The organism is Salmonella enterica subsp. arizonae (assembly GCF_008692845.1).
Lineage (GTDB): Bacteria > Pseudomonadota > Gammaproteobacteria > Enterobacterales > Enterobacteriaceae > Salmonella > Salmonella arizonae.
In genome coordinates, this window is record NZ_VXJW01000009.1 from 115343 (window position 1) to 170077 (window position 54735).

At 49.4% G+C, this 54735-nt stretch carries 51 protein-coding genes, 1 tRNA gene and 6 pseudogenes (1 of these 58 running past the window's edge); 28 read left to right on the forward strand and 30 right to left on the reverse strand.

Going from position 1 to position 54735, the window contains the following annotated elements:
* Nucleotides 1-297, forward strand: the end of a protein-coding gene (gene helD, locus F4V61_RS16740) for a DNA helicase IV (protein ID WP_080160831.1). Its footprint begins 1758 nt before the window's first position; the window shows 297 of its 2055 coding nt (coding positions 1759-2055); the start codon falls outside the window, past its left edge; its stop codon occupies nucleotides 295-297.
* A gap of 35 nt (nucleotides 298-332) precedes the next feature.
* Here helD and mgsA read toward each other — a convergent pair whose 3' ends face one another.
* Entirely contained in the window at nucleotides 333-791 is a 459-nt protein-coding gene (gene mgsA, locus F4V61_RS16745; RefSeq protein WP_000424187.1) for a methylglyoxal synthase, read from the reverse strand.
* Nucleotides 792-885: 94 nt separating this feature from the next.
* Nucleotides 886-1548: a DUF2057 family protein gene (locus tag F4V61_RS16750; protein WP_080160830.1), complete on the reverse strand. Its 663-nt coding sequence runs from the start codon at nucleotides 1546-1548 to the stop codon at nucleotides 886-888.
* A 173-nt stretch (nucleotides 1549-1721) separates the two neighbouring features.
* Here F4V61_RS16750 and F4V61_RS16755 point away from each other — a divergent pair, with 173 nt between their 5' ends.
* Nucleotides 1722-2135: a CoA-binding protein gene (locus F4V61_RS16755; protein WP_000665220.1), complete on the forward strand. Its 414-nt coding sequence runs from the start codon at nucleotides 1722-1724 to the stop codon at nucleotides 2133-2135.
* 54 nt (nucleotides 2136-2189) lie between these two features.
* Here F4V61_RS16755 and hspQ read toward each other — a convergent pair whose 3' ends face one another.
* Both hspQ and rlmI read right to left on the reverse strand, forming a co-directional pair.
* Nucleotides 2190-2507: a heat shock protein HspQ gene (gene hspQ / locus F4V61_RS16760; protein ID WP_000561984.1), complete on the reverse strand. Its 318-nt coding sequence runs from the start codon at nucleotides 2505-2507 to the stop codon at nucleotides 2190-2192.
* A gap of 57 nt (nucleotides 2508-2564) precedes the next feature.
* Nucleotides 2565-3776, reverse strand: a complete 1212-nt coding sequence (rlmI, locus tag F4V61_RS16765) for a 23S rRNA (cytosine(1962)-C(5))-methyltransferase RlmI (protein ID WP_000140473.1) — start codon at nucleotides 3774-3776, stop codon at nucleotides 2565-2567.
* Between the two features lie 312 nt (nucleotides 3777-4088).
* Between rlmI and F4V61_RS16770 the strand changes: the two are divergent.
* Nucleotides 4089-4201 (forward strand): annotated as a pseudogene (locus tag F4V61_RS16770) (AraC family transcriptional regulator); the annotation flags it as partial.
* Between the two features lie 47 nt (nucleotides 4202-4248).
* Complete coding sequence (gene yccX / locus F4V61_RS16775; protein WP_000072888.1) at nucleotides 4249-4530, forward strand: acylphosphatase; 282 nt, start codon at nucleotides 4249-4251, stop codon at nucleotides 4528-4530.
* Here yccX and tusE read toward each other — a convergent pair.
* The gene (gene tusE / locus F4V61_RS16780; RefSeq protein WP_000904448.1) at nucleotides 4527-4856 is read right to left on the reverse strand and encodes a sulfurtransferase TusE; all 330 of its coding nucleotides are present in this window, start codon (nucleotides 4854-4856) and stop codon (nucleotides 4527-4529) included. The genes yccX and tusE overlap by 4 nt on opposite strands.
* Before the next feature lie 86 nt (nucleotides 4857-4942).
* Nucleotides 4943-5602, reverse strand: coding sequence for an FtsH protease modulator YccA (gene yccA, locus F4V61_RS16785; protein WP_000374049.1), 660 nt, complete (start codon nucleotides 5600-5602; stop codon nucleotides 4943-4945).
* Between the two features lie 403 nt (nucleotides 5603-6005).
* Here yccA and F4V61_RS16790 point away from each other — a divergent pair.
* A tRNA-Ser gene (locus F4V61_RS16790) sits at nucleotides 6006-6093 on the forward strand.
* 824 nt (nucleotides 6094-6917) lie between these two features.
* Here the strand turns inward: F4V61_RS16790 and F4V61_RS22485 are convergent.
* A pseudogene (locus F4V61_RS22485) lies at nucleotides 6918-7265 on the reverse strand (type II toxin-antitoxin system RelE/ParE family toxin).
* A gap of 212 nt (nucleotides 7266-7477) precedes the next feature.
* Between F4V61_RS22485 and F4V61_RS16805 the strand changes: the two are divergent.
* On the forward strand, nucleotides 7478-7696 hold the full coding sequence (locus tag F4V61_RS16805; RefSeq protein ID WP_001293414.1) for a hypothetical protein: 219 nt from the start codon (nucleotides 7478-7480) through the stop codon (nucleotides 7694-7696).
* Nucleotides 7697-7893: 197 nt separating this feature from the next.
* Here the strand turns inward: F4V61_RS16805 and F4V61_RS16810 are convergent.
* Nucleotides 7894-8163 (reverse strand): annotated as a pseudogene (locus F4V61_RS16810) (arsenical resistance protein ArsH); the annotation flags it as partial.
* A 2-nt stretch (nucleotides 8164-8165) separates the two neighbouring features.
* Between F4V61_RS16810 and F4V61_RS16815 the strand changes: the two are divergent.
* Both F4V61_RS16815 and arsC read left to right on the forward strand, forming a co-directional pair.
* Nucleotides 8166-8963, forward strand: a pseudogene (locus F4V61_RS16815) (ArsB/NhaD family transporter); the annotation flags it as partial.
* Nucleotides 8964-8975: 12 nt separating this feature from the next.
* The gene (gene arsC, locus F4V61_RS16820) at nucleotides 8976-9386 is read left to right on the forward strand and encodes a glutaredoxin-dependent arsenate reductase (protein WP_080160829.1); all 411 of its coding nucleotides are present in this window, start codon (nucleotides 8976-8978) and stop codon (nucleotides 9384-9386) included.
* A gap of 291 nt (nucleotides 9387-9677) precedes the next feature.
* Here the strand turns inward: arsC and pipB are convergent, their stop codons facing one another.
* The 5 genes and pseudogenes from pipB to F4V61_RS16850 form a co-directional block, all read right to left on the reverse strand.
* A complete protein-coding gene (gene pipB / locus F4V61_RS16825) occupies nucleotides 9678-10559 on the reverse strand; it encodes an SPI-2 type III secretion system effector PipB (protein ID WP_079781538.1) in 882 nt (293 codons plus the stop codon).
* 755 nt (nucleotides 10560-11314) lie between these two features.
* Entirely contained in the window at nucleotides 11315-12373 is a 1059-nt protein-coding gene (locus F4V61_RS16830; RefSeq protein ID WP_000477038.1) for a hypothetical protein, read from the reverse strand.
* Between the two features lie 935 nt (nucleotides 12374-13308).
* Nucleotides 13309-13458 (reverse strand): annotated as a pseudogene (locus F4V61_RS22490) (arylsulfatase).
* 87 nt (nucleotides 13459-13545) lie between these two features.
* Nucleotides 13546-13626: pseudogene (locus F4V61_RS16845) on the reverse strand (type VI secretion system tube protein Hcp); the annotation flags it as partial.
* 442 nt (nucleotides 13627-14068) lie between these two features.
* The gene (locus F4V61_RS16850; RefSeq protein WP_001025466.1) at nucleotides 14069-14965 is read right to left on the reverse strand and encodes an antimicrobial resistance protein Mig-14; all 897 of its coding nucleotides are present in this window, start codon (nucleotides 14963-14965) and stop codon (nucleotides 14069-14071) included.
* A gap of 1927 nt (nucleotides 14966-16892) precedes the next feature.
* Here F4V61_RS16850 and F4V61_RS22495 point away from each other — a divergent pair.
* On the forward strand, nucleotides 16893-17300 hold the full coding sequence (locus F4V61_RS22495; protein WP_000877073.1) for a hypothetical protein: 408 nt from the start codon (nucleotides 16893-16895) through the stop codon (nucleotides 17298-17300).
* A gap of 247 nt (nucleotides 17301-17547) precedes the next feature.
* On the opposite strand, the gene F4V61_RS16860 is transcribed toward F4V61_RS22495, so the two are convergent.
* Complete coding sequence (locus tag F4V61_RS16860) at nucleotides 17548-17889, reverse strand: type III secretion system chaperone (RefSeq protein WP_080160828.1); 342 nt, start codon at nucleotides 17887-17889, stop codon at nucleotides 17548-17550.
* Between the two features lie 15 nt (nucleotides 17890-17904).
* Nucleotides 17905-19590, reverse strand: a complete 1686-nt coding sequence (locus F4V61_RS16865; protein WP_080160827.1) for a type III secretion system effector inositol phosphate phosphatase — start codon at nucleotides 19588-19590, stop codon at nucleotides 17905-17907.
* A 330-nt stretch (nucleotides 19591-19920) separates the two neighbouring features.
* On the opposite strand from F4V61_RS16865, the gene F4V61_RS16870 reads away from it, so the two are divergent.
* A complete protein-coding gene (locus F4V61_RS16870) occupies nucleotides 19921-20091 on the forward strand; it encodes a YlcI/YnfO family protein (RefSeq protein ID WP_001111006.1) in 171 nt (56 codons plus the stop codon).
* A gap of 8 nt (nucleotides 20092-20099) precedes the next feature.
* Here the strand turns inward: F4V61_RS16870 and F4V61_RS16875 are convergent, their stop codons facing one another.
* The 4 genes from F4V61_RS16875 to hprR form a co-directional block, all read right to left on the reverse strand.
* Nucleotides 20100-20201 carry a hypothetical protein gene (locus F4V61_RS16875; protein WP_048908608.1) on the reverse strand — a complete coding sequence of 34 codons (102 nt, stop codon included), beginning with the start codon at nucleotides 20199-20201 and terminating at the stop codon, nucleotides 20100-20102.
* 109 nt (nucleotides 20202-20310) lie between these two features.
* The gene (locus tag F4V61_RS16880; protein WP_038396228.1) at nucleotides 20311-21780 is read right to left on the reverse strand and encodes a C69 family dipeptidase; all 1470 of its coding nucleotides are present in this window, start codon (nucleotides 21778-21780) and stop codon (nucleotides 20311-20313) included.
* Between the two features lie 177 nt (nucleotides 21781-21957).
* The gene (locus tag F4V61_RS16885) at nucleotides 21958-23316 is read right to left on the reverse strand and encodes a heavy metal sensor histidine kinase (protein WP_058345507.1); all 1359 of its coding nucleotides are present in this window, start codon (nucleotides 23314-23316) and stop codon (nucleotides 21958-21960) included.
* The gene (gene hprR, locus F4V61_RS16890) at nucleotides 23309-23989 is read right to left on the reverse strand and encodes a response regulator transcription factor HprR (protein ID WP_141029326.1); all 681 of its coding nucleotides are present in this window, start codon (nucleotides 23987-23989) and stop codon (nucleotides 23309-23311) included. Before hprR ends, F4V61_RS16885 begins: the two co-directional genes overlap by 8 nt.
* Before the next feature lie 136 nt (nucleotides 23990-24125).
* On the opposite strand from hprR, the gene hiuH reads away from it, so the two are divergent.
* Nucleotides 24126-24536, forward strand: coding sequence for a hydroxyisourate hydrolase (hiuH, locus tag F4V61_RS16895; RefSeq protein WP_000833177.1), 411 nt, complete (start codon nucleotides 24126-24128; stop codon nucleotides 24534-24536).
* Between the two features lie 122 nt (nucleotides 24537-24658).
* On the opposite strand, the gene F4V61_RS16900 is transcribed toward hiuH, so the two are convergent.
* The 3 genes from F4V61_RS16900 to hpaR form a co-directional block, all read right to left on the reverse strand.
* Nucleotides 24659-25171, reverse strand: coding sequence for a 4-hydroxyphenylacetate 3-monooxygenase reductase subunit (locus F4V61_RS16900; RefSeq protein ID WP_001195553.1), 513 nt, complete (start codon nucleotides 25169-25171; stop codon nucleotides 24659-24661).
* A gap of 17 nt (nucleotides 25172-25188) precedes the next feature.
* Nucleotides 25189-26751: a 4-hydroxyphenylacetate 3-monooxygenase, oxygenase component gene (gene hpaB, locus F4V61_RS16905; protein ID WP_000801489.1), complete on the reverse strand. Its 1563-nt coding sequence runs from the start codon at nucleotides 26749-26751 to the stop codon at nucleotides 25189-25191.
* Nucleotides 26752-26968: 217 nt separating this feature from the next.
* Complete coding sequence (gene hpaR / locus F4V61_RS16910) at nucleotides 26969-27409, reverse strand: homoprotocatechuate degradation operon regulator HpaR (protein WP_000543919.1); 441 nt, start codon at nucleotides 27407-27409, stop codon at nucleotides 26969-26971.
* A 274-nt stretch (nucleotides 27410-27683) separates the two neighbouring features.
* Between hpaR and hpaG the strand changes: the two genes are divergently transcribed.
* From hpaG to F4V61_RS16960, 9 genes are all read left to right on the forward strand, one after another.
* Entirely contained in the window at nucleotides 27684-28973 is a 1290-nt protein-coding gene (gene hpaG, locus F4V61_RS16920) for a 4-hydroxyphenylacetate degradation bifunctional isomerase/decarboxylase (protein WP_079781542.1), read from the forward strand.
* Nucleotides 28970-30436, forward strand: coding sequence for a 5-carboxymethyl-2-hydroxymuconate semialdehyde dehydrogenase (gene hpaE / locus F4V61_RS16925; protein ID WP_000723517.1), 1467 nt, complete (start codon nucleotides 28970-28972; stop codon nucleotides 30434-30436). Before hpaG ends, hpaE begins: the two co-directional genes overlap by 4 nt.
* A 1-nt stretch (nucleotide 30437) precedes the next feature.
* Complete coding sequence (gene hpaD, locus F4V61_RS16930; RefSeq protein WP_020898654.1) at nucleotides 30438-31289, forward strand: 3,4-dihydroxyphenylacetate 2,3-dioxygenase; 852 nt, start codon at nucleotides 30438-30440, stop codon at nucleotides 31287-31289.
* Nucleotides 31290-31298: 9 nt separating this feature from the next.
* A complete protein-coding gene (locus F4V61_RS16935; protein WP_001119846.1) occupies nucleotides 31299-31679 on the forward strand; it encodes a 5-carboxymethyl-2-hydroxymuconate Delta-isomerase in 381 nt (126 codons plus the stop codon).
* 78 nt (nucleotides 31680-31757) lie between these two features.
* Nucleotides 31758-32561 carry a 2-oxo-hept-4-ene-1,7-dioate hydratase gene (hpaH, locus tag F4V61_RS16940; protein ID WP_000884798.1) on the forward strand — a complete coding sequence of 268 codons (804 nt, stop codon included), beginning with the start codon at nucleotides 31758-31760 and terminating at the stop codon, nucleotides 32559-32561.
* Between the two features lie 10 nt (nucleotides 32562-32571).
* Nucleotides 32572-33363: a 4-hydroxy-2-oxoheptanedioate aldolase gene (gene hpaI / locus F4V61_RS16945; protein WP_000785079.1), complete on the forward strand. Its 792-nt coding sequence runs from the start codon at nucleotides 32572-32574 to the stop codon at nucleotides 33361-33363.
* A 72-nt stretch (nucleotides 33364-33435) separates the two neighbouring features.
* A complete protein-coding gene (hpaX, locus tag F4V61_RS16950) occupies nucleotides 33436-34812 on the forward strand; it encodes a 4-hydroxyphenylacetate permease (protein WP_001285805.1) in 1377 nt (458 codons plus the stop codon).
* A 9-nt stretch (nucleotides 34813-34821) separates the two neighbouring features.
* Complete coding sequence (gene hpaA / locus F4V61_RS16955; protein ID WP_000336601.1) at nucleotides 34822-35718, forward strand: 4-hydroxyphenylacetate catabolism regulatory protein HpaA; 897 nt, start codon at nucleotides 34822-34824, stop codon at nucleotides 35716-35718.
* A gap of 13 nt (nucleotides 35719-35731) precedes the next feature.
* The gene (locus F4V61_RS16960; protein WP_012210282.1) at nucleotides 35732-36670 is read left to right on the forward strand and encodes an MBL fold metallo-hydrolase; all 939 of its coding nucleotides are present in this window, start codon (nucleotides 35732-35734) and stop codon (nucleotides 36668-36670) included.
* Nucleotides 36671-37078: 408 nt separating this feature from the next.
* On the opposite strand, the gene F4V61_RS16965 is transcribed toward F4V61_RS16960, so the two are convergent.
* The 3 genes from F4V61_RS16965 to cbpA form a co-directional block, all read right to left on the reverse strand.
* Nucleotides 37079-37441: an anti-adapter protein IraM gene (locus tag F4V61_RS16965; RefSeq protein ID WP_080160825.1), complete on the reverse strand. Its 363-nt coding sequence runs from the start codon at nucleotides 37439-37441 to the stop codon at nucleotides 37079-37081.
* Nucleotides 37442-38084: 643 nt separating this feature from the next.
* Nucleotides 38085-38390: a chaperone modulator CbpM gene (gene cbpM, locus F4V61_RS16970; RefSeq protein WP_001284252.1), complete on the reverse strand. Its 306-nt coding sequence runs from the start codon at nucleotides 38388-38390 to the stop codon at nucleotides 38085-38087.
* Nucleotides 38390-39310: a curved DNA-binding protein gene (gene cbpA / locus F4V61_RS16975; RefSeq protein WP_000420607.1), complete on the reverse strand. Its 921-nt coding sequence runs from the start codon at nucleotides 39308-39310 to the stop codon at nucleotides 38390-38392. The genes cbpM and cbpA overlap by 1 nt, the downstream gene beginning before the upstream one ends.
* A gap of 234 nt (nucleotides 39311-39544) precedes the next feature.
* Between cbpA and F4V61_RS16980 the strand changes: the two genes are divergently transcribed.
* The 5 genes from F4V61_RS16980 to agp all read left to right on the forward strand — a co-directional run bounded on the left by F4V61_RS16980 (nucleotide 39545) and on the right by agp (nucleotide 44331).
* Entirely contained in the window at nucleotides 39545-39907 is a 363-nt protein-coding gene (locus F4V61_RS16980; RefSeq protein ID WP_080160824.1) for a copper resistance protein, read from the forward strand.
* Nucleotides 39908-39955: 48 nt separating this feature from the next.
* Nucleotides 39956-41842, forward strand: coding sequence for a protein-disulfide reductase DsbD family protein (locus F4V61_RS16985; RefSeq protein ID WP_080160823.1), 1887 nt, complete (start codon nucleotides 39956-39958; stop codon nucleotides 41840-41842).
* On the forward strand, nucleotides 41839-42462 hold the full coding sequence (locus tag F4V61_RS16990) for a DsbA family protein (protein WP_080160822.1): 624 nt from the start codon (nucleotides 41839-41841) through the stop codon (nucleotides 42460-42462). Before F4V61_RS16985 ends, F4V61_RS16990 begins: the two co-directional genes overlap by 4 nt.
* On the forward strand, nucleotides 42452-42958 hold the full coding sequence (locus F4V61_RS16995; RefSeq protein ID WP_080160821.1) for a protein disulfide oxidoreductase: 507 nt from the start codon (nucleotides 42452-42454) through the stop codon (nucleotides 42956-42958). Before F4V61_RS16990 ends, F4V61_RS16995 begins: the two co-directional genes overlap by 11 nt.
* A 131-nt stretch (nucleotides 42959-43089) precedes the next feature.
* Nucleotides 43090-44331 carry a bifunctional glucose-1-phosphatase/inositol phosphatase gene (agp, locus tag F4V61_RS17000; protein ID WP_038396213.1) on the forward strand — a complete coding sequence of 414 codons (1242 nt, stop codon included), beginning with the start codon at nucleotides 43090-43092 and terminating at the stop codon, nucleotides 44329-44331.
* 33 nt (nucleotides 44332-44364) lie between these two features.
* Here agp and F4V61_RS17005 read toward each other — a convergent pair whose 3' ends face one another.
* Together F4V61_RS17005 and wrbA are read right to left on the reverse strand one after the other, a co-directional pair.
* Nucleotides 44365-44592, reverse strand: coding sequence for a YccJ family protein (locus tag F4V61_RS17005; protein WP_001143129.1), 228 nt, complete (start codon nucleotides 44590-44592; stop codon nucleotides 44365-44367).
* A 20-nt stretch (nucleotides 44593-44612) separates the two neighbouring features.
* Complete coding sequence (gene wrbA, locus F4V61_RS17010) at nucleotides 44613-45209, reverse strand: NAD(P)H:quinone oxidoreductase (RefSeq protein ID WP_001062898.1); 597 nt, start codon at nucleotides 45207-45209, stop codon at nucleotides 44613-44615.
* 385 nt (nucleotides 45210-45594) lie between these two features.
* Here wrbA and F4V61_RS17015 point away from each other — a divergent pair, with 385 nt between their 5' ends.
* Together F4V61_RS17015 and rutR are read left to right on the forward strand one after the other, a co-directional pair.
* The gene (locus F4V61_RS17015) at nucleotides 45595-45762 is read left to right on the forward strand and encodes a general stress protein (protein ID WP_038396211.1); all 168 of its coding nucleotides are present in this window, start codon (nucleotides 45595-45597) and stop codon (nucleotides 45760-45762) included.
* Between the two features lie 135 nt (nucleotides 45763-45897).
* Nucleotides 45898-46536 carry an HTH-type transcriptional regulator RutR gene (rutR, locus tag F4V61_RS17020; RefSeq protein ID WP_000083134.1) on the forward strand — a complete coding sequence of 213 codons (639 nt, stop codon included), beginning with the start codon at nucleotides 45898-45900 and terminating at the stop codon, nucleotides 46534-46536.
* On the opposite strand, the gene F4V61_RS17025 is transcribed toward rutR, so the two are convergent.
* On the reverse strand, nucleotides 46533-46928 hold the full coding sequence (locus tag F4V61_RS17025) for a lysozyme inhibitor LprI family protein (RefSeq protein ID WP_000821059.1): 396 nt from the start codon (nucleotides 46926-46928) through the stop codon (nucleotides 46533-46535). The genes rutR and F4V61_RS17025 overlap by 4 nt on opposite strands.
* A gap of 58 nt (nucleotides 46929-46986) precedes the next feature.
* On the reverse strand, nucleotides 46987-50949 hold the full coding sequence (putA, locus tag F4V61_RS17030) for a trifunctional transcriptional regulator/proline dehydrogenase/L-glutamate gamma-semialdehyde dehydrogenase (protein WP_080160820.1): 3963 nt from the start codon (nucleotides 50947-50949) through the stop codon (nucleotides 46987-46989).
* Nucleotides 50950-51368: 419 nt separating this feature from the next.
* Between putA and putP the strand changes: the two genes are divergently transcribed.
* Nucleotides 51369-52877 carry a sodium/proline symporter PutP gene (gene putP, locus F4V61_RS17035; RefSeq protein ID WP_058345495.1) on the forward strand — a complete coding sequence of 503 codons (1509 nt, stop codon included), beginning with the start codon at nucleotides 51369-51371 and terminating at the stop codon, nucleotides 52875-52877.
* 52 nt (nucleotides 52878-52929) lie between these two features.
* On the opposite strand, the gene F4V61_RS17040 is transcribed toward putP, so the two are convergent.
* Nucleotides 52930-54552: an NEL-type E3 ubiquitin ligase domain-containing protein gene (locus F4V61_RS17040; RefSeq protein WP_249041810.1), complete on the reverse strand. Its 1623-nt coding sequence runs from the start codon at nucleotides 54550-54552 to the stop codon at nucleotides 52930-52932.
* Between the last annotated feature and the right edge of the window lie 183 nt (nucleotides 54553-54735).

The following is a 54735-nucleotide window of genomic DNA, read 5'->3' on the forward strand; positions in this document are numbered from 1 at the left end:
TTGCAGATAGATTTCATGACTATCCATGCCAGCAAGGGTCAGCAGGCCGATTACGTTATTCTTGTAGGATTACAGGAGGGTAGCGACGGCTTCCCCGCACCGGCGCGAGAGTCCATTATGGAAGATGCGCTTCTTCCTCAGGTTGAGGATTTTCCGGATGCTGAAGAGCGGCGTTTATTATATGTGGCGCTGACGCGCGCGCGCGCGCGGGTCTGGCTACTTTTCAATAAAGAGAATCCATCGCGCTTTGTGGCGGCGCTTAAACAGTTAGATGTGCCGGTGGCGAGAAAACCCTAAAACGCGGGCGGTCCAGCATCCCGCCCGCACAGCGGTTATTTCAGTCGCTCGGCCAGATAACGCGCATAATCCGGAATAAGAATATCTACAGCGTCGTTAAAATGCGGGGACTGGATGATAAAGTCCGCCGTTGAGACGTTAGTCGCGACAGGGATATTCCACACGGTGGCCAGACGCAGTAGCGCTTTTACATCCGGATCGTGAGGTACTGCGTTAAGCGGGTCCCAGAAGAAAATCAATACGTCAATTTTCCCTTCTGAAATGAGCGCGCCAACCTGCTGGTCGCCGCCCATCGGGCCGCTCAGCATCGCATTAACGTCCATACCTGTTGCGCGCTGGATCAGGTTCCCCGTCGTGCCAGTTGCATAGAGAACATGTTTTTCCAGCAGCGGCTGATGGCGTTCCACCCAGTTCATTAGCATCTGTTTGCAGTGGTCGTGGGCAACCAACGCGATATGTTTGCGCGTCGGTAAGGTGCGAGTCGTCAGTTCCATAATTCGATTCCGTAGTTAACCTTTCTACAGATTACTGGAAGCGTTTGATGCTGCAAGAGAAAGACAAAAAAAGTGCGCGCTGGCACAACTCGTATCAAGAGGAAGGCTGTTTTTCCGCCCATTGCAGAAAGTGACTGCGTGTCTGCGGGTCGGCCAGTCGGAACCAATGTTTCAGGCGCTGTTCTGTCAGAGTTTGCGATTGAGGCGGCACGGCATCAAGTTCTGAGGCGTCGGAAAGTAATGTACTGTCGTTCGCCATTATCGTGGCGAACTGAGGAAGCGAGGCGCGTTTCGCCGATTTATTATAACGTTCGGTCTCTATTTCATAATCGACCACCTTAGCCGTAGAAGTGGTTGTCAGGATATCGAGTTTCACCGGAATGGGCATGGCGTCGCCGTCCAAAAGCGTCAGACGCGGCGCCGCGTTAAAATGCGAGGCTTCACGCTCATTTTCCAGCCGCGGCAGATGGAAATTGACCTGGCTTGTCTGTTGGGTATCGAAACTTATCACCAGCGGCGGAGAAATATAAAGCCGCTCTTCATTACCGGACAGGCGGATGTTTTTTTCCACCCGTAAAACAAGCTGGTGCGGCCCATTTTCCAGTTCGATGCTATCTGCGCCGCGTAATAACGAACCGGACACCCTTTTGCCGTCCAGCACCAGAAGATCGACCTCATTCGACAGACGGAGCGTTGTGGCAAAAACAGTAACCGGCAAATAGAGAGCAAAGAAGGTGGTTAGCGCGCCGGTTTTCATAAGGTTCTCCTGTCCAAAGGCCGTGTAGCTAAGAATGTATCAAAATTTTTCTCAGATCATGTTTACTAACATATAGACATATTTTAGCGTTTTGCTCTCATACATCGGTATGGGATGAATAGTTGGCATGTCAGGTTTGTCGTACACTTTGCAAAACAGCCAGGAGAAAGATGATGAAAGAGACCGATATTACTGACGTTTTGACGTCCACTCGCACCATCGCGCTGGTAGGCGCGAGCGATAAATCCGATCGCCCAAGCTATCGGGTAATGAAATATTTGCTTGATCAGGGCTACCATGTAATTCCGGTCGCGCCAAAAGTCGCCGGTAAATTATTGCTGGGGCAACAGGGATATGCCACGCTGGCTGACATCCCAGAAAAAGTCGATATGGTAGATGTTTTTCGCAACTCTGAAGCGGCGTGGGGCGTCGCGCAGGAAGCCATTGCCATCGGCGCAAAAACGTTGTGGCTACAGCTTGGCGTGATCAACGAACAGGCGGCGGTACTGGCGCGGGATGCAGGCATGACTGTCGTGATGGATCGCTGCCCGGCAATTGAGATCCCTCGCCTTGGGCTGGCGAAATAAGCGTTAAAATGGCCGGATAAGGCAGTGTATCGCTATCCGGCCTGTTAAATATAATCAGTTACGTAGTCGCGGCGCCTGAAGCTGCTTGCGAATGGTACGCGCCAGTTCATCCATCGATGGCTGCTCCGGATGCTCGTCCCGCATTTCGCTTCGCAACTGGGCCTCGGCCAGATAAGTATGTACTGGCTGCCCATTATCATCTTCCATTACCACGTGGTACCACGGAGCGGCGCGAAGTTCGTCGTTAACCGCCAGTTCATCAGGCGACGGCTCATCAAGCGAATATTCCGGGTCGATATCGACGACCACTCCGAGGTAGCCTAACAGGGAATGGCGGACCTGCTGGCCGATACCGAATTTGCTGGCTATCATAGTCACCTCCCGGGAAATAGATACCCTTTATATAAGGATACTATTCCACTTTTCAAGTTACATGACGCGACAGGCAAACCCTTTCAGATACAGCCCTTCCGGGTAGGTGGCGATCACGGGATGATCGGCGGCCTGACGGAACTGCTCTATAAATTGTACATCACGACCAGCATCTATTGCGGCATCGGCAATGATTTTCTGAAATAAATCGCTGGTCATCAGGCCGGAGCAAGAGAATGTCAGCAGTATGCCGCCGGGATTGAGCAGTTGAATCGCCAACATGTTAATGTCTTTATAGCCCCGGCATGCGCCCATTAACTGGCTTTTATTTTCGACGAATTTGGGCGGGTCCATGATGATGACGTCGAATTTTTCGCCGCGTTCGCGGTAAGCGCGCAGCAGCTTAAACACGTCATCACGCACGAATTCGGCTTTGCTCAAATCCAGTTGGTTCAGTTCAACGTTTTGCCTGGCGATATCCAGCGCATCCTGCGAGGTATCCACGCTGACGACCTGGCGGCAACCTCCCATTAACGCCGATACGGCAAAACCGCCAGTATAAGAGAAGCAATTCAGTACCCGTTGATTTTCCACGTAGCGGCGCGTCGCCAGACGACTGTCACGCTGATCAAGATAATAACCGGTTTTGTGGCCGCCCTGGATATCGACCAGTAATTTCATACCGTGTTCTTCAATTGGCAGAAGCGCAGGCGGCAGCTCGCCAGTGACCGGGCCTTGCGCCAGTGCCATCCCTTCTTTTTTCCGCACGGCGACGTCGCTGCGATCGTAAATAGCGCAATCCGGATAGCATGTTTGCAGAGCACTAATTAATGCGGCACGTTGATATTCGGCGCCAGCGCTGAGCAGTTGCAGCACCAAAAAATGACCAAAACGATCGATAGTGACGCCAGGCAGACCATCGGATTCACCGGCAATCAGACGATAGCTATCCAGACCGTCTTTTTTCGCCAGCCAGTCGCGCCAATGCTGCGCCTGTCGCAGGCGGCGGGTGAAAAACGCAATATCAACGGGTTCTGTTTTATCAAATGTCCAGACGCGCGCGCGGATCTGGGACGCTGGCGACCAGGCGCCGCGTGCTAACCACTTTCCCTGATGGTCGACAATATCGATAGTTTCTCCGGGGTTGGCTTTGCCTTCCAGACGGGAGACGGCGCCGGAAAAGACCCATGGGTGGCGGCGGAGTAAAGATTTTTCTCGCCCTTTACTGAGCACTAAACGGGGATAGTTCGGAAATGTAGATTCAGTCATGCGGAGCAACCTCTCACAAACAGTGACGCGAGCCGGATGATAGTTCCAGCCTGGGACCGTGAAAACGAAATGGCGCGTAGGGTAGCACAGAAGAGAGGGGCAATCATCAGCGTATGGTAGTGAGCATTTCTGTACAAAGTAAAATCATAAAGGCACTGTTTCTTCAACGGGCGCTTTTCATCGTGCTATTTCTTTACATGAAGAAGGTAATACAATGAAAACATGAGCGTAGCTGCAATGATGGTATTGAGTGGTAGCGCGTCTGCCGTGTCGGCGTTGAGCCTCAGTAGCGCGGACATTCTTACTATGGGATCGTTGACGCTACCAATTGGCGAAATTGCATTACGTGTGGCTACCTGTTGGTGGCGCGATTTACGGCCACATTTCGCCCACATTATCGATGTTTGCCCTGTCAGGTACGTTAACTACGTCCTGTATGAACCTTCACTACTGTTATGAAAGGAGAACCGTCATGTCGAACGTCTGCACAATCGCCTGGATTTATGGTCGCGTTCAGGGAGTCGGATTTCGCTATACTACGCAACATGAGGCGCAGCGGCTGGGGTTAACCGGCTATGCGAAGAATATGGATGACGGTAGTGTAGAAGTCGTGGCCTGTGGTGATGAGGCGCAGGTGGAAAAGCTCATCAAATGGCTGAAAGAGGGCGGGCCGCGCTCTGCTCGTGTGGACAAAATCCTCACTGAACCGCACAGCCCCCACGAGACGTTAACAGACTTCAGTATTCGTTATTAAATACATTTTACCGGCTTGGGCAGACCGGCGATTTTGGTTGCTTGCTTTGCCGGACCTTTTGGAAACAGACGATACAGATAGCGGCTGTTGCCTTTTTCTTCGCCGAACTTGTTCGCCATCGCTTTTACCAGCATTCGGATAGCGGGAGAGGTATTAAACTCAAGGTAGAATTCGCGCACGAAGCGCACGACTTCCCAGTGTTCCGCAGAGAGTTCAATGCCTTCATTCGCGGCGATAGCGACTGCCAGCGGTTCACTCCACTGCGTCGTCTCTTTCAGATAGCCTTCGCTATCAGTACTGATTTCTTTACCTTCAAAGATCAACATAACGTTTCACTGCGTAATCAACACGAACGGCAGTGTAGCAAAAAATAAAGCCCCGCATAAGCAGGGCTGGAAGAGGGGAATTTCGATTAATCGCGGCTGGCGAAGCCCAGGATGCTGAGCAGGCTGACAAAGATATTATACAGCGAAACATACAGACTTACGGTCGCTCGAATATAGTTGGTTTCACCGCCGTGAATGATATTACTGGTTTCATACAGGATAGCGCCCGATGAAATCAGGATAAATACCGCGCTAATTGCCAGGTGCAACGCGGAGAGTTGCAGGAAAATATTCGCTACCATACCAATCAGTACGACAACGATGCCGGCCATCAGCATACCGCCCAGGAAGGACATATCTTTACGGGTGGTCAGGACGTAAGCGGAGCAGCAGAAAAATACTAACGCGGTACCACCCAGCGCCATGCCAATGACATCGCCCATGCCCGCTGACAGATAGGCGTTAAGAATCGGACCCAGGATATACCCCAGGAAACCGGTAAACGCAAAAGCAGACAGGATACCAACCGGCTTATTGGCGGTTTTATATGTCAGGAACATCAGCCCATACATACCGACCAGCGTCAGGATCAGGCCGGGAGAGGGCAGCATCAATACCGTACTGGCTGTCGCGGTAATTGCGGAGAAAGCCAGCGTCAGGCTCAACAGAAAATAGGTATTGCGCAGTACTTTGTGCGTGCTCAGTAGCGAGCTACGATCACGCGATGATGTAATGATACGATCCATAGTCACTCTCTTATGACAGATGTAATTAATAAAGAAGAATAATAAAAATAGTCACTATCACCCAGCGGTTTTACCCATCTTTACGCATCCGTTTACGTTTAGTTTCCCTAATAGATTTCAGGCAATTACCGTCGTTGAAACGGTCTTCTCTCGCCTGGCGCTACGTCATAAAACATGTCGCAGCACCAACAAAGCACTGCTAACAAAAGAGAACACAAAAAATCGATAATCAGAGCGGTAAAAACAGGGGCGATAAACACGCATTAAGCCTGTTTTTGTGTTGAAGAAGTGGTCAATGTGCTGCTATTTCAGACGATTAACAAGATTTTGCCTGTTTTTCACGCAAACGAACACATTCGGCCTTTACATGACGCACCGGGATGTTTATAGTGCGCCTCATTCCGGAAGTGTGGCCGAGCGGTTGAAGGCACCGGTCTTGAAAACCGGCGACCCGAAAGGGTTCCAGAGTTCGAATCTCTGCGCTTCCGCCAGATTAAACAAGGGGTTACCGAAAGGTAGCCCCTTTGTTTTTAAGGCGAAGAATAAAAAAGAATATTCTCAGAGAATATCGTATCCTTCAATCTGAATAAAAATTCACTTTTCCCCAATAACCGGACCATCCAGCCGAAGCACCTAAAATCGTTGGTATACTATCTTGTAGATACTGTCTAACTTGTTGATTTATCAGTGGTGAAAATGCGATCAACATACCAAATGAAAATATTAACCACATGCTATTTAAAAGTTTTCTTCGGTCCTGAAAACTGATGACCCAAAAGGATTCCAGATATCGGATCTCTTCGCTTCCGCCAAATTAAACAAGGGGTTACCGAAAGGTAGTCCCTTGTTGCTTTAGGATATCAGAATATTGTTAGAATATTTTTCCCCGCTGCCTTTGACAACAGAAGAAAAAATCCCGCTTCGGCGCTGAAAGAGTCCCATAAACCAGTACCATATGCTGGTAGCTTCTGGCAAGGTGGTTAAAAACGGTGCTCAGTACCGTTCGCTTTAAAATTAGCGAAGAATGCCTCAGGATATTCTCCGCTAATGTCAGCTATCTGATGACTCTTCTCAAATTTCCAGGCAGGCGATCAATACGCTTGATCTTGTTTTTACCTGAGCCTGACCGGGCAGATAGCGTCATAATACTAATGAGAGTGAGGGAGGCACGCCGGCGACACTGATGAAACGGTGTCAAAGCGTCACGGAAAAAGTTCTGGCATAATGAACGAACGGGTATAGAGGTGGTCTCCCTGCGTTGTTAGCACAATCAGTAGAGCACAAAATTCTATGCCTGTCCTTTTTTATCCGCCTATTACTGGGGATTCCTCAGCGCCGAAGCGGGAGATTTTAAGGTCTGGATGAGATGTTTAAACAGCAACTGTTTAATGTCCTGACGGTGCGACAAAATCGTATGCGCTGTTAATGTCGAGTCATCCACCTAATACAAAACACGATACCCGCCTGCGGTATTGTATTCCCGATATTTTGCCACTCCGAGTTTGACCAGTTCAGGATAAATCTGGCAATCAAGTGGAAGCTGGCCTGCCTGCTTCTCAAGTTGTTCGAGAATTTCAGAAACCACTGGTTTAGCTTCTACCTTAATACGGTGGAGAAAACTTGCGATATCGTCGATGCAGGTTTTCACTGTGAGTGTGCACAGTCGTGTTGTGGATGCCCGCCTTGTTCACAACCCCAGGAATAATGGTAAAGCGTAGTGGAATATTCTTTCTCAAAACTGTTCTATCGTGAAAAACTCATGACATGCTGCATGATTACAGTGCAATAATGTACGAATCTGTACGATGGGCATAACCAAAGAAACATGAAGAATGTTCCATAACCCGGTATGGAACAGTACACAGGAGATCTGTGGTGAGTGAAATGGTATTTACAGCAGTATTTATTGCTTCCAGTCAGAAAATCAGCGGGGTTCTCCTTTCTGTAACGTTGAGGGCAGCCAGTACAGGCGATGCCCTTTATCAGGCAGAACGGGAACTGATGGAGCATGGTTATTATAATATTGAACACCTGTCAGTTTGCATTGCTGAAGATGATAGTTTTCTAGGGATAAAAATTATTGATAATTCTTGATAATTATTGATAACGCTTGCGTAGAATGCTTTTTAGAAGCGTTAAAAGCAAAATATCATTAAGAAATATTGTCCAGAACATTTATGGATTTAAAGCCAGCATTGAGAATGATATACGTTATTACGTTACCCGGCGCTGTTTTAAATTAAAAGGCCTTAGGCTGGTGAAATACCATTTGAAGGCCTGTACGTACGTATTTAGCGGTGATTCCAGATATCAGATTTTTCTTGGTTAATGCGAGCTGGCAATGGCTGATGACTTTCTTTGCTTGCGCTGTGGCGATACGCAAGGTATCCAGTATATCCTTTCAGCAGGAGCGTGACTTTAAACAGTTCTTCAGTGACGTCGACGATCCTGGCATACCATGCAGAGGGTTTCATTCGCCCATTTTCATCGAATTCCTGCCAGGCTTTTGCCTCCGAGGACTGGTTGGGGATGGTGAACGTACGTATCCACTGACCCAGAATATGATGAGTCTGGTTTCTTTGAATGGGCTGCACTACACGTTTCCCGGTGGGGTAACGGGCGTGGGTCATTATTATTCACATGGATAGTCTTGCTTGGCGCTGCCGTTGCTGCACTATTTGCCAACGATGGCGTGGCGCTGATCCTTACACCGATAGTGATAGTTATGCTGCTTGCGCTGGGGTTCAGCAAAGAGACAACGCTGGCCTTTGTGATGGCCGCGGGGTTTATTGCGGATACCGCCAGTTTGCCACTCGTTGTCTCTAATCTTATGAATATCGTCTCGGCGGATTACTTTGGTCTGGGTTTTACGCAATATGCTTCTGTCATGCTTCCTGTAGATATAGCGGCCATTGCCGCTACGCTGGTGATGTTGCATATGTTTTTCCGTAGGGATATCCCGACAACGTATGATGCTTTGTTACTGAAGTCATCAGCCGCGCGATAAAAGATTTAGCGACGTTTAGGGCAGGCTGGATTGTCCTGCTAATTCTGCTGATCGGTTTTTTCGTTCTGGAGTCTTTGGGTCTTCCCGTCTGCGCGATAGCAGTAGCCGGAGCCGTTATACTGTTTGTCGTAGCGAAAAGAGGCCATGGTTTATGCCAACGTTATTGGCTGCGATTTAGGCCCTAAAATCACCCCGATTGGTAGTCTGGCCACGTTACTGTGGCTGCATGTGCTCTCTCAGAAAAATATGAAGATCACTTGGGGATATTATTTCCGCATCGGCATTGTTATGACCCTGCCGGTTCTATTTGTCGCTCTGGCCGCTTTGGTGCTGCGGCTCTCTGTCACTCTGTAATGAAATACTGCTATGAGCAAAATTACAATCTATCATAATCCGGCTTGCGGTACTTCTCGTAACACACTGGAGATGATCCGCAACAGCGGCAATGAACCGACGATAATTTATTATCTCGATACGCCACCGACTCATAATGAACTGGTTAAACTTATTACAGATATGAGGATTACTGTACGTGCTTTGCTGCGTAAGAATGTTGAACCTTATGAGAAGCTTGTCCTCGCTGATGATAAGTTTACCGATGAGCAATTAATTAGTTTTATGATTGAGAATCCCATCTTGATTAATCGTCCTATTGTTATGACATCTGTGGGCACACGACTGTGTCGTCCTTCCGAAGTTGTGCTGGACATTATTCCAGATTCCCAAAAAGATGTTTTCACGAAAGCGGAGGGTGAACAAGTGGTTGATGAAAAATGAAAACGGGTGAAGCAGTAATTTACGCTTTCCATAAACGCTTATTAAACTCCTCCAGCTTGGCTTCGACTACTGAACGCCGACGAACGTTGCGATCACATCGCGGAATATCAAAAATGTAAAAATATGCTAAAAATGTTATTTATAATAAAACTTAAGTGTTGGGGGGATTTAATAAAAGAGAGAATATTCTTTTGTTTGAATACCCTTTGTTTATAATATTCTTTGCAATCAAATAATTAAGAATATAGTTATATTCTCATGATGTGTTACAGATCTCGCTGATTATCCCAACTAAAATATCAGGCGGGGGAAAGGAGTTTCATCATTGTAATCCAGGAGTGGGGTGGGGGTATGTTGAATACCTGTCAGATTGGCTCCTGTTAATGATTTCGCTAAAGTTAGAGCTATCTTATCTAATATTGCACTATTTAGGTTGGTGCTAGTGAAGTCTGAGCTGAATAGAATTGCAGCGGTTAAGTTTACAGAGGACATGTTAGCATAAGTCAGGTCTGCGTGAGTCAGGTTTGCTCTAGTCATGTTTGAGCCCATCAGATTTACAGCATGTAGGTTTGCGCAACACAAATTTGCACCTATTAAATTTACGTCAGAAAGATTCGAACCACGGAAATCTGCATTAGAGGCATCTATATGTGACAAATCCTCTCCATTGAAATCTTTATGAGTCAGGTTTGCTCCACGCAGATCAAGCTTACCTTCATCGGTTAAAAGGGCGCTATCCTCTTGCTGTTGTATATTATATTTATTCATAAGCTTTAACATTCGGCATGCATCCAAAAATGTCTTGGCAACAATTGTGCGCGTTACAGTCTTTCCATTTTTACTAACTTCTACAGTGACCATAGGGCTGGAGCTTTCGAACACTTCTCCATATGAGAAACTTGTAACGCACCCGTTGATATCCTCCAGAAATATTTTGGCACCACTATAAAAATCATCTTTATTTACATGTAATAACGCCGTGGTCAGTTTTTCCACTACCTCCCGAAAGCATTTTTCATTGTTTCTTTTTACTCTGCCACAGGTAAAAAAGTTAACAATCCATTCACATATGCCCTGCGGTGATGTTGCATTTTCCATTGCCTCTTTCGTACCGACTCCGGCTGCACACAAATACTTTGCTACTTTTTCTGGTGTTGCTTGAGTTATTGGCATTTTGGTTACCTGCCGTTGTGAGTTAAGTTGTTTTAATTTATGATATAATAAAAAACAGGATATAAGGTGTTTTTTGTATTATGAATTTTATTTGAATTTTCTATAGATAAGGGGGAATATGAAAGAAATCGTGAATGTAAACGGCTTTTCAAGGGACTCTTTCGTTTTCCCATACTCTTCTTTCCTGTAAATGTAAATTCCACTAAATAATTCTGCTTTTTAACAGGTCTAACGAATTCCGTTTGACGAAATTTTTTCATATTGCGGACCAGGATGGAAACGGCAATTATCCTTGTGTTTGTACAGAGGCCGTCCATTACATTAGGTTCCGGTCTCTACCCAGAGATTACCCACTTAGCAAACGAAGCCCGGGAACCTGATTTCTTTAATCTGCTCAGTGCCATACGCAATGTCGGAAATGAGGATATGATAGAAAGAGCAGGCTGGATTCTATATCCAGGCTTCTTTTCTCTCTATGGTTGCGATAACTTTCTGCGTAACCATTCGCTGGTCCGCATTCTGATTTCAGTCTGGCATTACGTGGGGCTATTATCCCGGCAGTATCCTCGTCAACTGACGCTTTGCTTTATTCTGCGTCGCCATATAACTTGTTGATATTTAAGGCTGGTATACTGGCTTCCTTGTTCGCTATGGAACATCTCCTGGGACTGGCGGCGACTTCTTTTTTTAAGAGTTTTGGTACGCCCTTCCCGGGCGCAATTAATGCCCTCTTCTATGAAAGCAGATTTTTACTATTAGAATAGCAACGGAGGGGGAGGTGGCACCAAATGCAGAAAATCCATCATCTGTAATTTAAAAATATTGTATGCTTCCTCCTCATTAAAGCCGGCATCTATCGCATCCAAAATTTGTGGCTCACCAGGTAATGGCGGTGGCGCACCAGGTAATATCGGTGGCGCAACAGGTAACGGTCGTGGCGCACCAGGTAATGGTGGTAGTGGTGGAGGCGGGGGTATCTCTGGTTCAGGTGTAGGAAAGCGTTTGTGAAACCCCGTAAGCGCAATACTATTATCAGATTCTCCATCCATATTACTGGTAATTTCTATTAAAAACCTTTTTAAAAAATTTTTTGCCTGTGTCTCATTAGGTGGTGTTTTGTAAACTGGCTTCATATTTCCCATGACACTTTTTTGTTTCCATTGGAGGAGCATAGCATCAATAAGACAATCGGTGTCTTCACCACAAAAATGAATCTGGTATAAGGCATTTTTTACTGTTTCACCACATACATTAATGATGGTTGTAATAAATTCATATTGTTTAGGATAAGTGAATGAGTATGCCTCAGTAATTTCCGGTTCAATAACTGACATATATTTTTCTACTTCACGTGTAAAAAATTCATTGGTTCCTTCCATCATATTTGCGGAAATTTGCAATAACATTTTTGTCTTCCCTCCGGGAGCAGATAATAGGTGCATCATCTCATGATTGGCACCATGTTTTCCTCGTGCTCCAGAAATAGAATAAATTCTATTTTCTGTTAATGCAGTAAACCCATAAGAATGAGTTCGGGAGATATAATTAAAGCTTTCAGAAAAGGTATATTGGGGATTTTCATTAGCAAAGCACTGAGCCAGCTCTTCCTCACTATGACAAAAAATGAGTATGTTATTTTTTTTACAAAAATCTTCAAAATGGAAAAATAATTGAGAAAATTGTAAAGACACTTCAGATAATTGTTTTATTTTTTCTCTATACTCCGCTACATCGTCCATGCAACCAATAACATCTTTCTTCACCATATCAAATACAATGTTAGATGAACCATTGTTATGTATAGATTTAAACATAATACTCCTCAGCTTTATGCTATTATGGATAATATTCATCAGCATAACATGGTATATTAAAGACGTTGGAGCAGTTTGATTTTTATTGCCCAAGCATTGATATAAAAGGAGCCGTGAGTTGGCTGATTACGTTTTGTTGAGCGTAATAATGGCTGGATTGGTAGCCGCACGTTTAAAAGATCGCATCGGGGGCAAATGACTGAAACTAGTTTGTAAACCCAAGAATAATGTTTTCAACACAGGTCCTGCACAGGTAGCTACAATCAGTAATAACAACGCTATTGTTAAAGAAAAGACGATAAGATTTTTGAAAGTGTCAATGCGTACGTTATCATACCATAATTGGGTTGTGACTCATAATGATAATTTAAAATCAAATGATACATTTTTTCATTAAGTAAAATAAATTCTGAGCAACTTAATAAATACGGAAAAAAAGATCCACCACTTGATGTTTACATAAAATATGATTATGTTACCATGGATAAAAAAGTGTTGCCTTTATGCTTAACACAAAGACAATCCAAAATAATAACTTAACCGATAATATTAATAAATTAGCGCTTGCTCAGCGTACATTGATATAACCCGGTAGCCAAAGTGACGCTAACTGGTTAAATTATAATCCAAAGTCAGTTTATTTTACTAACAGGGTTAATTCTTAATCATCTCTTGATGATGCATTGAAAGGCATAAAAAGAAAAGGATATGAAAACCTTTATTTAATTGAATTTGAACCTCCCCCCAAAATATAGATGAAACAAAATCACTGGTACAACAGAACCAAAAACAAGGGCTTACCGCTGAAGCTGACTCCATGCCCTACGATCCGTTACGAGAGTTTATTATAACAGCTTCCCGTGTTTCCTTAGAAACGCCCTGTTGAGTGTATAGGGGTCAACGCCGGAACCGCCGAAATTTCCGGTCCGTTGTTTTTAGTGATCTTTTGGTATCTCAATGACTCGATCAGCAATGCTCTGAGCCAGCCTTTCCATCCATATAGCATAACAGCCCTGCAATAACTGAGCATCACCATTTTATGTCAGAGGAAACTGACAGGCGTAGTCATGAACTATCTTCGCCAGATGTCATTGTTCTGCGGTTAAGTCGACCATTCTTATCACCTCTTTAGCGTCAGAGGAGGAATTTTCCCCCTCTGATGCCCTTCGTCATCATGCACAACAACGATCGTTCCATGAATCACGATAGATAATATTACCTTCCGTATACTTCCCGGTGATCGCCTCATAACGCATTCGAGCCTGACGCACTTACGGAAATTCAGATATCTGACACATATTTAATTCTCCAAATATTTCTTCTAACATATGGTTAAGCTGTTCTTTCTCTGTCTTAGTGCAAATATTCTGATTTTTATTGGGATGCGCTATATTCTACTCCAACAAACATATGAATATTACTGATAGTAGTTTGGTTCTTTTCCATTGAAACTCACTGTGAGCAGTAACCATCTAAGATAAAATTTTCACAGAAGAATTAGGATATAGTTGATCCTGGAAGTGCAACAGATAAAGATAAAGCACAGCTCTGCGAGTGGTAAAGGAACCGGGAGCAGGTAAACTGGGTGGATACTAAAAAGCACCGAATATTAACTGACCGTGGTTTGAAGGCCAGAAAGATATGACCATAATGTAGAGAGCAGGACCAGGCTTGTATGGAGCTGCTCTCGGTATGTTAACAAAAAGATTTTCCGGTAAAAAATGGTTCAGCCCAACGTAGCTTGTACTCCCACTCAGGTCTGAGGGCGCCAATAGAAAAAATAAACTTCTTATTTTTTGCCTGGCAATAACTCTTTGCATTATTAACATTAAGCCACATGAGTATACTTCCGGGGCTAAGATTCATGCATTCTTTTTTTACACCGCCGTTTGGAACATCAAAATATACATTAAGGCGGCTCTCTGCCTTTAAAACAATATCAAAAGCGCATGGTGAGTTTTCAACATAGAGCACACAACCATACAAGAGGTGGCGAAGGCGGGAAAAAAAGTCGGTCAGGTTGCCTGTCGGATAACACGGGAGAGTATCACCAAACCGTGAGCGGAATAATGACTGGTAAATCCACACCAGTTCATCACCTGAAAAATCATCCAGGCTTTTGACGTTTCCACCATTCCGGAGAAACTTTTGATACTCATTACGACGGTTTTTTCCAAATTTAGTAGAGAAGGTGTCTTTTACCAGACAGTTCTGTTTCTTTCTGGCAAGACGCCATGTGGCATTAATAATTTGTGACCTGTGGTATACAGAAAGCTTATTGGTACGTTCAGGAAGGAAGCATCGTAGCTCAGGGGCAAGAGGAATAAGTACTTCATCAGATGAAAGCGGAAATGCTCTGCGCATAAGTATTCCAATGTTTTGATTGTTACATACAAAATACGCCCCTTTAATTTCGTCATATTTTTTGTAGTGAAAAAACGAAAATTTCCAGTCATGATATTTCATGAAATATTCCACGATATCAGGATGCATGTTAACGCTACCACCATATTGTTCGAAGGTGTCTCTATATATGGGAAAAGAAGATGTTTCCCAGTGGGTAAGTTTTCGTTTAATATGCTGAATATTCAAAAATAACTCCTGTATTTTCAAATGTAAAGTGATACTGCAATTATGGTAATCGATGTAATATGTTGATTTTTAATGAAACAGTATTTTGCATCAGAAACTCGCTGAGAACGTAATCAGATAACATTAAGATGATAATTACTTAGTGCTTATTTAATAATCTTATGACCACCATTAAAACATGGTATAAACATATCCCTGAAATTATAATTAACGCCAGGCACAGAATAATTATAAGGTCTGTTGATGTCACTGGTTTCTGTCTCCAGATTGAATGAGTATAACAAGTATTCCCATCGTTACAATAAGTGATGCATCCTGATTATCTTAATATTGCTGTTCGGTTTATCAGAATGCATGTTATGTTATAAAGTATCGTTATTTAAACATTGTAAACTGGCTGCGACTAATCGTATAAACTGAGTGGTTTCTTCTGTTTTGTCGTGCAATTGCTATTGGTATTATATGTGTGCTATATATGGCGTGGTAAACAAATGTTAACCATAATATAACCACAACAACAGGTTCGCGTAGGCAGATAGCTGAAGAGGGGGCGTGTAAACATTGTCTAACACGGTGTCTTGCTAATAGATTATTTCTGTCTGACTATTCCTGGATGAGCGTACCGAAATGGAAGCATCTTGTTATGTCCATGGCGGTTCGCTTTGTGCGGCGTGTACAGGCTTTTTCTGCGGCGTGGTTCTGTACGACCCCAGAGGGTGCCTGAAAAACGTGATGACGACTTCCCATGAGGGTCAAGCGGCTAATACAAATAAAATTCACTGCTTATTTAGTTTCTGGATTTTTTACGCTGTCAGGAGCATAGATGGCCGCCTGACTATCAATTTTTATAGCTTCTGAAGTGATTTATTCATTAGGTCTCAATTTTTCTGACGCGTATTATAATGCTCATCCATAATTTTTTTGCTAAAATAGAATTTTTATATTATTTTCTAATCGCTCTGAAGGGGATTTTAAAACCTTTCCTGGCAGTCGTTAAAATCCGTCCATCAGTAAGCGTAATCTTAGTAGTACCATCTACTCACTGTAATGCCACCAATTTCGCAAGCTCAGCATGAATATTCCCGGCATTAACACAAAACATCGTTAATGTTAGGCTGAACATTATAACAGTTTTCAATCAATATCCTTCACAGGTTTAGTTATCAGCTTGTTTTCATAATTACCAGCTACATAAATAATGAATATTTTTTTATCTTTAAATGCTCTGGCGTAGGGGCCTGATGACGTTATTGGCATATTTCTGATCATCATTTAATTAATTTGTCATGATACGGTTTACTGATGGATATAAACATTTAAATAATGTCTAAACATTGATTGATAAAAATTAAAATATAACATCGCCAGTCATTATAACAGGTTATAAAAGCTGCTTCTTACGCTTTGTTGAAAAAACGAAAAAGGTCACAGGAGCTTTCATAGGAAAATATATGGTCTACTACTAAAACTTACCACTGCGTTGAGGCATTATCTCGAATTTTCATGATGATGATTGTTGTTATTATTTATTTTGTCATACATGAAGGCGGTTTGACGCAATCGAAAATTTAAAAATCGTGATGGAAGAATCAGGCGATAGTGAAACTCATTTTAATCCGGGTATATATCGGTGGTCAGCAGAGCAGACATGAATATTTTTTGTATTTCTTGCACAATGAGTGATTATTAAAGTAAATATAGTAACGCACGGACTGTGTGCGTTACTAATTTAAACAATAACACTGCGGTATAGTAATGGTTTAGAAAATCCATGTTATTAGTATCACTATAAAAGTTATGTAGCGCGCTCTCAATGAATAGGCGAGCGGGTAATTTATCATCATAACGGTCAACTGACTCTCAACTATCTGGCAGTACATAATGATTTGTTGTTATTAATCGGTGAGAAAGAAGGTGAGAAGAAAAGATGAAATATCAAAAATTATTGGCAGGAATGATGGTTATTACCGTCATGATGATGACGGGATGTTCAACGTTTAATCCCGTACAACTCCGTCAGCATCAATTAGAAAGAAACTATACCTACTATCTTCTTGATCCTCCGCTATATGAAGGCGATGTAGTACAATATAAATGTAAAGATGGCAGTCAGGATACGGTGACTATTCAGAAAGTCACGCCACAATCGTTAATTACCAGTACCGATCAAGTAATTCCGTTGGCAGACCTGACCTCACTTGAGAAAAAAGATATCTCTAAAGGGAAAACTGCCGCTGCTGTCGGAGCTGGCGTTGGCGTTACCGCGGTGGCTATTGCTGCGATTTTTGCTGCAACCCTGTCTGCAGGTTTAGCTGCGATGATTGTCAATGGTTAATAGATAATATTGTGCTATAGTGATATGAAAACAAATTAGCGAACACTTACATACAATAAGATTTCTCCCGCCAGCAATGCAAAATGAGAGAGATGAGCATTTTTCCCTCATATTTCCACCAAAGATAACCCCCAACGAATGTTATTCTCTGGGGGTTATCTTTGGGTTATATAGACTCTGGTTTTGTCTCTTTAGACAATGGGAATACGCATCGCGTTTCATCTCCTGAAGAGAGTATATTGATATATTATGTATAATATTCTATAAATTTTTTCACGCTTGAAATAAATAATTCAAAACCGGTGAGCGCCTCTTCTTCAGTACTGGTCTGTGGTAAGCGATAAAGCGCCACTAAAGCAGTATTGTCTGCGTCAGCGCCGATAGTTACAGGACTGGTGTAGTTCAGACGTAAAAAATGTTGCAAAGTCAGGAGGTCGTCAGGCAACGGCATAAAGGGACAGCACATTTCCAGCATGAGATCGGATTCATTAAAATAAACCTGTATCTCATCATCGATGATGAGAAGCGGTTCATCTTCTGGCGCATCCAGCCCTAACGCGTCATATAAACGATTTAATAGATTTTCCATATATTACCTTAAGACTCAAGAAGTGATTAATGAGGAAATTCCTTTTACTGATTGCCAGATGTTTTCATTACCAATTCGTTTTTGATAGGAAAGATTGAGCACTTCTGGCGACAAATTTTTCATTACTTTATTTCCCGCTCCCCCCGTATTCAGTTTTTGAATTTCCAGGTTACCGCTATTAAGTAATACTTTTTGGAAAATTTCCTGTCCACTGCGATCTGGAAGGTTGCCTGGAGCATTTAAAGTATGGGTCTGATGGAAAGAAATGACTTCTCGTTTGATTTCTGAATCCATCATTCCTGTACGATCTTTGCCGCTTTTACAATTCCAGGCGGGCACGGCGCCGATTTCATTGGCTAACATTGCAAGGCGTTGTGCAAGTTTATAGGGTTCGCCGCCATCTTTATGATGCAAGTTATTTTTCCAGATATCCTTAATCTGGCGTGCTAATTTATTTACGACTTCATAATTATCCGGGTATTGCGCCAGCCAGTTGCCAACCCAGCCACCCGGTCTGGCCTCAGGGCGTAAATCATTGCCTAATAACTGATGTAGCGCCTCGATATTATATCTATCAGATGCCTTCAGGCCAAAGCCGAGCTTGAGTGCCAGCTCATTGACACCCACATTGAACGCGGCGACTTCCGGCTTTATTTTTACCGTCTGTAGTTCGCCATCTTTATTGCGGATTTTTAAATGAATCATTTTTCCCGGCTGGGTCAACGATTGCCATGCACGCATTTGATCCTCGACCATCGTTCCTTCCTGACCGAGAACATTCGACGCGGTGAGTAACCCAACGGACACCAGTTTCAGGCTTACCGCTTCGCCCTTTAGGGCACTCTCAAGCAGCTCAGGCTTACTAAAAAGCGCTGCAGTTAATACTTCTTTGGCTCTGTTTTCAGCGCCCACCTGACGCAGCAGCGGATCTTTCACACCATAAGGGGAAAGAACGCCATGGCGTATCCCGCAAAAAAGCGTTTTATCTTTACCGTCCTCATGCGTACTCACCGTGGACATCCACAGGTTAGTGGCGTGATGAATATTTTGGGTATCCCAACTGCATACGCCTTTTCCCTGATAAGCGCTGGGAAATATATCCTTTGTGTCGATTTTCATATCTGCGGCAGGGAGCTGCGTATTGGTATAATGATGCCCGTTATGTATTAGCGTATTTTTTATGGTCTGCCAGGACTGACTATTAAGCTGCTTGACCTGAGCATCCTTAAACATCTCTGCTGCAAGGCGGTGAGCCTCTTTTGCAGGCAGACCATTTTGCTGCTGAGTGCGTGCTGCAATAAGTTCGATAAGATTTTTTTTCAATGTTTTTGCGGCGGCTTCTTCTTGTTTTGTTGCTGGCCGGTCCGCTTTAACTTTTGCTAACTCCATTTGGTTTGCCATTGCTATTAGCACCGGGTCTTGTTTACCCAGAACGGTTGCCGTGACGGTAAGAAGGTCACGTTGTAAATCATAGATATGATGCAGCGAGTGGTTAGATGTCTTCTGATTCTGTAGATAATTCCCCCATGTTGCGCCAGGTTCTCGCAGGACAATGATTTCTGGGCGAGCGTCGGGTGCTTTAGCCGGCGCTTTTCCCTGACCAGACAGAATCTGCATTCCGTTGTATAAGGTTTTTTGTAGGCTTTTAAAAGCCTCCTGGCTTTTTAATAAAGCTGAGTGATAGAAGCTCTGTATCTGCATAGCGTATTTAATATCCCTGAATGGTGTAGTGGGAACATTCGACAGGTTTAACGACCCCTTAATAGGGTGTGACTTCTATTCGCCAGAAACTTTAAAAAAACGTCCTTTTTAGTGGGGAAGCGTCTGTTCAGGCCATGGGGCGTTCTGACGTCCCTACATAGAGGTGATAATGGGGGAATAGCGGCACATTAGATGATCAAAAAATCTACAAACCTCACAGTTTATGGCTCAAATTTTATTGAAAATCCACCTTTTTGACTCAGATCAAATTCACCGATTTACTCCTGCGTAAAGTAACTGCGTTACATCAAATGTTATACAGGTATGTGTATGCCAGCAAAGCCCCGAACAAGTAAGACCGTTACGAAGAATATTCGTTTTTCCTATTCCATGCTTGAACAGATAGAATTCGCGTTAAAATCTGAGAAGACGCGAAATTTTTCAGCATGGGTAAAAGAGGCCTGTCGAGAGAAGTTATGTAATACTGGACATAAGCTGTAGCTATCGTCTTATACGAGAGGATGCGCCATTTTGAAAAGAAGAACGTGCTTGTATACCTCCTGCTTTTTTGCCGCTTTTGTCTCTTTACTGATATTTGCCTGGAGTGTAATAAGCTATCCTCTCTATGAATCAATAATAATTATTATCTTTTATATCTGGCTAATTTTGGTGCCTCTTTACCTTATTGTTTATGAGTGGCTCATGGGTTATCGTTAAATTTCATGGTTGCGTACCTGAAAAGTGATATTTCATATCTGTATTATAGGTCATTTTCGTAATAATATTATTTGTCAGGCGATGAGCGAGCGTTTGCGCATTTTGCATCGTTTTATCTTCAAAATTTTGCAGTAAGTGTTGCGCTTCTTTCGGATGCGACGCATACAATCTCAGATATGTCTGTTCCATCGTATGTTGCTGCTTAGCCGTTTGCTGTTCAAATGTTTTCCAGGCGTGTTGCACATCTGGCGCAAAAGCATTGTAGTCCTGCATAACCAGCGTTTGCAGCGTGCGAAATGTCCAGTAGGTAGAATCACTGCTCGCCCGATCGGTTCCTTTATCATATCCGGGCTGATAATGACGCATTCCCTGATAATAGGGGAGATACACGCTAAGGGATGGCATTCCATAGGCCACGTATTCTACTTCGCCTACGGCCTGTGGTAATCCCGGTCTGACCTGCAAGATATGCGACTCCTGAGTACGAAAAACGGATATGGGTCGCCATGGTTCTTGTGGGTGATGATTGGCATAAGGATCGTGCGGCGTGCCCTGATAGTGGTTGCGTAACGCGTTTTTTATTGCCTCCAGGTTAATTTTCGTCATTGGCGTTAAAAAAACGGGAAACGTTTCCCCTTTGCTAACGGCAGTATCCAGATGTGGATTAAACTGGTGCTGTAGCGTCCAGACACGCGGATAATTATAGGTGATATCGATTTTGTTATCCTGCGAATAGGCTTGATGGAAGTCGAATTCGCCGTGGGCTGGATCATATAATCCCTGCTTTTTCGCAAAGCTGACTAATGTCGGCGACGCCATATAATTCGCTTTATCATTTGGATCGTAACGGCGTAAACGTCCCTGATTTGCGGAAACGAAATATTTATCTGCTGGAAGTCGTACCGCCAGCCATTGATGGCCACTTCCCGTCTCCAGATACCATATCTCTTTAGTATCAATAAAAGCGACGCCGAAACCTTCGCCCGCGCCTTTTTGTTCAATAATGTCGCCCAGTAATTTGGCGCCCTGACGTGCCGAATGCGCCACTGGCAGGATCACTGTCTGAATGGCGTCTTCAGTAATTCCCGTTTTTGTTACGTAAGGATCGGCAGCCAGTGCCGCGCTGCCGTTATAAATGGTTTCCGTTGCGCTCATTCCGACGCCCGCCGAATTGAAACCTGCTTCACCCATGGCGTTATCGTTAGTGTCAAAGTCATGAATCGCCGTATAGCGCATCGCTGTCTCAGGAAGCGGCCAACTAAAGTTGTTCCGGTGTGCTTTATACTCGCCTTGTTGATGAAACGAGATTGGATGGATAACCATATGCTTGGCGTTGTTCGCCGAGCCATCTTCGTTGCGCGCGATAATGAAGGAACCGTCAGCCGAAGCCTGATTGCCTACCAACAGGGTAGTGCAGGCGATGACTTTACCCAGACCCAGCAGCGTAACGGCGAATGCAAAATACAGTTTCATAAAAGCTCCTGAATAACGCGTTATGGGATAAATTGACCCTGGATTAGAAACCGAGAAAGTGATCGAGCCGGCAATATTCTTTGCCGACATACCTTATTTTCTCTTTATTGAGGTTGTATTGATAACAACAGCCCTGCAGCAGGGAAGGGAAAATACAGGCCGTACTGACGTCAGCTTTCAACCGTTATCAGGCAGACGAACCGAAAAGATATTGTGTTTATCGGCATAGAGGTAAGACGCAGAGCCGCCGTGCAACATTGCAATCGCGTTAACCAGCGATAATCCCAGACCAAAACCGGTGGTGTGGCGGGCATTATCTCCTCGCCAAAAACGCCTGAAAAGTTTGCCCGGATCGGCGGCAGGGTTTCCCGGATTAGCGACCCGAATTTCCGCAGCGTTATTATCATAAGCGCTTTCAATACGTATCACGGCGTTTTCATTAGAATACCGGATGGCATTCGTCAAGAGGTTTGAAAGCACTCTTTGTAATAATATTTTATCAGCCCACACCGTTCCCTGACATTGACTTATAAAACGGATGCGCTTCTCCTCGGCAAGAGGACTAAGATAATCGAGCATATTTTCGACCAGCGCATTTAGCGGAACAGGTTGTTTTTTTACCGCTATATTCTGGTGCTCCACGCGCGCCAGAAAGAGAATATTTTCTGTCAGTCGCGACAGTCCCTCCAGCTCTTCAATATTATCGACAAGGGCTTGTTGATACTCTTCGATGCTGCGTTCCTGACTCAACATCACCTGATTTTTCCCCAATAGAATATTGACCGGCGTGCGCAGCTCGTGCGCTAGATCGTCGGCAAATTGGTTCAGGCGTCCAAAATCGTCGGAAAGCTTCTGGCGCATGATATTTAGCGCTTGCCCAAGCGGCCTTAGCTCGACGGGCAACGCCTGTTCCGCCAGTGGCTGGCGGAGTGTGCCACTATCTGTCGCCGCGGTGAGCCGGCTGAGCGACGTAATGGCTCGTAATCCATTTCTAATGACCAACGGACTGAGCGCCGAACAGACGATGATCGCAATAAGACTTATCAGTAAACTGTTGTGACGATATTGCTCCAGCATTTGTCGCCTTTCCGTCGCCAGCCTGGCAATGGTCAGGGTCAACGGGTAATCGCCGCTTCTGCCGATGATCCGTACTGCGGTCAGCTCCGTTCCTCGTACCGTCTGGCGAAATAAGGTTTCGCGGGTTATGTTTTTAACGAGCGGAATCATGTTCAGGCGTTCATTGGGGATGCCGCTATGGTTAATCGCAACACTGTGATCTGATGGTGAATTAATCAACAAGATATCCTGTTTCGTATCCACCATCCGGTTAAAATAGAGCGGCAGATTTTCCGGTCTGGCGCCATCCAGCAACAGTTGCTGCATTTGCGCCGCCCGGTTTATTAGCGTCATATCATCCCGATATGTTAATTCTTTGCTCAACGCTCTATAAAGCGTCCAGCTAATGCCGGTGCAGGCGAGGATAAGTATGGCGATAAAAGAAATTGTCAGGCGCAGCGTCATTGATAATTTAACCATTTTGCGATGCTTCCGCCTGTAATCGATAACCCATCCCCCGGACGGTCGTAATGAGCTTCTTTTCAAACGGATCGTCTACTTTGGCGCGAAGCCGACGAATCGCGACATCAACGGTATTAGTTTCACTGTCAAAATTGATCCCCCATACTTCGCTGGCTATCGCGGTTCGGGGCACGATTTCTCCTGCCCTGGACGCCAGTAGCCAGAGGAGCAGAAATTCTTTGCGGGTCAGGGAAATCGGTTTTTTATTTCGCGACACCGATTGCCTGGTGGCATCCATGTCCAGACCATTGATCGACAGTCGGGTAAAGACAGAGACGTGCTGTCTGAGTTGCGCTCTCACCCTGGCCAGCAGTTCAGCGAAGGAAAAAGGCTTAACAAGGTAATCATTGGCGCCCGCCTCAAGACCTTTGACGCGATCCTCAACCGAGTCGCGCGCCGTCAGGTAAATAACCGGGGTCTGGTGCGCTGTACGTAACGCGCGCAAAACCTGCCATCCATCAAGTCCGGGTAGCATAATATCAAGAATAATCAATGAATAATGTTCCCGAAGGGCCAGGCGCAATCCGTCTCGTCCATCACAAGCATAATCAACCACATAGCCTGCTTCAGTGAGTCCCTGACGTACCCACTCAATAGTTTTCTGGTTATCTTCAATCAATAAAATCTTCATCAACGCAGTATGCCATATGCTTTTTAGCGAGTCCGGAAATGCCTCACCAGGATGACACAATTGTAATGTCCGTGTAAGGTTAACCCTGGCGACACCATATATATTTTTCTACATCAATACCGTAAAGGAGAGAAACATGAAACGATATATACTGGCTAGCGCGATAGCATCTCTTGTTGCAGCCCCGGCAATGGCGCTGGCCGCTGGAAACAATATCCTCAGCGTACATATTCTTGATCAGCAAACCGGCAAACCGGCGCCCGGCGTGGAGGTCGTACTGGAGCAGAAAAAGGATAACGGATGGGCGCAATTAAATACCGGGCATACTGACCAGGATGGACGTATTAAAGCGCTGTGGCCCGAAAAACCTGCCGCGCCGGGCGATTACCGCGTTGTTTTTAAAACAGGACATTATTTTGAAAGTAAAAAACTGGATACCTTTTTCCCGGAGATTCCCGTCGAGTTTCATATCAGCAAAACGAACGAGCACTATCATGTGCCGCTGCTATTAAGTCAGTATGGTTATTCAACCTACCGCGGCAGTTAATTCACGTTTTATTAAATGCCGCGATTTATGGCAAGCAGACCGCGCGGTGGCAATAAAAATCTTCAGAGTATCGAGCACTATCCCCCAGGCGGTGGTTATCCCGCCTGGGGCATGAGCGGTGATTAAACCGGCGCTTCCATCTCAAGCCTGACCGGATGAAAACGGCGTTTGAAATAAATCAGGCCATGCCCATCCTGGCTAAGGATAATATTTTTGATTGCCACCAGATACACCAGATGCGTACCGATGGTTTGCACATCGCTGATTTCGCCTTCAAGACCGGCTAGCGCGCCATTAAGTACCGGCTGGCCCAGCGGCCCGCTTTGCCAACATGGCTGGTGAAAACGGTCCTCCATCGCCATCCCCGTCATACCGGCAAAGTGGCGCGCCATCAGCTCCTGCTCATGGTTAAGCACATTAATGCATAGCCTGCCGTTGCCCTGAAAAACGGGATTCATGGCGCTATTGGCATTAATACATACCATCACGGAGGGCGGCGTATCCGTGACGGAGCATACCGCTGTTGCGGTGATGCCGCAGCGTCCGGCGTGACCTGCTGTGGTTACAATGTTGACCGCTGCCGCCAGACTCGCCATCGCATCGCGAAAACGCAGACGTTGTTCATCTACTTGCATGAGAATCTCCTGCCGCGTTATTTCAGCAGCTTATCCAGTTGATTGATATCGTCGTTATTGTGCAAATGCGAAACCGTCCAGCCATTCTGATCGTATTCGGAGAGGCAGCGATCGACCATCGCCATCATTTTATCCATATTGCCGGAGCTCTGAGCCTGACGCAGGCACTGCAGACGAATTTCATCCTGGCTGCCAGAGTAGTTAATCTCGTAGAGCTCGTGACGGCCGCCGAACTCGCTGCCGATGGCATCCCACATCAATTTAAGGATTTTGATGCGCTCAACATGGTCCATGCCGTTAGAGCCGCGTACGTATTTCGCCAGGTACTGGTCGATTTGCGGGTTATTCAGATCGCGGGCGCTGGAGGGCAGGTAAATCAGGCCGCTGGTAACGTTACGTTCAATAATATTTTTAATTTTCGCATAGGCCATTGGCGCCATCACACGATAGGTTTGCAGCGCGGCATGGTCCGGTAGCCAGGCGCCGTTTACCCACGGGGTCGCTTCAGAACACATGGAATCGCTCAATGCCCAGAACATATTGCGCCAGGCCACTACTTCGCCGAGATCGGCCTGCACGCCCCGGAACTCCACGGTGCCCGTACATTCGAGTGATTTTTTCAGCAGAGCGGTAATAAAATCAAGTTTAACCGCCAGACGAACACAGGCTTGCAGGGGATACATACGAGCAAAGCCGCCTTCCATCGTCCAGCGACGGCAACGATCGAAGTCACGGTAAATTAACACATTTTCCCAAGGAATCAGTACCTTATCCATCACCAGAATGGCATCGTTTTCATCAAAGCGGCTGGAGAGAGGATAATCAAACGGCGAGCCCGTAGCGCCCGCGACCATTTCATACGAGGCGCGCGAAATCAGTTTTACGCCTTCGGCATCCATTGGCGCGACAAACATCAGGGCAAAATCCGGGTTTTCACCCATGACCTGGGCTGAGCCGAAACCAATCATGTTGTAGTGAGTCAGGGCGGAGTTAGTGGCGACGACTTTCGCCCCGCTGACGATGATCCCGGCGTCGGTCTCTTTTTCCAGCTTGATGTAAACGTCTTTCACTTCGTCAGCAGGTTTATGACGGTCGATCGGCGGGTTGACGATAGCATGGTTAAAGTAGAGGCCGGTCTCCTGAATACGGGTGTACCAGTTGCGGGCGTTCTGTTCAAACTGGCCATAGAAGGCTGGGTTGGCGCCCAGAGCGCAGCCAAAGGCGGCTTTGTAATCCGGTGTGCGCCCCATCCAGCCGTAACTCAGGCGCGACCATTCGGCGATAGCATCACGTTGTTGACGCAGATCGTCTGCGCTTTTCGCCACGCGGAAAAATTTATGTGTATAGCCGCCGCTGCCAGTATCGGTATTCCAGCACAGGGTATCTTGCATCGCCGGTTTATGTAATGCGTCATACAGTTGCGCCACCGACGCTGCGGCATTGCGGAATGCAGGGTGTGTCGTAACATCTTTAACGCGTTCGCCGTAAATATAAATTTCCCGCCCGTCCTGCAGGCTTTTTAAATACTCTTCGCCAGTCAACGGACGCTTGTTATCAGTACGAAAATCTTCAGGTTTCATTGCGACCTCTTCCTCTTAATCGGAATGTTATTGTTAATAATATGTTTATTATTTGTTGTTTAATTGAATATGGAGAAGCGTAAACTGTGAAGAGACTTTCAGGACAACGGCCGGTACTTTTCAGATGAACGTCGAAGAAGAAGAGTAAAATGCGATCGCCGTCAACGTTATAAGCGGGAGGGGCTCCCCGCGTCGGCGGCGTGGGGAGGTGAGAATGCTATGCTTCCTCATCGCCATCAGGATGCTGGCGTCCCAGGGCAATAAGATCGTCCAGCAGCAACATCAATTTTTGCGTTTTTTCAGGCGTAAAATCGGCCTCAATTTTTCGATAAGCCTCTTCTACCTGCGTCCGGGCACGGGCGTACAACGTTTGTCCCTGCTCCGTCAACATGACATATAACTTACGCTGATCGTTAACCGGCTTTAGTCGCAACACCAGCCCGTCCCGCTCCATGCGCGTCAATATTCCGGTCAGACTAGGACGCAAAATGCAGGTACGAAAGGCCAGATCGTGAAAATCCATTGATGGACTATCGGCCAGTATCCGCACAATGCGCCATTGCTGGTCGGTCAGATTGTGGCTTTTAACGATGGGGCGGAAATAGGTCATTGCCGCTTCGCGCGCCTGAAGCAATGCGATGGTTAATGAATCATGCATAAGCGATTCTCTTTTGCAGAATTATTAATACCTGAATAATCGTGTATACCGATGTTAACTATGAAACCTGTTTTGCGATTAGAGTTTATCAGAAATAAGGGTTTTTTATTAATTATTTGATATTTATATATTTTAAAATAGATTTGTGAAAATATTGTTAATCTCATCACAAATATTTTACTCCGGCTTGCTAAATGTACAGCGAAAGCATAAATCTAATCATTAATATATTAATGAAATCACAGCCCGTTAAATCGGCCTGAGGAGTTTATGTATGAAGGGTACTGTTTTCGCCGTTGCGTTAAACCATCGCAGCCAGCTTGATGCCTGGCGAGAAGCTTTCTCTCAACCTCCCTATAATGCGCCGCCTAAAACTGCGGTGTGGTTTATCAAGCCGCGTAATACGGTGATTCGCCACGGCGAACCGATTCCTTATCCGCAGGGAGAGAAGGTACTAAGCGGCGCGACAGTGGCGCTCATTGTGGGAAAAACCGCCAGCCGGGTACGCCCTGAAGCGGCGGCGGACTATATCGCCGGCTATGCACTGGCTAATGAAGTCAGTCTGCCGGAAGAGAGCTTTTATCGCCCGGCGATTAAAGCGAAATGTCGCGATGGCTTTTGCCCGCTGGGTGAAATGGCGCCGCTGAGTGATGTGGATAATCTCACCATTATCACTGAAATCAACGGGCGAGAAGCTGACCACTGGAATACTGACGATTTGCAGCGTAGCGCCGCACAACTGCTTAGCGCATTAAGTGAGTTCGCTACGCTTAACCCTGGCGATGCGATTTTACTTGGCACGCCGCAGAATCGCGTTGCGCTGCGTCCGGGCGATCGGGTGCGTATTCTGGCGAAAGGTTTGCCTGCACTGGAAAATCCGGTTGTCGCAGAAGAAGAATTCGCGCGCCACCAGACTTTTACGTGGCCGCTGTCAGCGACGGGAACGTTATTCGCGCTGGGCCTGAACTACGCCGATCACGCCAGTGAGCTGGCATTTACGCCGCCGAAAGAACCGCTGGTATTTATCAAAGCGCCAAACACCTTTACCGGACATAACCAAACGTCGGTGCGTCCGGACAACGTTGAATATATGCACTACGAAGCCGAGCTGGTGGTGGTGATTGGCAAAACGGCGCGTAAGGTAAGCGAAGCCGAAGCAATGGAGTATGTGGCCGGTTACACCGTCTGTAACGACTACGCGATCCGCGACTATCTGGAAAACTACTATCGCCCGAATCTACGGGTAAAAAGCCGCGACGGTCTGACGCCGATAGGCCCGTGGATTGTCGATAAAGAGGCGATTTCTGATCCGCACAACCTGACGCTCCGCACCTTCGTCAACGGCGAGCTGCGCCAGGAAGGGACGACCGCCGATCTGATTTTCAGCATCCCGTTCCTGATTGCTTACCTGAGCGAATTTATGACGTTGCAACCGGGCGACATGATTGCCACCGGTACGCCGAAAGGGCTGTCCGATGTGGTGCCGGGGGATGAAGTTGTCGTTGAAGTAGAAGGCGTGGGTCGCCTGGTTAACCGAATCGTCAGTGAGGAGAGTGCAAAATGAAGAAGATAAATCATTGGATTAACGGCAAAAACGTGGCAGGTAACGACTACTTCCAGACCACCAACCCGGCGACCGGTGACGTGCTGGCGGAAGTAGCCTCCGGCGGTGAAGCAGAAGTGAACCAGGCTGTCGCGGCGGCAAAAGACGCCTTCCCGAAGTGGGCCAATCTGCCGATGAAAGAGCGTGCTCGCCTGATGCGACGCCTCGGCGACTTGATAGACCAGAACGTGCCGGAAATCGCGGCGATGGAAACCGCCGACACCGGTCTGCCTATTCACCAGACCAAAAACGTGCTGATCCCGCGCGCCTCGCATAACTTCGAATTCTTCGCCGAAGTGTGCCAGCAGATGAACGGCAAGACCTATCCGGTTGACGATAAAATGCTCAACTATACGCTGGTGCAGCCAGTCGGCGTATGCGCGCTGGTATCGCCGTGGAACGTGCCGTTTATGACCGCCACCTGGAAAGTTGCGCCGTGCCTGGCGCTGGGTAACACCGCGGTACTCAAAATGTCCGAACTGTCGCCGTTGACTGCCGACAGGCTGGGCGAACTGGCGCTGGAGGCGGGAATACCGGCAGGCGTGCTCAACGTGGTTCAGGGCTACGGCGCGACGGCGGGCGATGCGTTGGTGCGCCATCATGACGTGCGTGCGGTCTCCTTTACCGGCGGCACCGCCACCGGGCGCAATATCATGAAAAATGCCGGCCTGAAAAAATATTCGATGGAACTGGGCGGTAAATCACCGGTGCTGATTTTTGACGATGCCGACATTGAGCGGGCGCTGGATGCAGCGCTGTTCACTATTTTCTCTATCAACGGCGAACGCTGCACCGCCGGATCGCGCATCTTTATCCAGCAGAGCATTTACCCTGAGTTCGTGAAGCGCTTTGCCGAACGCGCGAATCGCCTGCGTGTCGGCGACCCGACCGACCCTAACACCCAGGTTGGCGCGTTGATTAGCCAACAACACTGGGAGAAAGTCTCCGGTTATATTCGCCTCGGCATTGAAGAGGGTGCAACGCTGCTGGCGGGCGGCGCGGAAAAACCCACCGATCTGCCTGCGCATCTGAAAGGCGGCAACTTCCTGCGTCCAACCGTGCTGGCGGATGTCGACAACCGCATGCGCGTGGCGCAGGAAGAGATTTTTGGACCCGTCGCCTGCTTGTTGCCATTCAAAGACGAAGCGGAAGGACTGCGTCTGGCTAACGATGTGGAGTACGGTCTGGCCTCTTATATCTGGACCCAGGACGTCAGCAAAGTATTGCGCCTGGCGCGTGGGATTGAAGCCGGAATGGTATTCGTCAACACCCAGAATGTCCGCGACCTGCGCCAACCGTTCGGCGGCGTGAAAGCCTCCGGCACCGGACGAGAAGGCGGCGAATATAGCTTCGAAGTGTTTGCGGAAATGAAAAACGTCTGCATCTCAATGGGCGGCCATCCTATCCCAAAATGGGGAGTCTGATATGGGCAAGTTAGCGTTAGCAGCAAAAATCACCCACGTACCGTCAATGTATCTTTCTGAACTGCCTGGAAAAAATTACGGCTGTCGTCAGGCTGCCATCGATGGACATATCGAGATTGGCAAGCGTTGTCGCGAAATGGGCGTCGACACCATTATTGTGTTCGACACCCACTGGCTGGTGAACAGCGCCTACCACATTAACTGTGCCGACCATTTCCAGGGGGTCTATACCAGCAACGAACTGCCGCACTTTATTCGCGACATGACCTATGACTATGACGGCAATCCGGAGCTGGGGCACCTTATCGCTGACGAAGCGGTCAAGCTCGGCGTGCGCGCCAAAGCGCACAACATCCCAAGCCTGAAGCTGGAGTACGGCACTCTGGTGCCGATGCGCTATATGAACAGCGACAAGCACTTCAAAGTGGTTTCCATCTCGGCGTTCTGCACCGTTCATGACTTTGCCGACAGTCGCAAGCTGGGGGAAGCGATCCTTAAGGCGATTGAGAAATATGACGGCACCGTAGCGGTGTTCGCCAGCGGTTCTCTGTCGCACCGTTTTATTGACGACCAGCGGGCGGAAGAGGGGATGAACAGCTACACCCGCGAGTTCGATCATCAGATGGACGAACGCGTGGTCAAGCTGTGGCGCGAGGGGAAATTCAAGGAGTTCTGCACCATGCTGCCGGAGTACGCCGACTACTGCTACGGCGAAGGCAACATGCATGACACGGTAATGCTGCTGGGAATGCTGGGCTGGGACAAATACGACGGCAAGGTAGAATTTATCACCGACCTGTTCGCCAGCTCCGGGACCGGGCAGGTTAACGCCGTTTTCCCACTGCCTGCGTAAGGAAAGTTTATGCCGCATTTTATTGCTGAATGTACTGAAAATATCCGCGAGCAGGCTGATTTACCCGGCCTGTTCAGCAAGGTGAACGATGCGCTGGCCGCCACTGGTATTTTCCCGATGGGCGGCATCCGTAGCCGCGCCCACTGGCTGGACACCTGGCAGATGGCTGATGATAAGCACGATTACGCCTTCGTGCATATGACGCTGAAAATCGGCGCCGGACGCAGCCTGGAAAGCCGTCAGGACGTGGGCGAAATGCTGTTTGGGCTGATTAAAGCCCATTTCGCCGCCCTGATGAAGAGCCGTTATCTGGCGCTGTCGTTTGAGATTGCCGAGTTACATCCGACGCTCAATTACAAACAAAACAACGTACACGCGTTATTTAAATAGCGTGCAAATTGCCCGGCTGGAAACCGTAGGCCGGATAAGCGAAGCGCCATCTGGTAATGCAATGTCACAGGAATCACTATGCTCGATAAACAGACCCATACCCTGATCGCCCAGCGACTTAATCAGGCTGAAAAACAGCGTGAACAGATTCGCGCAGTGTCGTTGGATTATCCAAATATCACGATTGAAGATGCCTATGCCGTACAGCGCGAATGGGTCAATATCAAGATTGCCGAAGGGCGTACGCTCAAAGGCCATAAAATCGGCCTGACCTCAAAAGCGATGCAGGCTAGCTCGCAAATCAGCGAACCGGATTACGGCGCGCTGCTTGATGACATGTTCTTCCATGACGGCGGCGATATCCCCACGGATCGTTTTATCGTCCCGCGTATTGAAGTGGAGCTGGCGTTCGTGTTGGCGAAACCGCTGCGCGGCCCCAACTGCACGTTGTTCGACGTCTACAACGCGACTGACTATGTGATTCCGGCGCTGGAACTGATTGATGCCCGCAGCCACAACATCGACCCGGAAACCCAGCGTCCGCGTAAGGTGTTTGACACCATTTCCGACAACGCCGCTAATGCCGGTGTGATCCTCGGTGGTCGTCCCATCAAGCCAGATGAGCTGGATCTGCGCTGGATCTCCGCGCTGCTCTATCGCAACGGCGTGATCGAAGAGACCGGCGTCGCCGCAGGCGTTCTGAATCATCCGGCCAATGGCGTGGCGTGGCTGGCGAACAAACTCGCCCCCTACGATGTTCAGTTGGAAGCGGGACAGATCATACTCGGCGGCTCGTTTACCCGCCCGGTACCAGCGCGCAAGGGCGACACCTTTCACGTCGACTACGGCAACATGGGTGCGATCAGTTGCCGGTTTGTGTAAGGAAAAAACAATGAAAAATGCTTTCAAAGACGCGTTAAAAGCGGGGCGTCCGCAAATCGGTTTGTGGCTGGGGCTTGCCAACAGTTACAGCGCCGAACTGGTGGCGGGCGCCGGCTTCGACTGGCTGCTAATTGACGGCGAACACGCGCCAAATAATGTGCAGACGGTGTTGACTCAGTTGCAGGCGATTGCGCCATACCCCAGCCAGCCTGTAGTGCGTCCATCATGGAACGATCCGGTGCAGATTAAGCAACTGCTCGACGTCGGCGCGCAAACTCTGCTGGTGCCGATGGTGCAGAACGCCGATGAAGCGCGAGACGCCGTGGCGGCTACGCGTTATCCACCTGCCGGTATTCGCGGCGTGGGCAGCGCTCTGGCTCGGGCGTCACGCTGGAACCGCATTCCGGACTATCTCCACGAGGCCAACGACGCCATGTGCGTACTGGTACAGATTGAAACGCGTGAGGCGATGAGCAATCTGGCGTCAATCCTCGACGTGGACGGCATCGACGGCGTGTTTATCGGCCCGGCGGATCTTAGCGCCGATATGGGCTTTGCCGGAAACCCGCAGCACCCGGCAGTGCAGGCGGCAATTGAGAACGCCATCGTGCAGATACGCGCGGCGGGGAAAGCGCCGGGGATTCTGATGGCCAATGAAGCACTGGCGAAACGTTATCTGGAACTGGGGGCGCTATTTGTCGCCGTTGGCGTTGACACCACGCTGCTGGCGCGCGGAGCGGAGGCGCTGGCGGCGCGCTTTGGCGCAGAAAAAAAGCTGTCCGGTGCGTCCGGCGTCTATTAAGCCCGGCCCGGTAAGCGCAGCGCTACCGGGCAACCGTAGTACCCTATAAAAATTCCCATCAGAGGAAAAAAAATGAGCGACACATCATCTGCACTTCCGGAAAGCCCCGAGTCTGTCAGTTCGCACAACGCGCTCAGCACGGGTCAACAAACCGTCATAAATAAACTGTTCCGCCGACTGATCGTATTTTTATTCGTGTTGTTTATCTTCTCGTTTTTAGACCGTATCAACATCGGTTTTGCCGGGTTGACTATGGGGCAGGATCTGGGGTTAAGCGCCACCATGTTTGGTCTTGCCACGACGCTGTTTTACGCCACCTACGTCATTTTCGGCATTCCCAGCAACGTGATGTTGAGCATCGTCGGCGCGCGTCGCTGGATTGCGACCATTATGGTGCTATGGGGCATTGCCTCTACCGCCACGATGTTCGCGGTGGGGCCGAAAAGCCTGTATGTGCTGCGAATGCTGGTGGGCATTACCGAAGCAGGCTTTTTGCCAGGCATATTGCTCTATTTAACCTATTGGTTCCCGGCATTTTTCCGCGCCCGCGCCAACGCATTATTTATGATTGCCATGCCAGCCACTACCGCGCTGGGTTCGATTGTCTCAGGCTATATTTTATCGCTGGACGGCATATTCAATCTGCATGGATGGCAGTGGTTATTCCTGCTGGAAGGGTTCCCGTCAGTGTTGTTAGGCATTATGGTCTGGTTTTATCTGGATGATACCCCGGCAAAAGCTAAATGGCTGACGACAGAGGATAAAAAATGTTTGCAGGAAATGAGGGATAATGACCGCCTGACGCTGGTTCAGCCGGAAGGGGCCATCAGTCATAACGCCATGCAACAGCGTAGTCTTTGGCGCGAGGTATTCACGCCAATTGTACTGATGTATACGCTGGCCTATTTTTGCCTTACCAATACGCTTAGCGCCATTAGTATCTGGACGCCGCAAATCCTGAAAAGTTTTAATGAAAGTAGCAGCAATATCACTATCGGCCTGCTGGCGGCGATCCCGCAGATCTGTACTATTCTGGGCATGATTTACTGGAGCCGTCATTCGGACAAACATCAGGAGCGTAAACATCACACCGCGCTGCCGTTTCTGTTTGCCGCCGCGGGCTGGCTGCTGGCATCGGCGACCGACCATAACCTGATCCAGCTATTGGGGATCGTGATGGCGTCCACCGGCTCCTTTAGCGCGATGGCGATCTTCTGGACTACGCCGGATCAGTCGATCAGTTTACGCGCCAGGGCGATAGGTATTGCGGTAATCAATGCTACCGGCAATATTGGCTCCGCGCTCAGCCCATTTATGATTGGCTGGCTAAAAGATATCACCGGTAGCTTCAATAGCGGACTCTGGTTTGTCGCTTCTCTGTTAGTCGTCGGCGCCGCCATTATCTGGCTAATTCCAATGAAAGTATCGCGTCCGCGCGCCACCCCCTGAGGAGAAACTATGTGCCAACGTGCGATCGCCAATATTGATATCAGTAAAGAGTATGACGAAAGCATGGGCAGTAACGATGTGCATTATCAGTCGTTTGCTCGTATGGCGGACTTCTTTGGTCGTGATATGCAGGCGCATCGCCACGACCAGTTTTTTCAAATGCATTTTCTTGATACCGGGCAGATTGAGCTGCAGCTTGACGATCATCGTTATTCGGTACAGGCGCCGCTATTTGTGCTGACGCCGCCCTCGGTGCCGCATGCTTTTATTACCGAATCGGATAGCGATGGTCACGTTCTGACGGTACGCGAAGAGCTGGTTTGGCCGCTGCTGGAGGTGCTTTATCCCGGTACCAGAGAGGCCTTCGGCCTGCCGGGAATCTGTCTGTCTCTGGCGGATAAACCCAACGAACTGGCGGCGCTCAAACACTACTGGCAACTGATTGAGCGGGAGTCCACGGAACAACTGGCTGGCTGCGAACATACCCTGGTGCTACTGGCGCAGGCGGTATTTACCTTGCTGTTGCGTAATGCGAAGTTGGACGACCACGCCGCAACCGGGATGCGCGGTGAATTGAAACTCTTTCAACGCTTTACCTTGTTGATTGATAATCACTTCCACCAGCACTGGACGGTGCCCGATTATGCCTGCGAGCTGCATATTACCGAATCTCGTCTGACCGATATCTGCCGCCGCTTTGCTAACCGACCTCCTAAACGCCTAATTTTTGATCGGCAATTACGCGAGGCGAAACGACTGCTGCTTTTTTCCGACAATGCAGTCAACGAGATCGCCTGGCAATTAGGTTTTAAAGATCCGGCTTATTTCGCCCGTTTCTTTAATCGTCTTGCTGGCTGTTCTCCCTCGCAGTTTCGTCAACGTGAAGTGCCCCCTTTCCTCAACTAAGAAGAGTAAAAACATGTTTAAAAATCGCGTCGCTATGCTGGCGGTTTGTATGCTGGCGCAAAGCCACCTTGCCATTGCTGCCGGAGCTCCTGCACCTCAAGAGATCAACATTGTTTTACTGGGCACCAAAGGCGGGCCTTCTTTGCTCAATACGGACAGACTACCGCAAGCTACGGCGCTCACTATCGGCGATAAAATATGGCTGATAGATGCCGGCTACGGTGCAAGTCTGCAACTGGTGAAAAATGGCATTCCAGTGCGTAACATCAATACTATTTTGCTCACCCATCTGCATAGCGACCATATACTTGATTATCCTTCATTGTTGATGAATGCCTGGGCGAGTGGTCTTAAAGACCATATCATACAGGTTTATGGCCCGCCGGGAACCCAGGCGATGACGAAGGCTAGCTGGAAAGTCTTTGACAGGGATATCACTCTACGCATGGAAGAGGAGGGGAAACCCGATCCGCGCAAACTGGTTAAGGCGACAGACATCGGTCAGGGCGTCATCTATAGAGATGAACTGGTGACAATAAGCGCGCTGAAGGTGCCTCATTCGCCTTTCCCGGACGGTGAGGCGTTCGCTTACCGCTTTGATACCCAGGGCAAGCGAATTGTCTTCTCTGGCGACACGTCCTGGTTTCCGCCGCTCGCAACATTTGCCCAGGGGGCGGATATCCTGGTACATGAGGCGGTGCATGTCCCTTCGGTAGCAAAACTGGCTGATAGTATTGGCAACGGGAAAACGCTTGCTGAAGCGATTGCTTCGCATCACACCACAATTGAAGACGTAGGCAAGATAGCTCGTGAGGCCCACGTGAAAAAACTGGTATTAAGTCATCTGGTGCCTGCGACGGTTACGGATGACGTCTGGCAGCAGGAAGCCATGAAAAATTACCAGGGCCCTGTCATCGTCGGTCATGACAATATGACGATAAACGTACCGTAAGCATCAGGATAGGGGTAAATCAACGGGCTGGCATTATGTTAGCCCGTTGTGCTTTTGGCGCCCAGCATGACGCGCGGACCTGTTCGTCTGAAACATTATTTTTTCTAAACACTACTTGCTGATTTTTACGCAGAATGAAGGTAAGATAATTGCTCTGGTGAAATATTACTAAATAAGAATGTCACGGTTGGACGTTATATAGTACTAAAAGCAATGCGTTTCTTTGTCTGCCGGCCATTAGTGATATCCTATGTACCGGCTCATCGTTGCCAAAGTGAAGGTTAGTTTAAACGAATCAAACAATATCCGAACTGTACAATTTTTATATCAAAAATATTTAACTGCAAAATACTGCAAACGTGTGCGAATACACTTAATCAGTAGCATAGCTTATGCATATTTTATTTCCTAAACTTTCTTATTATCTATTTGAATATGTCTGGTTAAACCAAATGGACAAACGGATACCAGACATTTGAAAGGATAATTGCAGGCTTCTGGTTTAGGATTGCAGCTACCAGGACAGTGGCTATTTTCTTTAAGCGATTTCCATAATGCAGGATTAAACCTGGTAACGTTGTAAACAGTAACGGGATAAAGTTGAGCGTTTATTAAGACCCCCTTATTAAAAGGTATGATAATGCTGCCTGGAGGCATGTAAACATCTGCCTGATACCATAAGGTCAATCGAAGATTTTTTAGGCTATGTATGCATGAGAAAGATACTCCGGTAGAGGGGCTTATAACTGTATCAACGACCTTCCATTCCATTACAGCAACCTTTTAAGTGAAATAGTCAATGGTGTAAATTATATTTTCCGCAAGCCTATTCAGGATAGATGAAAATCTGAAAAACATAACTCGTTGAAAACGATCGTTTTTTATTGACCACTCTATTTATATTGATTTTTTAATAAGTTATTTATTTTATGAGCTTATTTTGTTTACATTCTATTACATTTTCGTATTTTAGTGGCGGTGTCTATATTGGGCAGCAGTGGCTGTTATAACGCTTAATTATTAAACCGCAAGTGACGGTTGTATTTCTTATTTATAAATACCATAGTCTGTAAACGCAACGGCACATTTTACCAGGCTTTGACAGGGCGAAGGTATGTATCAATTAAAGAGTACAAAACAACGAAAGAATATATTCTTCAGGCAATAAATGTTCGCTGGCGTGTAAAAATAACTGAAGCATCCAAAAAAGGTGAACTGGCGACTGGTCTTTATTTAATCGATGATGTTCTTAATGGTGCATTAATGCATAACATTGGCAGGTCACGTGCGTTGTGAAAGGCCATATTTCTTCAGTAGGAAGCTCGTGTCAGAAGCGTTTGGGTATTTTATCGGGCGCATATAAATCCGGGGTGGGCAGAAAGCCCACCTTCGGTTTATTACTTTTATTCGTGGATTAGGGATGAGAGATAAAGCGAGAAAGGCGCAGCAGCAGTTGTCGGTTTTCTTCGCGCAGCCGGGAATTCTCTTCCAGCAACGTTAACGCAACCGCGATCCCAGGCCAATCCAGCGCCAGCTCCTCACGCAAGCGTAGCGCGCGTTGAACCACGCTCGCCGCGCGATCGTCGAATTGCCAGTTGGCATTATCATCCTCGTAAGGTTCAATCACGCCAAGCCCGACGATTTCGTTCAGTTCCTCCTCCGTTACGCCAGTGTGCAAACAAAATTCGGTAATGGTAAAGGTGACAGTGATGTTAGCCATTATGCTTTCCCCCATTGCTGGCGTGGATCAAAGGACGACTGTGCGTCCGCCAGTTGTTGCCACAGGGCGGCTGTCTTCTCATCAGGTTTCGGCGGCATAACGATTTTGATGACGGCATAGAGATCGCCAGTGTGCTTTTTACTGGCTAATCCTTTGCCTTTGATACGCAGCCGCTGGCCTGCCTGACTACCAGGGGGAATGGTCAGCAAAATGCGCTCTTTAAGCGTTGGCACGGACACCTTAGCGCCGAGCGCCGCCTCCCACGGGGCAAGCGGAAGGACGACTTCCAGATCCTGATTGACGATATCAAAGAGCGGATGCGGGGCAATATGGATAACGAGCCATAAATCGCCATTAGGTCCGCCGTTTTCCCCCGGCGTGCCCTGGCCTTTCAGTCTGATTCGTTGCCCGTTGCTGACGCCAGCCGGGATCTTCACATTCAATGTCCTGGGAATTTCCCGTTCCACCAGGCCGAACGCGTTATAAACGGGGACGGAATAGCTAATCGTACGCTGATGCTCTTCCAGCGTTTCTTCCAGGAATACCGCCACTTCAATTTCGATATCATGACCGCGTGCGGCGTGGCGGTGGTGCGAATGGCGACCGTGCTGACCAAAGATAGACGAGAAAATATCATCAAAATCTTCGGCGTTATACGGCTGGCCTTCGTGTTGCTGGAACTGGCGATTAAATTGTGGATCGTTACGGTGTTGCCATAACTGGTCATACTCGGCGCGCCGTTGCTCATCACTCAGCACTTCCCATGCTTCAGCAACCTCTTTGAAACGGGCTTCGGCATCGGGTTCTTTGCTGACATCAGGATGGTACTTGCGGGCCAGTCGGCGATAGGCGGTCTTAATCGTCTTGAGATCGTCCGTCGGTTTCACGCCCATAATGGCGTAATAATCCTTAAGTTCCATAGCATCATCTCGCTAAATCAATACATACAGAAGGGACCCCAAAAAGGTTTCTCCACTAAGTGTAGGGTAAACCTGAAAAGTGCGTATGAAAACACCAGTTATATCATTAGTAAGAATAAATTACGTGTCCGACTATCAGAAGGTTGCGCAGCGCGCCCACATAACTTTACAGGGGAAAGGTTGCCAAAACCGCGCCAGTGGCTAAGATAACTCGCGTTAAACAGTGAGGGCGTAATGGCGAAACAACAACGGATGGGCTGGTGGTTTCTTTGCCTTGTATGTGTCGTGGTAATGGTTTGTACCGCGCAGCGCATGGCGGGCCTGCACGCCTTGCAGATGCAGGCGACGACGTCTTCAACGCTTGTCAGCGCCCACCCCTCGACGGATGACGCCTCGCCTGTCATCCCCTGTGAATTAAGCGCCAAGTCGCTGCTGGCGGCGCCTCCGGTGCTCTTTGAAGGCGCTATCCTTGCGCTTTGTCTACTGTTTTCCTTACTGGCGGCCGTCCGGGTCATGCGCCTGCCGTTTTCGCCACCACGGGCTATTTCGCCGCCCACATTACGGGTACATCTACGATTTTGTGTCTTCCGTGAATGACAGACCGGTTATTGCTAACGGTTAATTACTCATTCACGGAGAAAAAATATGATGATTTTGTTCAGGCGGATACTGTTCTGCCTGTTATGGCTTTGGCTGCCCGTCTCCTGGGCGGCGGAAAGCGGCTGGCTGCGTTCGCCCGATAACGACCATGCCAGCATACGGCTACGTGCCGATACGTCTGCTAACGGTGAGACCCGGCTGTTGCTGGATGTCAAACTGGAAAACGGCTGGAAAACCTACTGGCGCGCGCCGGGGGAAGGGGGCGTGGCGCCCTCTATCGCCTGGAAAGGCGACATGCTTGAGGTAAGTTGGTTCTGGCCAACCCCCTCGCGCTTTGATGTGGCGAATATCACCACCCAGGGATATCACGACGAGGTGACCTTTCCGATGATCGTGCGCGGTACGCCGCCCGCGACCTTGAACGGCGTGTTGACGTTATCAACCTGCAGCAATGTTTGTCTGTTGACCGATTACCCCTTTTCCGTGACGCCCACTGTGCAGAATGCCGATTTTGCCCATGACTATGCGCGGGCGATGGGTAAAGTTCCGCTACGCAGTGGACTAACGGACTCGCTTGAAGTCGGCTATCGCACGGGAGAACTGGTGGTCACTGCTACGCGAGCGGCGGGCTGGTCATCGCCCGGGCTCTATCTTGACACCATAGATGACGTCGATTTTGGGAAGCCTCGCCTGCGCGTAGAGGGCGACAGGTTACAGGCGACGGTGCCGGTGACGGACAGTTGGGGCGAAAAGGCGCCCGATTTGCGCGACAAATCGCTGACCTTAGTGTTAGCTGACGGCGCTATCGCCCAGGAGAGCACGCAAACCATTGGCGCTGCGTCAGCGTTAACGCCGGACAATGCGGCGCTACCATTCTGGCAGGTGGTATTGATGGCGCTGGTCGGTGGACTGATTCTTAATTTAATGCCCTGCGTACTGCCAGTCCTGGGCATGAAACTTGGTTCCATCTTGTTGGTAGAGGAAAAAAGCCGCTCGCATATCAGGCGACAATTTTTGGCGTCGGTCGCCGGCATTATTGCGTCATTTATGGCGCTGGCGGCGTTTATGACCCTCCTTCGTTTGTCGAACCATGCGCTGGCCTGGGGAGTCCAGTTCCAGAATGTGTGGTTCATTGGTTTTATGACGCTGGTGATGTTGTTATTTAGCGCCAGCCTGTTCGGGCTTTTTGAGTTCCGGCTTCCCTCATCCATGACCACGAAACTTGCCACTTACGGCGGCAATGGTATGTCAGGACATTTCTGGCAGGGCGCGTTCGCAACGCTGCTGGCGACGCCTTGTAGCGCGCCGTTTCTGGGCACGGCGGTCGCGGTGGCGCTCACGGCGTCGCTGCCGACGCTCTGGGGGTTGTTCCTTGCGCTAGGCCTGGGAATGAGCGCGCCGTGGCTACTGGTCGCGATACGACCAGGGCTTGCGCTACGTTTACCGCGCCCCGGGCGTTGGATGAATGTCCTGCGCAGGTTCCTCGGTCTGATGATGCTGGGGTCGGCTATCTGGCTGGCGACGTTACTCCTGCCGCATTTCGGCTTCACTGCGTCAAAGAGCGCGCAAGACACTGTTCAATGGCAACCGTTGAGTGAACAGGCAATCCAGTCGGCGCTGGCGCAGCATAAGCGGGTATTTGTAGATGTCACTGCGGACTGGTGTATTACCTGTAAAGTGAATAAATACAACGTTCTGCAAAAAGAGGATGTACAGGCCGCCTTGCAACAGCCGGATGTTGTGGCGCTGCGGGGAGACTGGACGCTGCCGTCCGATGACATTACTGATTTTCTGAAAACGCGCGGCCAGGTCGCCGTTCCGTTTAATCAGGTGTATGGCCCTGGCTTGCCGGAAGGGGAGGCGTTGCCTACCTTGCTGACCCGCGATGCGGTATTACGAACGTTGAAAAAAGCGAAAGGAATAACCCAATGAAATACATGATTGTTTTACTGCTGGCGCTGTTTTCGACGCTGAGCATCGCGCAAGAAACCGCTCCTTTTACGCCGGAGCAGGAAAAGCAGATTGAAAATCTGATCCATACTGCGTTGTTTAACGATCCTGCCAGCCCGCGAATAGGCGCTAAACACCCTAAGCTGACGCTGGTGAACTTTACGGATTACAACTGCCCGTACTGCAAACAGCTCGATCCGATGCTTGAAAAGATTGTGCAGAAATATCCTGACGTCGCGGTCATTATTAAACCGCTGCCATTCAAAGGAGAGAGCTCGGTACTGGCGGCGCGCATTGCGCTGACCACTTGGCGCGATCATCCGCAACAGTTCCTCTCGCTTCATGAAAAACTCATGCAAAAGCGCGGTTACCATACGGATGGCAGTATCAAACAGGCCCAGCAGAAAGCAGGGACTACGCCAGTGACGCTGGATGAAAAAAGCATGGACACGATACGCACTAATTTGCAGTTGGCGAGGCTGGTCGGCGTGCAGGGCACGCCAGCGACAATTATCGGCGATGAGCTGATTCCCGGCGCCGTTCCCTGGGATACGCTGGAAGAGGTGGTAAAAGAAAAACTGGCGGCTGCCAATGGCGGGTAAACTGCGACGTTGGCTGCGTGAAGCCGCGATTTTTCTGGCGCTTCTCATCGCGGTGATGGTGATCATGGACGTTTGGCGTGCGCCGCAGGTACCTCCGGCGTTCGCCGCTACACCGTTACGTACGCTGACGGAGGAGTCGACAACTCTGGCGGCATTGAGCGAGAAGCGCCCCGTACTGCTCTATTTTTGGGCAAGCTGGTGCGGGGTGTGCCGTCTTACTACGCCTGCGGTCGCTCGCCTGGAGGCAGAGGGGGAAAACGTCATGACCGTTGCGCTCCGCTCTGGCGACGATGCTGAGGTTGCCCGCTGGCTGACGCGCAAGGGCGTTGCCTTTCCGGTCGTCAATGACGCTAACGGCGCCTTATCCGCTCGTTGGGAAATCAGCGTGACGCCGACGCTGGTCGTGGTTTCACAAGGTCGGGTCGTATTCACGACCAGCGGCTGGACCAGTTATTGGGGCATGAAACTTCGACTGTGGTGGGCGAAAACATTCTGAATATGCGCCGGGGCTTCCCGGCGCTACCACGTTTGCTGTAAGAAAACGCCCATTTTGCGAAATCGTTCCCGGAAAAATGATCCGTTTCTGTCACACTTGGAACGATTTGATAACAATAAGAGGTCGTAGGGATGAAAAAATCATTACTCGTTGTTGCTGTGGCTGGGGCTATTTTGTTGTCATCCGCCGTACAGGCGCAGACAACGCCGGAGGGTTATCAATTACAGCAGGTGCTAATGATGAGCCGCCATAATCTGCGGGCGCCGCTGGCGAATAATGGCAGCGTACTGGCGCAGTCGACGCCGAACGCCTGGCCAACGTGGGACGTTCCCGGCGGGCAACTGACGACAAAAGGCGGCGTGCTGGAAGTGTATATGGGGCACTATACGCGTGAATGGCTGGTCGCGCAGGGGCTGATACCGTCGGGAGAATGTCCGGCGCCCGACTCAGTATATGCTTATGCGAATAGTTTGCAGCGCACCGTGGCCACCGCGCAATTTTTCATTACCGGCGCTTTCCCTGGCTGTGATATTCCTGTTCATCATCAGGAAAAAATGGGCGCCATGGACCCTACCTTTAATCCGGTGATCACCGATGATTCCGCCGCGTTCAGGCAACAGGCCGTACAGGCGATGGAAAAAGCGCGGAGTCAGATGCATCTTGATGAGAGTTATAAACTGCTTGAGCAGATAACACATTATCAGGACTCGCCATCCTGCAAAGAGAAGCATCAATGTTCGCTGATCGACGCGAAAGATACCTTTAGTGCCAACTATCAGCAGGAACCGGGCGTTCAGGGGCCGCTGAAAGTGGGGAACTCGTTGGTGGACGCGTTTACCCTACAATATTACGAAGGGTTTCCGTTGGATCAGGTCGCCTGGGGTAAGATCAACACTGATCGACAGTGGAATGTGCTGTCAAAACTGAAAAATGGCTACCAGGACAGCCTGTTTACTTCACCGACGGTGGCGCGTAACATTGCTGCACCGCTGGTGAAATATATCGATAAGGTCTTAGTCGCCGATCGCGTTAGCGCGCCGAAGATTACTGTACTGGTGGGACATGATTCCAATATCGCTTCGCTGCTGACGGCGCTGGATTTTAAACCCTATCAGCTACATGACCAGTATGAGAAAACGCCGATTGGTGGTCAGCTTGTCTTTCAACGCTGGCATGACGGCAAAGCTAACCGGGATTTGATGAAAGTCGAGTATGTCTACCAGAGCGCCAGGCAGTTACGTAATGCGGAAGCGTTAACGCTCAAGTCCCCCGCGCAAAGGGTAACGCTGGAACTGAAAGGATGTCCGGTGGATGCGAACGGCTTCTGTCCGCTTGACAAGTTCGATAACGTCATGAATGCAGCCGCAAAATAGCAACCTGCCCCCGCGCAGGCGGGGGCGTTTGCCTTATACGTTCTTACGTTCGATGGTCTGTTCGCCCCAGAAGAGCGACTCTTTGTCCGTTTTCTCAAAGGCTTTGATCAGCACCTCATCGCTACCTTCTTCCCATATTTTTTCTGCCAGTTTCTCGTCATAGTTAGCGACTTCAAAAATGGCTTCGGCAATTTCCGGCGACGTATTGCGCAGGCTTGCCCATTCGCCGACGCGATGCGTTTTTGCTTCTTGAGTTGGCATTCGAATCCTCCTGTTGAAGATTAGCCGTTGAGTTTGACTGCCAGACCGGCGACGTATTCCCCCTGATAGCGGGCGATAGAGAGTTCCTCCTGGCTTGGCTGGCGTGAACCGTCGCCTCCGGCGATAGTCGTCGCGCCGTAAGGCGTGCCGCCGCGTACCTGAGAGACGTCAAATAGCTCTTGCGCGGCATAGCCGATCGGGACAATCACCATCCCATGATGGGCAAGCGTAGTCCAGGTTGAGGTGATGGTCTGCTCCTGACCGCCGCCCGTTCCGGTAGAACTAAACACACTACCGAGTTTGCCGTATAGCGCGCCTGATGCCCACAGGCCGCCGGTTTGATCCAGGAAGGTACGCATCTGGCCTGACATATTGCCAAACCGGGTTGGCGTACCAAAGATAATCGCATCGTAATCCGCCAACTCCTGCGGGGTGGCAACAGGTGCGTTTTGCGTTTTACCGCCAGCTTTTGCGAAGATTTCAGGCGGCATCGTTTCTGGCACACGCTTTATAATGACCTCTGCGCCGTCGACTTTCTTTGCCCCTTCCGCCACCGCGTGCGCCATGGTTTCAATGTGTCCGTACATGGAATAATAGAGCACCAGAATCTTTGCCATTTGTACTACTCCTCAGATTAATCATGCGTGTAGCGATTCGCTACATCTATTTAAAGATATGCCCTCCTGTGAAGAGTGCAAATTTTAGCGCCATTTCTTTGATTTATAACAATAATTGCTTTTTGCAGTCTTTGTTGCAAAATGATACATTTTTACGCACTTTGATTTCTCTAATCATAAGAGTGACTTATTTGTTACTTATGGTTATTATTCTAAGTGTGCGGATTTTGATGTTGCAGAATATTTCGGTAAGCGTCACATCACGGTGATTTTCACTACGCTTAATTTTACGCAGCGCTAATGATGGCATCGTTCATACGCTGCGCGAGGATATACTCCTCACTACCTATGCAATATGATGTCTAATCTATGACGGAGGTCAGTAATGGCAAACCATCGTGGCGGTTCCGGTAATTTTGCGGAAGACCGCGAAAGAGCATCAGAAGCAGGTCGTAAAGGTGGGCAGCACAGCGGGGGCAATTTTAAGAATGACCCGCAGCGCGCATCCGAAGCAGGCAAAAAAGGGGGCAAAAGTAGTACCCGTAATAGCTAGCCTGCGTCAAAACAGCAAGACGCGTAGCGTCTCGTGTTAAAGAGCGTCATGCGCCACCGCCGCCGGATTTCCGGCGGTTTTTGGTTTATAAGCCGGATTTGGTATGCTTGCGTCCTGACAAAAAGGAGAGGGCGCATGTCGCAACGCACAGAGAAAAAAATCGGTAAACGTTCGCAGGCCGTCAGTGCAAAACGGCGGCTTATTTTAACGGCCGCGCTCGCTGTTTTTTCCCAGTATGGCATTCATGGCGCGCGCCTAGAGCAGGTCGCCGAGCGGGCAGGCGTCTCCAAAACCAATCTGCTTTATTATTATCCCTCGAAAGAAGCGCTGTATGTCGCGGTAATGCGGCAGATCCTGGATGTCTGGCTGGCGCCGCTCAAGGCGTTTCGCGCAGAATTTTCCCCTCTGGAGGCCATCAAAGAGTATATCCGTCTCAAGCTGGAAGTTTCGCGTGATTATCCGCAGGCGTCGCGGCTCTTCTGCATGGAGATGCTGGCGGGCGCGCCGCTCTTAATGGATGAACTGACCGGCGATCTAAAAGCGTTGATAGATGAAAAATCCGCGCTGATTGCCGGATGGGTGCACAGCGGGAAACTGGCGCCCGTTTCCCCACACCATTTGATCTTCATGATTTGGGCCGCCACGCAACATTACGCCGATTTTGCCCCTCAGGTTGAAGCGGTAACCGGCGCGACGCTTCGCGATGAAGCCTTTTTCAATCAAACGGTCGAAAGCGTTCAGCGCATTATTATTGAAGGGATTCGCGTGCGTTAACCGGCCGGCGGCAGTGGGCAGCTCAAATCACCCTCTTCACATTGCAGCAGCGAGGCTAAAAATGCTTCGCGTTCGTTCGTTTTATCGGTCAGGCACTGGCTGGCGATCATGGGTTGCACGCTGCCGCCCTCCGTACCTGAGCGAATCAACGCGCAATCGGCGTCCCGCAGGGCAATCCATGCCACCTGCGCTTTTTGCAACAGCTCGCGCTGCGGCGGTTGCGCACGCTTAATCGCGCTTTGATAGGTTTCGTTCAGCTTTTTATCTGCCGCCTGGTATTGCGCGGCGGCGCAGCGATTCATTTCCAGCTGCGTACTGGCGCTGGCACACTCATCGGCCAACGCCTGACTGCTGAACAACAACGCAGCGCAGGTAAGGAAAATTCGTTTCATACGGTCCTCTGACGCGAGTAAAAAGGCTCCATTGACGGAGCCTTAATTAACCACAGTATTAGCCAATTGTCATCAGGCTGGCATTACCGCCAGCGGCGGCAGTGTTTACACTCAGCGAACGTTCAATATAGAGCCGTTCCAGCAGCATATTGCTTTCGCCGCGGGCGAACCCCTGTACCGACACTATCGCGCCTTCGCGGGCGGCGACGGCTTCGCACACGGTTCGCAGCTTGTCGGAGTCGCCGTGGAAAATCACCGCGTCAAACGGCTGCGCCATCAGCGTTTCCGCTTTCGCAAACTGGACACGCGCCGCGACGGCGGCAGGGAGACGTTTCGCCAGATCGCGGTGGAAGGCGTCGTCTGACCATAGCGCCTGACTGCCGACGGCGAGAACGGCGGCAAGCTGCGCCAGCGCGTCCTGTTCATCATCAGCCAGGCATAACACCCGTTCACGCGGCAACAGCGTCCAGGTATTGCGCTCGCCGGTCGGCCCCGGTAGCAGGCGCTGCGTGCCGGCCTGCGCCAGATCGGCGAATTGTCGGCAGAGCGTCTGTAGCGCCGGGCGATCCGCCGCCCATTGCGTCAGGGTGGTCAACGGCGCGAGTAGCGTGGTTTTAAGCTGCGCATCCACCGGGTAACGCGCATCCTGACGAGTAAGCGTCATATTGAGCGCATTGGGCGGGCGGTGTGCCAGTAGGCGGTAGAGATAGAGCGGTCCTCCCGCTTTTGGCCCGGTGCCGGACAGTCCTTCACCGCCAAACGGCTGGACGCCGACGACCGCGCCCACCATATTACGGTTAACGTACAGGTTGCCGACATGGGCGGAACCGGTGACTTGCGCAATGGTTTCATCAATACGGGTATGTACGCCCAGCGTTAGCCCGTAGCCGGAAGCGTTAATCTGTTCGATAAGCTCCGCCAGATGGTTACGGTTATAACGCACGACGTGCAGCACGGGCCCGAAGACCTCTTTTTCCAGTTCTGCGAAGTTTTCCAGCTCAATAAGCGTGGGCATAACAAACGTACCGGTCTGCCATTCTTGCGCGTCATCGCTGTTTTCACGCGCTGCCTGGAAAACCGGGCGGCCTTTGGCGCGCATCGTCTGGATATGACGTTCAATGTTGGCTTTGGCCTCGCTATCGATCACCGGCCCGATATCGGTCGTCAGACGGCCTGGATTCCCCATCCGACACTCCGCCATCGCGCCGCGTAACATTTTCAGCGTATGTTCGGCGATATCGTCCTGCAAACACAGCACACGGAGCGCGGAACAGCGTTGTCCGGCACTGTCGAAAGCGGAAGCCAGCACATCCACGACCACCTGCTCGGTGAGCGCGGAAGAGTCGACAATCATAGCGTTCATACCGCCGGTTTCCGCAATCAATGGAATGGGGCGGCCCTGGGCATCAAGACGCGTGGCGATGTTGCGCTGCAACAACGTCGCGACCTCCGTGGAACCGGTAAACATCACGCCGCGTACACGCGCATCGGCGGTAAGCTGGGCGCCGACGGTTTCTCCCCGTCCCGGCAACAGTTGCACGACGCCCGGCGGTACGCCCGCTTCCAGCAAAATGGCAATGCCCTGGGCGGCAATCAACGATGTCTGCTCTGCCGGTTTCGCCAGAACGCTGTTACCTGCCGCCAGCGCGGCGGCGATTTGGCCGGTGAAAATGGCCAGCGGGAAGTTCCACGGACTGATGCAGACCACCGGCCCTAACGGGCGATGCGTTTCGTTATCGAAATCGTCACGCACTTGACCGGCATAATAATGGAGGAAGTCTACCGCTTCGCGCACTTCGGCAATGGCGTTGCTGAACGTTTTCCCCGCTTCACGCACCAACAGGCCAATCAACTGCTGCATTTGGTCTTCCATCAATACCGCCGCCCGCTGCAAAATGGCGGCGCGTTCTTGCGGCGGCGTCGCAAACCAAACCGGCGCCTGATTGACCGCGTTTTGCAACGCCTGGTCAACCTCGCTTTCTGTCGCTTCGCGTCCCCAGCCGACAATATCTTTCGGTTCCGCCGGGTTGATAACCGGCGTCATCTCACCGTCGGCCACTGGTTGTTCCAGCACAGGTTTGGCCTGCCATTTCTGCATGGCGTTGCTTAACAGGGCAGAAGAAAGCGAGGCGAGGCGATGTTCATTCGCTAAATCAAGTCCGGCGGAGTTTATCCGACCTTCGCCGTACAGATCGCGCGGCAGCGGAATTTTCGGATGCGGTATGCCAGCCTGACCTTCCTGCTGCGCCAGTTTTTCCACGGCCTCGACCGGGTCGGCCACCAGTTCATCGAGCGGTAGGGTGGCATCGGCGATACGGTTGACAAAAGAGGTGTTGGCGCCGTTTTCCAGCAGGCGTCGTACCAGATAGGCCAGCAGGGTTTCGTGTGTTCCCACCGGCGCGTAAATACGGCAGGGACGGTTAAGTTTTCCGTCCGCTACTTTACCGGTGACCTGTTCATACAGCGGTTCTCCCATGCCGTGCAGGCACTGGAATTCGTACTGACCTGGATAGTAATTTTGCCCGGCCAGATGATAAATCGCCGCCAGTGTGTGGGCGTTATGGGTCGCAAACTGCGGGTAAATCAGGTTAGGTACGGCGAGCAATTTTTTCGCGCAGGCCAGATAAGAGACATCGGTATACACTTTGCGGGTATAAACCGGATAGCCCTCCAGCCCTTCCATTTGCGCGCGTTTGATCTCGCTATCCCAGTAGGCGCCTTTCACCAGACGAATCATCAGCCGACGGCGGCTACGGGAGGCCAGATCGACTAAATAATCAATGACCAGCGGGCAGCGTTTTTGGTAAGCCTGGATCACAAAGCCAATGCCGTTCCAGCCCGCCAGTTCGGGTTCGAAGCAGAGTTTTTCCAGCAGATCGAGCGAGATCTCCAGACGATCCGCCTCTTCGGCGTCGATATTGAGACCGATATCATACTGGCGCGCCAGCAGCGTCAGGGATTTCAGGCGCGGATAAAGCTCCTCCATTACCCGATCGTATTGCGCGCGACTATAGCGTGGATGCAGGGCGGACAGCTTAATTGAGATGCCTGGCCCTTCGTAAATACCGCGACCGTTAGACGCTTTGCCGATGGCATGAATCGCTTGCTGGTAAGAGACCATATAGGCTTGCGCATCGGCGGCGGTCAACGCGGCTTCGCCCAGCATATCGTAAGAATAGCGGAACCCTTTCTCTTCCAGCTTGCGGGCATTCGCCAGCGCCTGCGCAATGGTTTCGCCGGTGACGAACTGCTCGCCCATCAAACGCATCGCCATGTCGACGCCTTTACGGATTAACGGTTCGCCGCTCTTGCCGATGATGCGGTTTAGTGAGCGCGAAAGATTGGCTTCGTTATGCGTTGAGACCAGTCGGCCGGTAAAGAGCAGCCCCCAGGTAGCGGCGTTTACAAACAGCGACGGGCTACGGCCAATATGCGACTGCCAGTTGCCATTGCTGATTTTGTCGCGAATTAACGCATCGCGTGTCGCTTTGTCGGGAATACGCAGCAGCGCTTCCGCCAGACACATCAGCGCTACGCCTTCTTGTGAAGAGAGGGAAAACTCCTGTAACAGGCCTTGCACCATACCCGCGCGACCGCTGGCGGATTTTTGATTGCGCAATTTCTCCGCCAGTTGATACGCCAGTTTATGCGCTTGTTCAGCGACAGGCGGCGACAGGCGAGCCTGTTCCATTAGCATTGACACCGCATCGGTTTCCGGGCGGCGCCAGGCGGCAGTGATGGCGGCACGAGAGACGGATTGGGGAAGAATCTGTTCGGCAAACTCCAGAAAGGGCTGATGCGGCTCATCCTGCGGCACGGTCGGCTCCTCGCTTTCATTTGCCGCGCCGGCAAACAACGCCGGCAACTCCGGCAGCGTATCGCTATTTTCCAGTTTGTCCAGATAACTAAAGATCGCCTGTTTGATTAACCAGTGCGGTGTGCGATCGATACGCGAGGCGGCCGTTTTGATCCGCTCGCGCGTGGCGTCGTCCAGCTTAACCCCCATCGTGGTGGTTCCCATACCCTCTGCTCCTGTTGTTCGCTATATCTGCTAACTGATAGTTAGCAGAAAATATCCACCATGTTGCAACTTTGTGCAACCGTGTTAAATGTGACCTACGTTGCAAGCTTAAAAATGAATAAATTGTTAAAAAAAGAAAGAGCGAGTCTGACGGGAAAACCATCTAAATTTATTTTCTCTGCGGTAGTTAACACTTTTAAAAGGTGCAACCGCAAAAAATGTGAGAGAGTGCAACCTGGAGAAAAATAGTATCCCTCTGCAATCAAATTTGATGTAAATGGTGTGTTAAATAGATTGTGAATAACCACCGCTTCCGGCAGGATACGGTCGCCCTGGTAAACATAACCCCCTTGCTACGTTCCGGCAGGGTACAAAACGGCACGCTACGGTAGTGCCAATAAATAAATCTGGAGAACTTGATGGCTATTAGCACACCGATGTTGGTGACATTCTGTGTCTATATTTTGGGCATGTTATTGATTGGGTTTATCGCATGGCGCTCAACCAAAAACTTTGATGACTATATTCTTGGCGGTCGCAGCCTGGGGCCGTTTGTTACGGCTTTATCAGCCGGCGCGTCGGATATGAGCGGCTGGCTGTTAATGGGGTTGCCTGGCGCTATCTTTCTGTCGGGGATCTCTGAAAGCTGGATCGCCATTGGCCTGACGTTAGGCGCATGGATTAACTGGAAGCTGGTGGCCGGACGCCTGCGCGTGCATACCGAATTTAACAATAATGCGCTCACGCTGCCGGATTATTTTACCGGTCGGTTTGAGGATAAAAGCCGAGTCCTGCGTATTATTTCCGCGTTGGTTATTCTGCTGTTTTTCACGATCTATTGCGCATCAGGTATTGTCGCCGGGGCACGACTGTTCGAAAGCACCTTCGGTATGAGCTATGAAACCGCTCTGTGGGCGGGGGCTGCGGCAACCATCATTTATACGTTTATTGGCGGGTTCCTTGCCGTTAGCTGGACGGATACCGTTCAGGCCAGCCTGATGATTTTTGCCTTAATCCTGACGCCGGTGATGGTGATCGTCGGCGTAGGCGGTTTTAGCGAGTCGCTGGAAGTGATCAAACAAAAGAGCATTGAGAACGTCGACATGCTCAAGGGGCTGAATTTTGTCGCCATTATTTCCCTGATGGGGTGGGGGCTGGGTTACTTCGGTCAGCCACATATCCTGGCGCGCTTTATGGCGGCGGATTCTCATCACAGTATTGTTCATGCGCGTCGTATCAGTATGACCTGGATGATTCTGTGTCTGGCGGGCGCAGTTGCGGTGGGCTTCTTTGGCATTGCGTACTTTAACAATAACCCAGCGCTGGCCGGGGCGGTGAACCAAAACTCAGAACGCGTATTTATTGAACTGGCGCAGATCCTGTTTAACCCGTGGATTGCTGGTATTCTCCTGTCTGCTATCCTGGCGGCGGTGATGTCGACGTTGAGCTGCCAGTTGCTGGTATGTTCCAGCGCGATTACGGAAGATTTGTATAAGGCTTTTCTGCGTAAAAGCGCCAGCCAGCAAGAGCTGGTGTGGGTAGGGCGAGTAATGGTGCTGGTGGTGGCGCTGATCGCCATTGCGCTGGCGGCGAATCCCGATAACCGTGTGCTGGGGCTGGTGAGCTACGCCTGGGCTGGGTTTGGCGCGGCATTTGGGCCTGTTGTCCTGTTCTCGGTGATGTGGTCGCGTATGACACGTAACGGCGCGCTGGCGGGAATGATCATCGGCGCGGTCACGGTTATCGTCTGGAAACAATATGGCTGGCTGGGTCTGTATGAGATCATCCCCGGCTTCATTTTCGGCAGTATGGGTATCGTAGTCTTTAGCCTGCTTGGCAAAGCGCCGACAGCGGCGATACAGGAGCGCTTTGCAAAAGCGGACGCGCATTATCATGCAGCGCCGCCGTCGAAGCTACAGGCGGAATAGCCGACATGCCCGATAACGTTATTGCGTTTCGGGCGTATTTTACCAGGCGGTGTTATACGCCTGCCTGGTCCCCTGATAAATCCCAGACCGGTTCCACTAGCGATAACTGCGCTTTGGCTTCCAGCGTACTGAGCGTACAGGGCATAAATAATTCCCGCAGTTTCTCTTTCATCACTTCGAGGCCAGCCTTCTGTATCGCCTCATCGGAAGCGAATTCAGACGAGCCGCGCGTTTTCAGCTTCGCATGGATTCGGCTCTGAAATTCTTCGCTAACCGTAAAGGCGTTTTTTTCGCTTTCCGCAGCGCCCCAGGCGGCAGGATTAAGCCGTTTGAGCATAGCCTGCCACGGCTCCCACAGGCTAAGCCATTCCAGGAAGCGTTGATTTTCTGCCGTCTGAACCTGCGTTTTTGCCGCTTTTACCTCTTCTGCTGTCAGATATGAACAGGTGAAGAAATACATATCCGGTACGACTTGCGTCAGATGAAGCGCATGTTGTAGCTCGGTTTGGTATCCCAGCAGGACTTCTAAATCCTCATCAAAGTGTTCGTGCGCATGCCGAATTTGGATGATTTTCTGACTGGCAATCTCAGTAAGCAATTCCATACGGAATACCTCGCGGGCGAGGCTGATCATTTTGCCGAGATTCTGTTCGGTGCCGAGTTGCTCAACGGTGTAAGCCATTTCCGCGATGCGCATGTTGTTCCAGCTCAGCGAGATGCGATCGTCACAGCGTGCCGTTGTTTCCAACGCGCACATAAATAACTTTTCGCGTAATCCGGGGGAGGCGGCTAAGCGGATCAGGCAATGCATGACCTGATGCCTGAAGGTCTCATACTTCGAATCGGCGTAACGGTTGCGTAACCTGTCCAGAAACTCACTGAAAATGCCGGCGTTTGTTTCATGAGTGATCTCTCTGAAGCGTTCACGAATATCGCGTTGTTGGACGGCCGGAAACCAGTCTGCGGCACTGTCCGTCAACGGACGAGCAGCACCTGCCGCGCCGCCCTCATAGGGGCTATTATTAAGTGAAGTTAGTGAGGGCGGCAAAATGGGAAATTGTAGAAGCGGATTTTCCAGATAATTAAGTTCGTCCAGGTTAAAAGGTAATGCTGGAATTACCCGGAGCTGATTACGTGGGCAGATGAGAGAATTTAGCGACTCTGGTAAGTCTGGCAGTGTTTCTAACTGACACTCTGCACAGTTGAGCGAATAGAGTGAGGCAGGTAAATCAGGTAAATTAGGCAGTGGGTTTTTTGAGCAAATCAGAGTGAGTAGGGATTCTGGTAGAGCAGGAAGCGACTCAAAACCATTGTTTGTGCAGGTAAGGTACTTGAGCGACATGGGGAGTAAGGGGAGTCCTTCCAGAGGATTCCATGAGCAGGTGAGTTCTTCCAGAGAGTCTGGCAATGAAGGCAGTTTTTTCAGATTGCAGGATGAACAGATAAGCTTTTTCAACGAGCCGGGTAAAGGTGGCAATAGTTCCAGTAGATTAAACGAACAGATGAGTATTTGTAATGATTCAGGCAGCTCCGGGAGCGAGGAGAGATGATTATCATTAGCGAGTAGTGTGGTAATCAATGGCGGTAGCTCCGGCAGCGAACTCAAGTTGAGTTCGCTGAGATCTAACAGGCTTTCCTCTTTTTCCAGACAGGCCAGTAATCTTTCGACCGCCATCTCCCTCAATTCATGGCCTCCCAGGGGCGCTTCCCGTGCCCAGGCCCGCCAGATAGTGATCTTCTCCCTGAAAACAGTACCAGTCTAAACTGAAGTAGCCGGTCTTTCTTTCACCTCACAGAGAGGCGCATTGCCATGAAAAAGACCCGTTATACCGAAGAACAGATTGCGTTTGCACTGAAA

What these genes read in the sequence shown, in the direction of transcription:
- mgsA (WP_000424187.1), bottom strand. Translation starts at nt 791, where the DNA reads ATGGAACTGACGACTCGCACCTTACCGACGCGCAAACATATCGCGTTG.
- F4V61_RS16750 (WP_080160830.1), bottom strand. Translation starts at nt 1,548, where the DNA reads ATGAAAACCGGCGCGCTAACCACCTTCTTTGCTCTCTATTTGCCGGTT.
- F4V61_RS16755 (WP_000665220.1), top strand. Translation starts at nt 1,722, where the DNA reads ATGAAAGAGACCGATATTACTGACGTTTTGACGTCCACTCGCACCATC.
- hspQ (WP_000561984.1), bottom strand. Translation starts at nt 2,507, where the DNA reads ATGATAGCCAGCAAATTCGGTATCGGCCAGCAGGTCCGCCATTCCCTG.
- rlmI (WP_000140473.1), bottom strand. Translation starts at nt 3,776, where the DNA reads ATGACTGAATCTACATTTCCGAACTATCCCCGTTTAGTGCTCAGTAAA.
- yccX (WP_000072888.1), top strand. Translation starts at nt 4,249, where the DNA reads ATGTCGAACGTCTGCACAATCGCCTGGATTTATGGTCGCGTTCAGGGA.
- tusE (WP_000904448.1), bottom strand. Translation starts at nt 4,856, where the DNA reads ATGTTGATCTTTGAAGGTAAAGAAATCAGTACTGATAGCGAAGGCTAT.
- yccA (WP_000374049.1), bottom strand. Translation starts at nt 5,602, where the DNA reads ATGGATCGTATCATTACATCATCGCGTGATCGTAGCTCGCTACTGAGC.
- arsC (WP_080160829.1), top strand. Translation starts at nt 8,976, where the DNA reads ATGAGCAAAATTACAATCTATCATAATCCGGCTTGCGGTACTTCTCGT.
- pipB (WP_079781538.1), bottom strand. Translation starts at nt 10,559, where the DNA reads ATGCCAATAACTCAAGCAACACCAGAAAAAGTAGCAAAGTATTTGTGT.
- F4V61_RS16830 (WP_000477038.1), bottom strand. Translation starts at nt 12,373, where the DNA reads ATGTTTAAATCTATACATAACAATGGTTCATCTAACATTGTATTTGAT.
- F4V61_RS22495 (WP_000877073.1), top strand. Translation starts at nt 16,893, where the DNA reads ATGAAATATCAAAAATTATTGGCAGGAATGATGGTTATTACCGTCATG.
- F4V61_RS16860 (WP_080160828.1), bottom strand. Translation starts at nt 17,889, where the DNA reads ATGGAAAATCTATTAAATCGTTTATATGACGCGTTAGGGCTGGATGCG.
- F4V61_RS16865 (WP_080160827.1), bottom strand. Translation starts at nt 19,590, where the DNA reads ATGCAGATACAGAGCTTCTATCACTCAGCTTTATTAAAAAGCCAGGAG.
- F4V61_RS16870 (WP_001111006.1), top strand. Translation starts at nt 19,921, where the DNA reads ATGCCAGCAAAGCCCCGAACAAGTAAGACCGTTACGAAGAATATTCGT.
- F4V61_RS16880 (WP_038396228.1), bottom strand. Translation starts at nt 21,780, where the DNA reads ATGAAACTGTATTTTGCATTCGCCGTTACGCTGCTGGGTCTGGGTAAA.
- F4V61_RS16885 (WP_058345507.1), bottom strand. Translation starts at nt 23,316, where the DNA reads ATGGTTAAATTATCAATGACGCTGCGCCTGACAATTTCTTTTATCGCC.
- hprR (WP_141029326.1), bottom strand. Translation starts at nt 23,989, where the DNA reads ATGAAGATTTTATTGATTGAAGATAACCAGAAAACTATTGAGTGGGTA.
- hiuH (WP_000833177.1), top strand. Translation starts at nt 24,126, where the DNA reads ATGAAACGATATATACTGGCTAGCGCGATAGCATCTCTTGTTGCAGCC.
- F4V61_RS16900 (WP_001195553.1), bottom strand. Translation starts at nt 25,171, where the DNA reads ATGCAAGTAGATGAACAACGTCTGCGTTTTCGCGATGCGATGGCGAGT.
- hpaB (WP_000801489.1), bottom strand. Translation starts at nt 26,751, where the DNA reads ATGAAACCTGAAGATTTTCGTACTGATAACAAGCGTCCGTTGACTGGC.
- hpaR (WP_000543919.1), bottom strand. Translation starts at nt 27,409, where the DNA reads ATGCATGATTCATTAACCATCGCATTGCTTCAGGCGCGCGAAGCGGCA.
- hpaG (WP_079781542.1), top strand. Translation starts at nt 27,684, where the DNA reads ATGAAGGGTACTGTTTTCGCCGTTGCGTTAAACCATCGCAGCCAGCTT.
- hpaE (WP_000723517.1), top strand. Translation starts at nt 28,970, where the DNA reads ATGAAGAAGATAAATCATTGGATTAACGGCAAAAACGTGGCAGGTAAC.
- hpaD (WP_020898654.1), top strand. Translation starts at nt 30,438, where the DNA reads ATGGGCAAGTTAGCGTTAGCAGCAAAAATCACCCACGTACCGTCAATG.
- F4V61_RS16935 (WP_001119846.1), top strand. Translation starts at nt 31,299, where the DNA reads ATGCCGCATTTTATTGCTGAATGTACTGAAAATATCCGCGAGCAGGCT.
- hpaH (WP_000884798.1), top strand. Translation starts at nt 31,758, where the DNA reads ATGCTCGATAAACAGACCCATACCCTGATCGCCCAGCGACTTAATCAG.
- hpaI (WP_000785079.1), top strand. Translation starts at nt 32,572, where the DNA reads ATGAAAAATGCTTTCAAAGACGCGTTAAAAGCGGGGCGTCCGCAAATC.
- hpaX (WP_001285805.1), top strand. Translation starts at nt 33,436, where the DNA reads ATGAGCGACACATCATCTGCACTTCCGGAAAGCCCCGAGTCTGTCAGT.
- hpaA (WP_000336601.1), top strand. Translation starts at nt 34,822, where the DNA reads ATGTGCCAACGTGCGATCGCCAATATTGATATCAGTAAAGAGTATGAC.
- F4V61_RS16960 (WP_012210282.1), top strand. Translation starts at nt 35,732, where the DNA reads ATGTTTAAAAATCGCGTCGCTATGCTGGCGGTTTGTATGCTGGCGCAA.
- F4V61_RS16965 (WP_080160825.1), bottom strand. Translation starts at nt 37,441, where the DNA reads ATGGAATGGAAGGTCGTTGATACAGTTATAAGCCCCTCTACCGGAGTA.
- cbpM (WP_001284252.1), bottom strand. Translation starts at nt 38,390, where the DNA reads ATGGCTAACATCACTGTCACCTTTACCATTACCGAATTTTGTTTGCAC.
- cbpA (WP_000420607.1), bottom strand. Translation starts at nt 39,310, where the DNA reads ATGGAACTTAAGGATTATTACGCCATTATGGGCGTGAAACCGACGGAC.
- F4V61_RS16980 (WP_080160824.1), top strand. Translation starts at nt 39,545, where the DNA reads ATGGCGAAACAACAACGGATGGGCTGGTGGTTTCTTTGCCTTGTATGT.
- F4V61_RS16985 (WP_080160823.1), top strand. Translation starts at nt 39,956, where the DNA reads ATGATGATTTTGTTCAGGCGGATACTGTTCTGCCTGTTATGGCTTTGG.
- F4V61_RS16990 (WP_080160822.1), top strand. Translation starts at nt 41,839, where the DNA reads ATGAAATACATGATTGTTTTACTGCTGGCGCTGTTTTCGACGCTGAGC.
- F4V61_RS16995 (WP_080160821.1), top strand. Translation starts at nt 42,452, where the DNA reads ATGGCGGGTAAACTGCGACGTTGGCTGCGTGAAGCCGCGATTTTTCTG.
- agp (WP_038396213.1), top strand. Translation starts at nt 43,090, where the DNA reads ATGAAAAAATCATTACTCGTTGTTGCTGTGGCTGGGGCTATTTTGTTG.
- F4V61_RS17005 (WP_001143129.1), bottom strand. Translation starts at nt 44,592, where the DNA reads ATGCCAACTCAAGAAGCAAAAACGCATCGCGTCGGCGAATGGGCAAGC.
- wrbA (WP_001062898.1), bottom strand. Translation starts at nt 45,209, where the DNA reads ATGGCAAAGATTCTGGTGCTCTATTATTCCATGTACGGACACATTGAA.
- F4V61_RS17015 (WP_038396211.1), top strand. Translation starts at nt 45,595, where the DNA reads ATGGCAAACCATCGTGGCGGTTCCGGTAATTTTGCGGAAGACCGCGAA.
- rutR (WP_000083134.1), top strand. Translation starts at nt 45,898, where the DNA reads ATGTCGCAACGCACAGAGAAAAAAATCGGTAAACGTTCGCAGGCCGTC.
- F4V61_RS17025 (WP_000821059.1), bottom strand. Translation starts at nt 46,928, where the DNA reads ATGAAACGAATTTTCCTTACCTGCGCTGCGTTGTTGTTCAGCAGTCAG.
- putA (WP_080160820.1), bottom strand. Translation starts at nt 50,949, where the DNA reads ATGGGAACCACCACGATGGGGGTTAAGCTGGACGACGCCACGCGCGAG.
- putP (WP_058345495.1), top strand. Translation starts at nt 51,369, where the DNA reads ATGGCTATTAGCACACCGATGTTGGTGACATTCTGTGTCTATATTTTG.
- F4V61_RS17040 (WP_249041810.1), bottom strand. Translation starts at nt 54,552, where the DNA reads ATGGCGGTCGAAAGATTACTGGCCTGTCTGGAAAAAGAGGAAAGCCTG.